The sequence below is a fragment of the Marinobacter sp. B-12 genome, from assembly GCF_056857915.1.
Map to the genome: position 1 here is coordinate 57,672 of NZ_JBSXOB010000041.1, position 55,599 is coordinate 113,270.

A 55,599-nucleotide genomic window follows, 5' to 3' on the forward strand; every position below is an offset into this window, starting at 1 on the left:
TAGTTGCCGGCGATGACGGTTGCGTTGCGGGTAGATCTTCGGCAATCTCCGGGTTGTTTCGAATAGGATGCTAACGAGGCGGGCGCATGAATTTTGATGAGTTGATGAAGAGTGGGGCCAACGGTAAAGATCTGGTTGTCCCTTCAAGCTGGGGCCAAGGACGTGCCTCTTTTGGTGGGGTGGTTGCAGCCCTGGTATTTGACCGAATGGCCAGTGTTGTCGCCCCCGGCCGCCCCATGCGTTCAATGCAGGTGTCCTTTGTGGGGCCAGTAACACCGGATGAGCCGGCGACAGTCGAGGCTGAAATTCTGCGGGAAGGTAAGGCCGTAAGTCAGGTTTTGGGCCGCATTGTCCAGGGCGGAGAGTCGAAGTTGGTGGCGCTGGCGAGTTTTGGAAGCGATCGGGAGTCTGATGTTTCGGTCGATGCCGCACCAGCGCCTGAGGCGAAGCCGGTGGAGCAGTGCCACGGCCTGGATTTCATTGAAGGTGTTACGCCGGAGTTCATTCAGCACATTGAGATGCGCTGGGCGTTTGGCAATCTTCCGTTTAGTGGCAAAGGTGGTCGAGAGCTTGGCGGCTGGATGCAGTTCCGTCAAACGCCAGAAACGTTTTCAGATGCCCACATTGTGGCGCTTGTTGACGCGTGGCCGCCCGCCGTTTTGCCGTATGTGAAGCAGCGGGTGAAAACGAGCTCCTTAAGCTGGGCTCTTGAAATCATGCATCCCAGGCCAGTTCTGGAGCCAGGGGACTGGTTATTATACAAGGCGAAGATTGATAAGGCTGACGCGGGATACGGCCATACCCAGGCCGGCATCTGGACCGCGAGCGGAGAGCTCGTGGCGCTGAGTCGGCAGACGGTAACGGTATTTGGGTAGAGGAGCATTCTATTCAGGTTCTGAGTTTAGCCCTGCGTTTGCAGGGTAAACTCGGGGGCGAACGCTAGGGCATGACGGCCTCTGGGATCGTAATGCCCATCTTCTTCATCTGTTCTAACAAATGTCTCCGAACACTTGGCAGGTCCTGGATGCCTTCTTTCCTGTAAGCACTCACTTCCGCGCTGCTGTAGGGTTTGAAGCCTTCTGGAGAGCTCCCGCCGGCGATGCCATCGTTTTTCAACATCCAGTTCAGAAGGTCTGCTAGCTGCTGGTCGTTTAGCGCCGATTGTGAGGAGCCCGGAACCTGAACCAGAAATTCCCTTCCGCCCTCGACCTTGAGAAAGTTGCCGACAAAATCAGTCATTCGGGGAATGTCGTTACGTGGTGCGCCTTCGCCGTTGGTCAGATGGCACCCCAAACATTGCAACTGGTAATTAACAGCAGGCGAGTAGTTCGCCTGGCTCAGTGGCGTTTGCTGGGCCTCATTACCGGGAGCAGGTTTCTGAGTGGTATCAGGAATCACCCTGGCCTCTCCAAAAGGAGAGGCCAGGATCAGGCTGAGGGAAACTATTCGAGTGAATGATTTCATCGCAAAGGCCCTCAGATAGCGGTTCCTCGAATCACAGCTACCGTACAGTTATAGACATTGCTTTCGGCGCCCAGACACCAATTGATGTCGTTGTTGTTGAATGGGCGGTACATGGGTTCCTCGCTGTCGTTTCGGGTACAGGCGCACGTGCCGCAACTGTGCTTGCCGCAACAATCGTTGTACGAAATTATGTAATCGATACCATCCGCCGGGTTTCGACAGGTTCCTACCCAGGTCACGTGAGACACCTCTGTTCCCGGAGGGCAGCTGGTTACAGAGCCTCCACAGCAGCTGCAAAGGAAGCCATCCACTGAGCAGTAGCGCCAATAGTCACAGCTGGTTGGGTCCCCCGGATCACCGGCTTTGGGGGCTTCCGCCGCAAGTGCTTTGCTGGTTCTGTCGATAGGCAGCAGTACGGGCGCCGCCGTACCGATAGCCAGCAGAGAGCCAAATTTGGCAATAAAGTGGCGCCTACCGGTGGTGCTGGCGACATGGCGTGATGAACGTTCGAAAAAGCGATCCAGAAACTTCATTTTGTTGTTCTCCCTGATCAGGACGGCGTATGAACGCGCGGGGACTCGGATTGGGTCTTCAGGTACTCCTGCAGTGTCGATGAGCCAAGCATTTGGGTCTCAAAGAGGCTGTCGAGATGTTCTCGGGAGTTGACCAGGCCTTTTGCTTTCAGCGTGCCCTTGGCGTCGATGAGTGCTGCGTAGGGCAGCTTGCCAATCTGGAACGTCATGCCAACCTCGGGGCTGACGACGTAGTGGCTATTTTCCAGTCCAGCATCGGCTATCAGCTTTTCCTGCGCCGCCGGATCTCCATCGCTGACATAAATGACATCGAGGTCGTTACTTGAGCGGTCAATCGCTTTGATGGCAGGAAGCAGGGATTTGCAGATCGGGCAGGTAGGTGAAAGAAAGAACAGTAACGTTGAGCGTTCACCGGCGTAACCAATGTTCACAGGCCGGCCTGAGCGGTCCGCCGCGGTAACTTGAGGAGCTGGCTGGCCAACTTCAACGCCCTTGTCCATCATCAGTGCGCCTGCCGGTGCAATGCGTGAATGCAGGACCCCGATCTGACGAATAAGCCCAACCATGACCAGGGAGGTGGCGATCAGAAGAAGCCAGAGTAGTACGTTTGAAACAATCAGTGCTTGCATCTTATTTGTCTCCTGACAATTTAAGCAAAAGGGGTCTGTATACCAGCCACAGGTCTGCAGCGGTGTATAACAGAATGGCAACCGTTCCAGCGGCAATCATGATGAAGTTATCGTGAACACTAGTGGTCCTCTCGAATGCCGGGATGAGTGCGCCCAGCGCAAGAACACCGAGAAAGCCATTGCGAAGCAACAATATGGGATGGAGTGGTTGGCGCATGGCTGGGCCTGAGCATCCACAGTCCATATCATGGCGCCCCCGCAGCAGGTTGATGCCTATCGCCAGTGCATACGCGGCTACCAGGGCCAGAGCCAGGGAGGCTGCGTATGGCCTGCTCGTTTCCCAAAGGAGGCCAGTGGCTGCCAGGAGTTCTGTCACTGGCAAGGCAAGGGCGATGGCGGACGTCAGCAAGGGCGGTGTTAGTTGATATTCGTTGACCTGGCGCCGAAACCAGTGCGGTTTCCTGAGTTTGTGACTGGCAGCGCTGGCGAGGATTACGCTCAATGCCAGTGCTGCGGCTGTGCTGAAAATGGGATCGATCATGGGATTCCCCCTCAGTGATTCAGAACCAGTGTTGGTGTTTTGGTCACGCCTTCCATGGTTCCTGTGTGCTGGCCCGAGCCGAGATCAAAAATCTCCAGACCGCCCTCGATATTGGTTCCAAGCAGTAGTGGGTCGTCGTCGGAGGTTGCGCTGAGGCTCCAGATCAGGTTGGGCGATTCGAGCGTCCTTAGTTTCTTGCCGTTTTTTAGATCAAATTCCCAGATGATGGTGCTTGGGTCTTCCCATTTATGGGGCTTGTGGTCCGGGTGCATCAGAACATACATGCGGTTCAGTTCAGGCGCCGCGGCAATGAGCTGCCAGCCGCCGGGAGCCCAACCCTCGGCTCGTTGCTCTTCTGTTGTCAGGGACCAACGTGGCAACACTTCAGGTGTACCCCCGGACAGATCCAGCGGGACTACATCACCTTCCGTAGTAACGAAGTAATACGTTTTGCCAACGTGAGTCGCCCGCTCGACCAGCCGTTCCTGATCGGGGTCAAAAAATTCTGTTACCGACCGCCCGGTTTCCTGGCCGGCGCTGTCCAGGGTAATGACTTGAATGGAGCCGTCACCGCACAGTGATGCAAATTGCCGGTCGCCAATCGGGTAGTTGAGAATGCATCCGGGAATAGCCAGCTCACTGGCAACCGCCTGCTTTTCCGTATCGACGATGGTGACCGAAGTGGATGGCGTAAAGTTGTAAATATAGACAAATTTGTCGTCCGCACTTGTGCTGAGTGCAAACCGTTCTGTCAGGCTAAACGAACGCTTGGTCGGAATCTTGACTTCCCATTCCGGGGACAGGGTCCGGCTGTCCCAGGCGGTAAGAACATCGGTTCGTTCGCCCCGAACGTAGCGGCTGAAAAAAATATCCGCGGTGTACACAGTCTTCCGGCTGTGGGACAAGGCCGCAGGGGCAGCATGTCCGGTCGGTATCATTCCCAGGTACTTCTTCTTGTCCGGGTCAACGACGACGACTCGGGTAGAGACCATATTATTGAACTCGAAATCCACCATGTAGCTTCGGTGGTCATCGGGCGCTGATAATGTGGTCGTGCCTACTTCCTCGACGGGTAACTCTGCGTTGACAGAGGTGCTGATCAGCCCAGTGGCCAGCAACAGGCTGAAGGTCAGTTTCTTGGATGAATGCATAGTTTGGGTCCTCATTTGTTGTTCGCTCTTATTTCTTGACGCTGATAACCCGGGCCTGGGTAACGGCTTTGAGTCCTTCAAGACCAAATTCACAGCCGTAGCCCGACGCCTTGTTGCCTCCGAAAGGTACCATCGGATGGATGGCACCGTGTTGATTGACCCAGACAGTTCCAGCTTCCAGGCGACTGGCCGTCTCGGCTGCACTGGCCGCATCATCCGCCCAGACGGAAGCGCCCAGAGCCGCCGGGAGCCGGTTGGCTGAAGTGATCGCCTCATCCAGGTCGCGATAGCGTACGATGGGCAGTGCCGGACCGAACTGCTCTTCATCCACGAGTCGCTGGCCATCGCTGATGTTGCCGACCAGGGTCACGGGCAAAAAGTAGCCTTTGTCCGGTGTGTTTCCGAACTCTCTTACGTCACACTCGTTTGCCCGGGCATCAGCGACCAGTTCCCGAACTTTGTCATACTGCATTTTGTTCTGTAGGGGGCCGATCAGAACGTTTTCGTCTGTTCCATCGCCGATGGTCATCTGGCGGGCAATGTTTCCAAGTGCGGACATGACCGCGTCGTAGTCATCATCGTGAACATAGAGACGTTTGATGCAGGCGCAAGTCTGGCCCATGTTGAGGAAGGCGCCCCAGAAGAGGCCCTCGGCAATGGCACCGGCGTTGGTTCCCGGCAGGACGATTGCGGCATCGTTGCCGCCCAGTTCCAGAGTGATCGGTGCGAGGTTGTGGGCCGAGGCTTCAATGATACGCCGCCCCGTGGTCTCGCTGCCGGTAAACATGATTTTGTCGATGTCAGGGTGGCTGGTCAGTTTGCTGCCAATGCGCCCGTCCCCGGTAACGGTATTGAGTACGCCGGGCGGCAGTACCTGATTGATCAACCTGACCATTTCAAGTGTGGCTATGGGGGTGTACTCGGAGGGTTTGAGAACCACGGTGTTGCCCATCCGGAGTGCCGGTATGATCTGCCAGATGGCGATCATCAGCGGCCAGTTCCAGGGGGCTATTGCAGCCACAACGCCGAGGGGCACACGGTACAGCGTGTCCTTGCGGTCGTTGTCCTCGTAGACAACTTCCGGGGGCAGCTCCAGACTGGCAGGGACTTGTGTCCATCCTACACAGGCCTGCATCTCGAACCTTGAGCCCGGCCCCGACAAGGGTTTGCCCTGTTCCCTGGTGATCAGATCGGCGAGGTATTCCGAGTTGTTCTCCAGAACGCTGGCAATGCTGGCGGTTATCTCCGCGCGTTCCTTGTCGCTGCGTTGAGCCCAGGCTGACTGGGCGCCTCTCGCGGACTGGACTGCGTGTTCAACCTCCTCTTCGGAGCTGATGGGTGCATGTCCGAGCAGGTCGCCGTTGGCGGGGTTCAAAATTTCATGGCTATTCGTGATCTCTCCGAATGTGCCATTCACTACGTTATGATATTTCTGCATTTTCTCTGCTCCTTCTCTACCAGTCAGAAGCCGATGACAGCAATGATCTGGGCATAGGTGTTCATGTCGTCGTCCTGAAGCTGGCTGCCGCCGTTACTGGCACTGTTCTCAGGTTGGTAGAAGCCGATCACCGGGCTGACGAACAGGTGTTCGTGAACGGCCCACTCGGCATAAAAGTTGATTTCCTGGCTGTCCAGAGTTCCGCTGCCTTGATTGGTGTCGCTAAAATCGAAAAACAGTGCGCCGACGGCTAGTGCTGGCGTGGGGTAAGCTTTCACACCCAGGTGAAGCACATCGGTGTCGGTGTTGAAGGGGCCGGCATAGTTGGCGGCAACTTCGCCCTGAAACCAGGTTCCATAACCGCGATTGAATCCGAAAAAGAGGGGGTCAAAGCCCTCGTCAAACTGAGAGAAGCGGGCGGTTACACTCGGGGACCACGGCGTGTCTTCAAAGCTCCACCCCGTCTCAACGTACCAGGCCTCGGCGTCCTTTCGGGAGCTGTCGTCCTGATCCTGAGTCACAAATTCGCCAGAGAGGAACAGTTGCTCGCTGCCGGCGTTCCCCTGATACCGGAGACTGGTGGTCTTCTGGCCATCCCGGTTGGTGAGGCCGAGGGCCTGGGCGTAGCGATCGTTCACATCCAGTCCCTCAATATGAAGAAGACCGAATGTTCCGTAAGGAGCAACGTATTCGAGGTTGATCCCGGCCAGCTCTGTATCAGCTTGGACGTTGTTGTCCGATTGAAGCCAGAACAGATCCGAGCGTATTCCGGAGTCACCGCCAATTCGTGCAATGGCGGTCTGGTCGAACGCTTTCCGAGCCGCGAGCCAGTAGGCACCACCCCGATCAAAGTCGAGCCCGCCGCCATTGAGACTGTCGCCCAGGTTGAGTGAATCGCCATTGATCAGGAAGCCGTCACCGATGGTAAAGTTCTGTCGTCCGAACGACACGTCCAGTCCGTCGGTGCCGAGTGCAGGAATGAGGTTGCCGGAACGGAAACCGATATAGGCATCCTCGAGATCAGTCCGGCGTTCGTTGCCTGAGGTAAAGCCGCCGGCGTCTCCGTCACCCCAAGTGCCCGAGGACAGAACGTTGAGGGCGCCATAAGCGGCAGCGTCGCTGTCGAGTGTGTAGTCTCCGGAAACCCCGAGTTTGATATAGCCTTCCTGCCAGGTTGCTCCGTCCTGGTCAGTATCGTTCAGGTAATTCTTGTCGCTGCTGAAAACACCGGCTGCTATTTCAAGGTCGCCGTTCAATTCGTAGTCGGGGCCACTTGAGAGTGGTGCGGCGAACGCTGTCGGCGTCATTAAGTGGGAGGTTAATATCCAGAAAACGGGCTTGTTCAATCGCTTGTTCTTAAACATTCTGACACCTGATTGTTATTGATCTGAAAGCCGGTACCACCTTTATTGCGGTTCGATATGAAGGCCTTGCCGTATTGATAAGGCTCTATGCCTTATATTCGTCAACTTCGGTCCTGAGTACTTTCTCTGTCGTGCCAGAACGTTTATTGATTGCGCCAATGATGGTCAGAGTTTGCTTGACTTTTGTTTAGTATTTGCTCATTTTTAGCGCTATTGTGATACAGGTATAAGAGGTCGCAAGAATGATTTTGTGTTCCAAATCTGGCGCTCGGGGCGCTCAGTTTGAAAGCTGGATCAGTAATATCAACTCTATATGTGGCCCGTTCGCCGCTGACCCTCGGGGCGGTGAGTTCTCTGGATTGGTTGAGAAAGTGGGTGGCGCCGGCCTGAATATGTCCAGAGTGAAAATTCAGGGGGCAGATCTTTATCGAACCTCAAAAGAGATACGAAAAAGTGTAGTTCCAGACTTTTTTTGTGTCTTTCAGGTGCGAGGAAAGTCTTTCGTTGAGCAAGTGGGTAACCGTTCTTCTATGGACGTGGGCGACATCGTATTGATGGATTCGGCTCTACCTTTTCGTTTTTCATACCCGTCCGCTGCTCAGCAAATTTCGCTCATCCTGCCACGTGACATCATTGAGAGGGTGCTGAGCCTCAGTAAGATCGAGCTGGGTGTGAAAATCCCCGCTCATTCCCATATCGCGAGCTTCGCCAGTCGATTGGTGGCGGAAGCCTCCTTGCACCAGAACCTCGATGTTGATGAGGGGGCCGCCATACTTGACTCGCTCGCTACCTTGATTAAGCCATCGGTGCTTAAGAGTGTCAGCGGGGTTGATCCAAAGGACAGAGTATTTCGGGATGCCTCCGAGTTTGTGAGGGCGAGCATTGGCCAGCCGGGCCTGAATGCGGATACGATTGCGGAGTCTATCGGTGTGTCGGTGCGAAGTCTTTATCGGGCGTTTTCTGCTCGTTCAACGACGCTCTCGGAGTTTGTGAAGGCGCAGCGCCTGGAAATGTGTGCGGACTACATCAGAGCAAATAAGGGGCAACTGAATCTGACCGAGGCGTCCTATCGGTTTGGCTTTTGCAGTTCCAGCTATTTCTCGACCGCGTTTAAACAGCGATTCGGCTATACCCCATCGGACTTCAAAAAGCGCTGCGCCTGAATTGAGTGAAGGGGGGCTTGGCTGCCGGTGGTGTCTATGACATTTCTCGTTCCGTTGTGAAATCGGTCTTGCTGGCGACATCTCTCAGGCCACCGAAACGCCGATAAAACTTCTCACCGGGCCCCGGCAGAGGGCCGGAAGCGTTTTCCAGGGTTTCATCCAGCCACTGTTCAGCCCGCACATAGATTTGGCGATACAGATTTCGGCAGAGTTGCTTGGCGCTGCGCCCTTCCCAGTCTCCCGGCAGCAATTCATCGGGCAGGATGGGGTCCCGGAGCAGAATTTTCCGATACTCGTGTATGAGCAGGATGCGGACGGTCAGGCATTCCTCAGGGCTGAGGGTGTCATCGGACTGCAGTTCGCGCCAAAGCGGGCGAAACTGGCTCAGGAAGCGTCGATACCGGCCGCCGAGTTCATCCAGGTTCCAGCTTTCGCGAACTTGCAGTCGCAGTGCCCTCGGGCTCTTTTGCTCCATTGGCACCGTCTGCATGACGATGGTGTCCTCCAGGGCGCCCCATTCCTGGAGCATCGGTATCAGCTCGCTGCGGGTGAACCTGGGGTGCTCCATCAGGCCGGGTGCCATACTGCCAAAGCTGAGCCACTTCAGTTCATCCCGAACCTTCTGGCGAAGCTCGGGAGATAGCTGGTTCAGATACACCAGGCACCAGCTACCGCTCCATTCCTCCGTTTCCAGATTGTAGACGTGCTGGAAGGCCTGCTCGAAGCGGCGCAGCCCGGGGCCGGTGAGGCTGTAGTAACTGCAGCGCCCGACTTTCTCTGTTTGCAGCCAGGATTCCTGAACCAGGCGATAAACAGAGGTTCGAACCAACCGTTGACTGATGCCCATGGGCTCCACCAGCTTCATCAGGCTGCCTAGCCAGACGTTGCCTCCACGAGGAACGATGGCGTCGCCGTAGATTGTGCTGATAAGAGAACCGGCGCGCAGCGGCCGCTTTTTCTGAAAGTTTTGGACGAGTAGTTCGAGCTGGCTTTTAGCAGTCATGGACTTAAGTTCGCAAATAAGAATCAATGAAACACGTTGGACGTATTATGCGGGTCTTTCGTGTCAGGTAAAGGTTTGTCTCTCTGGTTGCTCTGCTGGCGCATTTTATGTGCGTCGACTTTGGCTCAGTGGGCATGGTGAGACTCCGTGAAATCGGTTGACACTGGCATTATGATACAATAAGTTCGTTAAATGTTCGCCATCGGTATCGAATTATATCGAGGGCGAAGAAACAAAAATACATTCAAGCCCTGCACAATATCGGGAGAACAAGAACAATGCTTAAAACAATGATGCGCCGCGCAGGACAATGCGCAGTGGTTGCTGCTGCATGCCTCATGATGAGTGCGCAGGCCGCTGAACCAATCAAAATCGGGTCGTTCCTGTCAGTCACAGGGCCGGCATCCTTTCTTGGCGATCCCGAGCTGAAAACACTCGAGATGTACGTCGAGAAAATCAATGAAGAAGGCGGTGTCCTCGGGCGTCAACTGGAGTTGATCCACTATGACGACGTTGGCAATGCTTCCTCCGCCCGTAACTTCGCCAGCCGTCTGATCCGTTCGGATCGAGTGGATATCATTGTGGGCGGCAGCACCACCGGCGCCACAATGGCTGCGGTTCCGCTGATTGAGCAGGCACAAGTTCCGTTTATCTCTCTGGCAGGTGCGGTCGTCATTACGACCCCGGTGAAGAAGTGGGTATTCAAAACCCCTCAGTCTGACCGCATGGCGGCGGAACGTATCCTGGCGGACATGAAAGACCGTGGAATTACCAAGATTGGTCTGATTTCCGGCACAGGTGGCTTTGGCAGTTCCGGCCGCACCCAGACTCTGGAGGTGGCAGAACAGATGGGTATGGATGTGGTGGCTGATGTTACCTATAGCGGATCTGATACGGATATGACCGCACAGCTGACCAATATCCGTAACACGAAAGGAGTGGAAGCCGTCCTCAACTTTGGTTTTGGTCAGGGGCCCGCTATCGTCACCCGTAACTATGTTCAGTTGGGAATGAAGCTTCCGTTCTATCAATCTCACGGTGTCGCGTCTGACAGCTTCCTTGATTTGGCGGGTTCGTCAGCCGAAGGGCTTCGCCTGCCGGCATCCCCCTTGTTGGTTCCAGACTCGTTGCCGCAAGAGGATCCTCAGAAAGAAGTGGTTCAGAATTACAAGGCCGAATATGAAGCTCACTGGGACTCCAAGGTTTCAACCTTTGGCGCCTACGCCTATGACGGGCTGATGCTGGCCGTTCGTGCCATTGAAAAGGCAGGCTCTACCGATCCTGAGGCGGTACGCGGTGCTCTGGAAAATATTCAGGGTTATGTCGGGGTGACCGGTGAGTTCAACATGTCGCCGGACGACCACAATGGCCTTGATGCCGACTCCTTCCGCATTCTGGAAGTCCAGAACGGCGAATGGAAACTGATCGACTGAACTCCCTTTTCACCTGTCTCGCGGCTGGCGGCTGTCCTTTTGGACGGGTCGCCAGCTGATGTTCGACCGGAACCACCGCTATGCTCGCAGAATTCTTACAGTACCTGTTCACCGGGATTACTATCGGTGCGACTTACGCCCTGATAGCCCTCGGTTTTACCCTGATTTATAACGCCAGCCACGTCATCAATTTTGCCCAGGGCGAGTTCTTGATGATTGGCGGTATGGCGACCGTTTCCCTGACAGCCATGGGAGTGCCCATGGTGATTGCAGTTGTGCTGGCGGTCATTCTGGCAGGTGTGCTGGGTATTGCCCTTCAGCGCTTCGCCATCGCACCGGCCAAACAGGCCGATGTAGTAACTCTGATTATCATCACCATCGGTGCATCCATTTTCATTCGGGGCATTGCTCAGGTTGTCTGGGGCAAGGAGTACCACGTGATGCAGAATTTCAGCACGGACCAGCCTATCCAGGTCTTTGGCGCAGTGCTGAACAGCCAAAGCCTGTGGGTTCTTGGTATTGGCGCGGTCATGGTGGTGGCTCTGGTGTTGTTCTTTACCAAGACCTTGATCGGTAAAGCGATTCTTGCGACATCCATGAACAAGGAGGCGGCGCGCCTGGTGGGGATCCGTACCCAGATGGTGCTCATGCTGGCGTTTATGGTGTCTGCCCTGCTGGGCTCGGTGGCTGGCATTGTGGTTGCCCCGATTACCTTCACGTCCTATGACATCGGCATCATTCTCGGCCTGAAAGGCTTTGTTGCTGCGGCTATCGGCGGTCTCGGCAGCGGTGTCGGTGCTGTTGTCGGTGGCCTTGCGCTCGGTATTGTTGAAGCCATGGCGGCCGGTTACATCTCGTCTGATTACAAGGACGCCGTCGCGTTTTCCATGATTCTGCTGGTGCTTTTCTTTATGCCCCGAGGATTGTTCGGTGCCAAAGTAGTGGAGCGCGTCTGATGTTGAACCGGTTTATGCAGTCGCGCCTGCGGGGTCTGGTGATCCTCGCACTAATTCTGAGTATTCTTCCGGCTTTTCTGGGCAACCCGTTTCACTATGAACTGGCCATCCAGATGGCCATTATCGCCGCTACGGTTGTCGGTCTGAACCTGTTGGTGGGCTTTGCCGGCCAGATCAGTCTCGGTCATGCCGGGTTTTTTGGCCTCGGTGCTTACTTCACGGGCATTGCAACCGGGACTTACGGCTGGTCTTCATTGCCCGCGCTGGTGGTAGGGGCCATCGTAGTCGGCACTATTGCCTGGCTGGTCGGGCGCCCGATTCTGCGCCTGAAAGGGCATTACCTGTCTATGGCAACCCTCGCAGTGGGCTTCATTATTGCCATCATTCTGAACAACGAACGTGCCATTACCGGCGGCCCGGACGGAATGCCGGTTCCTGCTCTGGATCTGTTCGGCTGGGAGCTAAGTACGTTTGGTCGATATTCATTGTTTGGTATCGAGATTTCTGGCGTTCAGGCATGGTATATCCTGGCCAGCGTGGTTCTTCTGGTGGCAGTCTGGTTTGCCCTGAATCTCATTGAATCGCCTATCGGAAGAGCCTTGCGCTCCGTGCACGGCTCGGAAGTGGCTGCCAGCGTAGTGGGAGTCGATACGGCAAAGTACAAAAGCCTTGTGTTTGTAATTTCCGCCATCTATGCAAGTGTGATGGGAGGGCTTTACGCTCACTTCCAGGGCTTTATCACTCCGGCCGTAGCCAGCTTCGAATTCTCTATTCTCTTTATCACCATGGTTGTCCTTGGCGGTATGGGCTCCACATTCGGCGTGATTCTGGGCGCCGTGGTTTTGAAACTGTTGCCCCAGGTTCTGGCGGACTTCCAGGAGCTCGAAACCGTCATGTTCGGCCTGATCCTGATGCTGACTATGATATTTATGCCCAAAGGGCTACTTCCGACCCTGACCGCTGCTGTTTCCAAAAGAATGCGCAAAAAAGCGGGAGGTGAGGCATGACAGCTCTGGTTGAAGTGAAAGGGTTGGATAAGGCCTTTGGTGGTGTGCATGCAGTTGAAGGGGTCAGTTTCGCCGTAGAGGCCGGACAGGTCTATTCTGTCATTGGTCCGAACGGCGCCGGTAAGACCACGCTGTTCAACCTGATCACCGGCCTCTACACCCCCACAAGAGGTGAGATCCTGCTCAACGGTGAAAGTACCGCGAAGCTCGAGCCGAACCAGCTTGCGGAGCGGGGCATGTGCCGGACCTTTCAGCAGATGCAGATCTGCATGAATATGACCGCCATCGAGAACGTGATGCTGGGCCGGCATCTTCAGCTCAGGAACAGCCTGTTTACCACGTTGTTCCGGTTGCCGTCTCTGCGTAACAACGAGACTGCTGCTCGTAAACGCGCCGCTGATCTTATGGAATACGTTGGCTGCGGTGATTACCTGGATACGGAAGCCTCCGCCATGTCCTACGGCGCGCTCAAGCGGCTCGAAATTGCACGGGCCCTGGCAGCCGAACCAAAGGTGATTCTTCTGGATGAGCCGGCGGCGGGCCTGAATGCCACGGAAACCTCGGCGCTGGAGGCGTTGATCCGGAAAATTGCGGACCAGGGCATAACCGTGATGTTGGTTGAGCACGATATGAAACTGGTGATGGGGATATCCGACCGGTTGCTGGTGCTGAACTATGGTCGCGTTCTGGCCGAGGGTGCCCCCGAAGAAGTCCGTCAGAACCCGGACGTTATTGCCGCCTACCTGGGTGGCTGAGCAAGGAGACATTTCACATGAGCGAGCAACACACTGAAATGGCGCCTGCCCAGCCAAGCAGTGAGCAGGCCAGTCAGGAGATGCTGTCTATCCGAGGGCTGGTAACATCTTATGGCCAGATCGAAGTGCTGCATGATGTGGATATCCACATCAATAGTGGTGAGATCGTATCGCTTGTCGGTGCCAATGGTGCCGGCAAATCAACCCTCCTGATGACTATCTCCGGGCTGCAGCCTACTGATCGGGGCTCGGTTTCCTTTGAAGGCAAGGACCTCGCAAAGATCGCAGCGGACCAGCGGGTGGCTGATGGCATCGTGCAGGTGCCTGAGGGCCGGCAGGTTTTCAAGGACCTCAGTGTCCATGACAACCTTCTTCTGGGAGCCTATACCCGTGGAAAAACCCCCGAGGTAATGGACGACCTGGAGCGCATGTACACCAAGTTCCCCATCCTTCGCCAGAAACGCCATAACCTGGCTGGTGAGCTTTCCGGTGGCCAACAACAGATGCTTGCCATGGGGCGGGCACTGATGGCCAAGCCAAGACTGCTGCTTCTCGACGAGCCCAGCATGGGCCTTGCACCGTTGATCATCGAAGAGATATTCAACATCGTTAAAGAGCTCAAGGAGGAGGGCATTACCATTTTCCTGGTTGAACAAAATGCGTCTCAGGCATTGGCACTGGCCGACCGTGGCTATGTATTGGAGACCGGAAAGGTGGTGATTGAGGGAACCGGCCAGGAACTGCTCAGCAACGAGAAGGTGCGTGAGGCGTACCTGGGCATGTAATGTTTTCCCGGCTCTGTGAAAACGGCCGCGAAAAAGCCCCGCACGGAGGCGGGGCTTTGGTGCTTCACCCTCTGTGAACCTTTTGTGGGGTCGTCAGATGAGATTGTAAAGGAACACCACCGTGATGCCAGCGGGCGTCAGATACCGGAGCACCAGCATAAAGGCCCTGTAGGCTCCGCCTTGCAGGCCGATATCCGCTGCCAGTCCTTGCCGCTTCATGGCCCAACCTGCGAACAGTGCAATCGTGAGTCCGCCCAGGGGCATCATCAGATTGGAGACAAGGAAGTCGAGCAGGTCAAACACCGTTTTGCCCTCAAACAACGTGATGAAGCCCAATGGATGTAAATCTTCCCATACGTTGAACGACAGCACCGTACCGATTCCGATAAACCAGATCGCCAGCCCGCCACCAAGTGCACTCTTTGCCCGGCTGACCCCTTTGTGTTCTTCCAGCCACTCCACTACCGGCTCCAGCATGGAGATAGCAGAAGTAATGGCGGCCACCAGCAGAAGGGCGAAGAAGAGGGTGCCAAAGAGAGCACCGCCGCTCATCTGACCGAACGCCAGTGGCAGGGTCACGAAGATCAGGCCGGGGCCAGTTCCGGGTTCGAGACCGTTGGCAAACACCAGGGGAAAGATGGCGAGTCCGGCAAGCAGCGCCACACTGGTATCAAGAACGGCAATGGTCATTGCCGTTCTGGCAATATTGACGTCCTTTGGCAGGTAGGAGCCGTAGGCCATAAGCACGCCGATCCCGATACTGAGAGTAAAAGCAGCATGGCCCAGAGCGGTAAGAACACCGGCGGTGCTCAGTTTGCTGAAATCGGGGGAGAACATGAAGCTCACGGCCCGGCCGAAGCTGCCGCTGTTCATGGCATAGATCACCATGACAACCAAAAGCAGGAACAGCAGCGGCATCAACATGTTGACAGCTTTCTCGAGCCCTGAGCGAATACCGCGGCCAACGATAACCACCACAATCATCATGAATACCGAATGCCACAACAACAGTTCCCAGGGATTTGCGAGTAGTCCGCCGAACTGACCACCTATGGTCTCGGCGTCCGCGCCGGTAAACAGGCCGGAAGCGGCCTTGCCAATGTAAACCAGAGCCCACCCACCAATGACGGCATAAAACGATAACACCAGGAACGAGGCAATCACGCCGTTCCAACCGATCACTCTCCAGCCCCGGGACACTCCCTCGGATTGGGTCAGGGTACGCATGGTGGCTACAGGGCTTTGACCACCCCGGCGGCCGATCATGGTTTCAGCGATCAATACCGGTATTCCAATCAGGAAAATGCAGGCTAGGTAGACAAGAACGAACGCGCCACCGCCGTTCTCTCCGGTAATGTAGGGAAACTTCCAGATGTTTCCGAGGCCAACGGCCGAACCGGCAGCTGCCAGGATGAAGGCCATCCTTGAAGACCAGAGGTTGTCGGCCTGCTGGTGTGATTGGGTACTTTGATTCATTGTGGTCTCCGGCTAGTTGTTTTTGTCGGATGAACGTTGCTGGTCTGATTGAGAGGCGGGACGGCGGCTTATTCGAGGATGTCGTTCATTGCGTCTGCCACCCTTGGCAGGACTCGATCGTTAAGCCCTGCTACATTGACGCGGCTGCTGTCGAGCAGATAGATACCATGCTCCGTCCGTAGCCGGGCAACCTGCTCCGGACTGATCCCTAGGAACGAAAACATACCTCGTTGACGGGCAATGAAACGGAAGTCTCCCACCGGGGCTAATGTGTCGGCAAAGGCATGGCGCAGGTGCAGTATGCGCTCGCACATGCCATTCAGTTCGTCCTGCCATTGGGCTCGCAATTTCTCATCTTCCAGAATGGTTTCCACGATGGCCGCGCCATGGGCCGGTGGCATGGAGTAGTGGGAGCGGATGATGCCAAGCAACTGACTCGTTGCCGCCGAGTTGACGGATGCCGTACCAGAGATCAGTGCCAGGGCTCCCGTGCGCTCGCGATAAAGCCCAAAGTTCTTGGAGCAGGACGCAGCAATGATCATTTCCGGCACGGCACCTGCCAAATGCCTCACACCTGCCGCATCAGCCTCGAGGCCTTCACCAAGACCCTGATAGGCCATGTCCACGAATGGCAGCAGGCCCTTGCGCTGAATCAGGCTGGTGACTTCTTTCCATTGCTCCAGGCTCAGATCTGCGCCTGACGGGTTATGGCAGCAACCATGAAGTAGCACCACATCACCCGCATTGGCGGTTTCAAGGGTTTCCTGCATGCCGGCGAAGTCTACCTCCAGGGTGTTCGGATTGAGGTACGAATATTCGCGGATGGTCAGGCCCGCTCCCCCCAGGAGTGGTAGGTGATTAGCCCAAGTTGGAGTGCTCACCCATACGGTGATGTCCGTTTTACACAGGCGTAGAAACTCTGCCGCCATGCGTAGGGCACCACAGCCGCCTGGGGTCTGGACAACGGAGGTTCGGCCATCTCTGATCAGCGGACTGTTGTCCCCCAGGATCAGCGCTGCCATGGCGTTGTTGAAGCCAGCAGAGCCTGCGGGCCCGACATAGCTCTTGGTGGTCTCTCCCTCCAGCAGGCGCCGTTCGGCTTCGGTCACGGCGGCCATGATGGGCGTGTTGCCGGCGTCATCCTTGTAAACGCCAATACCCAGGTCCACCTTATCCGGCCGGGTGTCTTCCCGGAATTGCAGCATCAGTTGCAGGATCGGGTCTTGTGGCAGGGGATTCAGGGCTTCAAACATGATTCGCCTCCTTATCGGCCTGCTGGGTGCGGATGAGGGTTGGGCGGCCGGTGTCGAGCGCCTTGACCAGTTGGGTCTGTTTTTCGCGGATGGCGTCTGCCGCCTGTTCGCGTACAGGCCCGTAGCCTCGAACGTCGGCTGGCAGTTCTGCCAGCTGCAGGAAGGTTTCGTAGTTGCTTGCGTCCAATTCCTGCCCAATCCGGGTGATCAGGCGTTGATAGTCTTTCAGCATGGCGCGATCCAGTTTCCGGTCTGCAGAGTAACTGAACGGGTCCACCGCGGTTCCGCGCAGGCCGCGGAATTTTGCCAACAGCCGGAAGGCCCGGAACATCCAGGGGCCGAACCGGCGCTTTTTTGGGCGTCCCTGGGCATCGGTTTCTTTGCCGAGCAGGGGCGGTGCCAGGTGGAAGTGGACCTTGAAGTCACCTTCAAAAGTTTCCTGCACTTCTTTCATGAAGTCCGTTTCCGCAAACAGCCGGGCCACTTCGTACTCGTCCTTATAGGCCATAACTCGATACAGTTGCTGTGCCACGGCACGGGTCAGGAGCAGGTTTGTCTGACCCAGGGCTTCCTCGGCTTTCCGGACTTCGGCAACACCGGCCCGGTACTGATCGGCCCAGCGCCGGTTCTGATAGTTAACCAAGTGCCCGTGACGGGTCTCGATCAGCTCATCAAGGGTCGGCTCGGACTTGGCATCCACAACGTTCGCGCCGCCGGTGTCCAGCAGGTCCGTTACCGCGCTCAGATCAACAGCCGCCACACGGCCCCAGCCGAAGGCTTCCTTGTTGCGATCAACGGCAACACCGTTGAGTTCGATGGCCTTCATCAGGGCCGCTTCAGACAAGGGCAGCAACCCTTTCTGCCAGGCAAAACCAAGCATCATGACGTTGGAAAATACGGTGTCCCCGAACAGCTTGTCGGCGATACCATTGGCATCAAGCTGACCAAAGTGGTCCTCGCCAACGGCATCCCGGAGCAGGCCGAGCCGCTTGTCGGCCTTCATGTCGGCATCGCGGAAGAGCACATAGTCGGCGGTGGGCAGTTCCGCTTCGTTGGCGACAATCCGGGTGTGGTTCGGCCTCAGTACACTGAGGGCCTTCTGGGAGGAAGCCACCACCAGATCGCAGGCAATAACCGCATCGGCCTGACCATTGCTGATCCGAACCTGATTCAGCTTGTCAGGGGATGGCGCCAGGCGCACGTAACTCAGTACCGTCCCGCCTTTCTGGGCAAAACCCATGAAATCCAGTACCGAGGCGCCCCGGGATTCCAGGTGTGCAGCCATGGTGATCAGTTGGCCCACGGTAACGACACCTGTACCACCAACACCGCCAACGAGAAGATCGTAAGAGCCGGTCATTTCCGGCAGGTTTGGCTTTGGGGTAGCTGCCAGCTTGGTGGTTAGCATCAGGCCGGTATCCATGCCTCGGGACTTGCGCAGTTGCCCGCCTTCAATGGTGACAAAGCTGGGGCAAAAGCCATTGACGCATGAGAAGTCCTTGTTGCAGGAGGACTGGTCAATCTTGCGCTTTCGGCCCAGTTCGGTTTTACGTGGCACAACCGACAGGCAGTTGGACTGCACCGAGCAATCGCCACACCCCTCACAAACGTGGTGGTTGATAAACGCCCGCTTTGCCGGGTCCGGGAACTGCTTGCGCTTGCGACGCCGGCGCTTTTCGGCGGCACAGGTCTGATCGTAGATCAGCACGGTACAGCCTGGAATATCCCTCAATTCCCGTTGAACCACATCCAGTTCGGAGCGGTCGTGGAAAGTGACGTCGTTCGGAAACTGGTTCTCATGCCCTTTGTACTTCTCGGGTTCATCGCTGAGCACCACGACCCGGCGAACGCCTTCGGAGGCTACCTGCTGGGCAATCATGGGAACGGTGATCTGGCCATCCACCGGCTGGCCGCCAGTCATGGCGACAGCGTCATTGAACAGGATTTTGTAGGTAATATTGATTCCGGCTGCTACTGCCTGGCGGATAGTCATGGAGCCCGAATGGAAGTAAGTGCCCTCGCCAAGGTTCTGAAACACATGAGGGTTGCCGGTGTAACGGCTCTTGCCGATCCAGTTGACCCCTTCACCACCCATCTGAATCAACGATTCCGTGTTCCGGCCCATCCAGGAGGCCATGAAGTGGCAACCGATGCCCGCCAGTGCCTTGCTGCCTTCGGGCACTTTGGTAGACGTGTTGTGAGGGCAGCCGGCACAGAAATAGGGTAGGCGCCTGACACCGCCCGGATCCTGAGCATTGGACATGACGCTGATCTCGGCCATGCGCTCACTGAAGTCGACAGAGAAGAACCGGCCAAGCCTGGCAGCAAGGAAGCCGGCAACCAGTTTCGGGCTCAGCTCACCGACGTAGGGAATCAGCGGGCGCCCCAGTTCATCCTGCTTGCCGGTAATCAGTACCTCGCCGGGGCGATCCGGCTCGGACATGTACTCTTTGATCTGGCTTTCGATGATGCCCCGCTTCTCTTCGATGACCAGGACTTCTTCCTTGTCATGAACGAAACTGAGAATGCCGCGGCGCTCCAGTGGCCAGACCATGCCGATTTTATAGATATCCAGCCCCAGGTCCCGGGCTTTGTCTTCATCGATTCCGAGGAGATCGAGAGCTTCCAGCAGGTCCAGGTGGCCCTTGCCGGTGGTCACAATGCCGAAACGGGCTTGTTGATTGTTGTACAGGCAGCGGTCAATCGGGTTTGCTCGTGCAAAAGCCTGCACGGCCGCCAGTTTGTGTTCGATCCGGGTTTCCAGCTGCGGGCCAGGCAGGTCCGGCCAACGATAGTGAAGACCGCTCTCGGGTGCCGTGAAGTCGTCGGGGGTTACAAACTCCGGTTCGGGTGGCAGGTCGACGGAGGCGGCGCTTTCCACCGTCTCGGAGATCGCCTTGAACCCCACCCAGCAGCCACTGTAACGGGACAAAGCGTATCCCCATAGGCCGAATTCCAGATACTCGGCGATGTTAGCCGGGTTGATGGTGGGCATGAAAAAACTCATGAACGCCACGTCGGATTGGTGGGGCATGGAGGATGACACGCAGCCATGGTCATCACCTGCAACCACCAGAACACCGCCATGGGGAGACGAGCCGTAGGTGGTGCCGTGTTTCAGTGCATCGCCTGCGCGATCCACTCCGGGGCCCTTGCCGTACCAGAGGCCAAACACACCATCCACCTGCCGGTCATCGTCGGTTTCCACCTGCTGGGTGCCGAGCATGATGGTAGCGGCCAAGTCTTCGTTAATAGCCGGGACGAAATCGATGCGGTTATCATCCAGCAGGGTTTGGGCCTGCCAGAGCGCCTGGTCATACGCGCCGAGAGGGGAGCCGCGGTAACCACTGACCAACCCCGCCGTGTTTAATCCCTGTTTACGATCCAGAGCTGCCTGCATCAGGGGTATGCGGACCAAGGCCTGTGTTCCTGTCAGAAAAACCCGACCTGACTTCCGCAAGTAGCGGTCTTCGAGTTTGTACTGGTCAAGCTGAGGGGAATCGGCGGACATGGAGTCCTCCTTTTTGTCGATATTATGACCAAAATTCTAGAGGGAAGTTCGCAAAAGGTGCTTGCGAATTAGGCAGCAGTCTGGATGGTTTGCGAAAGATTATTTTGTTAGACACAATGCTTAGAAAGGATATTGCACGAAAATAAGGTGTTACTAAATGAAACGGGTTGATCTCGATAAGCTGGACCAGAGAATCCTGTCGGTGCTCCAGCAGGATGGTCGTATCAGTAACCAGCTATTGGCGGAACAGGTGGGGTTGTCGCCAGCCGCCTGCTGGCGGCGGGTTCGGACCCTGGAGGAAAATGGCGTGATCCTGGGATACAGTGCCAGATTGGATCCTGAAAGCGTCGGGCAGGGGCTCTGCGTGCTGGTAAACCTGTCATTGCAGAGGCACAACCTCGACAGCACGGCGGAGATCGAGCAGCAGGTCAGCAGCTACCCGGAGGTGCTTCAGTGCTTTGCCGTAACGGGGAGCGCCGACTTTGTCCTGCGGGTCGTGGTACGAGACATGGCCAGTTACGATCGATTCCTGAACAGCAAGATCTTTACCTTGCAGGGCATTGCCCAGGTGCATTCAAACTTCGCATTGCGGGAGATCAAGAACACCGAGACCATCCCGGTGGATGGTCTGGTGTGAGGTGATTGAAGCAGAACCCGGACAGGTGCCTGAAGGGTTGGGGAAAAAGCCCGGGAGCCCGAGGTTATTCGGGCTTTTTTGCAACCAGTGTCAGAATATCGTAGCTCGCAACCAGTTCGTCGTTCTGATTGTGAACCTGCACATCCCAGACCACTACACCCTGAGGGTGTCCGTCTGGCGATGTCCGACCCTGATCGATTTTGCGCTTGCAGGTTAGCCGCGCCCTGATCGTATCCCCAGGGGCTACGGGTTCGATAAAACGCAGGGTGTCCAGGCCATAATTCGCCAGAACCGGACCTTCTCCCGGAGACACGAACAGGCCTGCCGCGGCGGACAGTACGAAGTAGCCGTGGGCAATGCGCTTTCCGAACTGGGATTCCCGCGCTGCAAGCTCATCGAAGTGCATGTAGAAATGGTCGCCGGAGAGGCAACCGAAGTTGACGATGTCTGCTTCGGTAACGGTACGGCGGTGGGTCAGCAAGGACTCGTTGATCTGGAGATCCTCAAAGTGGCGGCGGAACGGGTGAACCTCAGTTTCGATAACATCAGCCCCTCGCACATACTCACGGGTTACCGCTGCCAGCATACTGGGAGAGCCCTGGATTGCCGTGCGCTGCAGATAGTGGTGTACCGCGCGAATGCCACCCAGTTCTTCACCTCCGCCGGCGCGGCCAGGACCGCCGTGCTTGAGCATGGGCAGGGGAGAGCCGTGGCCCGTAGATTCTTTCGCCGCTTCTGCGTCCAGCAGGTGTAGCCGGCCGTGGAAGGCGGCAAGCAGTGGCGCGACTTTGCCGGCAATCGCGGGGTCGCGGGTGGTCAGAGTGGTGACCAGGGACCCGCGGCCTTTCGAACACAGGTCGACAGCATCCTCAATGGTGTCATAAGGAACCACGGTGGCGACCGGACCGAACGCTTCAATATCATGGGCTCCGCAGCCGTTTTCCGGGTTTCGGCACAGCAGCAGGTGGGGCTCAATGAAGGCGCCGTTCTCGGTACCCTCGCCGGTGGGCTTGAAGTTGCCCTCGCCGCCGACCACCAGTTCACTGGTTTTGAGCAGTTCCTGGATGTTGGCTTTTACATCTTCCATCTGGTCAATGGAGGCCAGTGCCCCCATCCGCACGCCTTCCACGGAAGGATCGCCAACGGTGATTTTTGACAGTCGCTCTTTCAGCTTGTCGCAGACCGCATCGGCCTGGTTTCTGGGCACCAGAACGCGACGGATCGCGGTACATTTCTGACCGGCTTTGGCGGTCATCTCGCGGCCCACTTCCTTGACAAAAATGTCGAATTCTTCGTGCTCGGGGGTTACGTCTGGCGCGAGGATTGCGCTGTTCAATGAGTCGGCTTCCGCATTGAACGGGATCGAGCGGTTAATGATGTTCGGGTGGTTTCGAAGCTTACGTGCGGTGGTGGCGGATCCGGTGAAGGTGACCACATCCTGTTCTTCGAGGTGCTCGAACAGGTCGCCGGTGCTGCCGATGATCAGTTGCAGGCTGCCCTCCGGCAGGGCACCGGATTCCTGCATCAGGCGAACCGCCAGTTCGGTCACGTAGCAGGTGGATGTAGCCGGTTTTACGATGGAGGGCATGCCCGCCAGGAACGTAGGCGCGAATTTCTCCAGCATGCCCCACACCGGAAAGTTGTAGGCATCAATGTGAACGGCCACGCCGCCCCGGGGCACCAGGATGTGAGTGCCGGCAAAGTGGTTGTTTTTGCCGAGTGGTGTTATCGGGCCTTCGTGCACCACGTTGCCGGAAGGAAGCTCACGCCGCCCCATGCTGGCGTAGGAAAACAGCGTGCCGAAGCCGCCATCAATATCGATGCCGTTGTCACCCTTGGTCGAGCCGGTGTGCATTGACAGTGCGTAGAGTTCTTTTTTGTGTTCCTGAAGGTATTGAGCCATGGCCTTGAGTGCCAGAGCGCGCTCCTGGAAGTCCATGGCCATCAGGTTCTTGCCGCCAACGGTGCGGCCGTATTCCACGGTTTTCTTGAAATCGAGGGTATCGTCGTGGGTGTGCGCCACGGTCTGGCCGTTGATGGCGCTGGGCAGGGCCTTGGCGGCCGTGTCACCGACCCACTGGCCGGCAATGAAACTTTTCAGGACTGACATGGGGAACTCCGTTCGTTTCTGAACTGCCAAGGCAAGCCCCGCTTGCGTGGAACTTGCCTTGCTCGTGTTTTGCTTGTAGGTCTTCTGGAAACTACATCTCGTCGTAATCCAGAATCACCTTGTCGCTGATCGGGTAGCACTGGCAGGAGAGCACATAGCCGGCTTCCACTTCGTAGTCTTCCAGAGCAAAGTTCTGGTCCATTTCCACTTCGCCTTCTAAAACCTTTGCGCGGCAAGTGGAGCAAACGCCGGCTTTGCAGGAGTAGGGCAGGTCCGCGCCTTCTTCGTTACCGGCATCCAGAATGCTTTTGGTGTCTCGAACCAGTGGGAACGTCAGGGTGCGGCCATCGGCAATCACGGTGACTTCGCTCACCGACTTCGGATCTACCTGGGATGGGGCTCTGTCCTTGCGGGCTTGGGGCGCACCACCGGCCGGCGTGAACAGCTCGAAGTGAATCCTGCTTTTGTCCATGCCGTGGCGAAGCAGCGAGTCCCGCACGTCTTCCGTCATTAGCTGGGGGCCGCAAATGAAGGCTGCGGTGAGCTCCTTGGCGTTTATCCAGTGATCAAACAGCGCGTCGCATTTGTCATGGTCAATTCGCCCGTTGTACAGGTCAATGTCCTGCTCTTCTCGGGTGAAGATGTAAACCAGGTTCAGCCGTGCCATGAACTCATTCTTGAGATCCTGTAGCTCGTCCCTGAACATGGTGCTGCTCGTGGCCTTGTTGCCGTAGAACAGGGTGACCTCGCTTTTGGGCTCGGTTTCCAGTGTCGTCTTGACGATCGACAGGATCGGAGTAATGCCGCTGCCAGCGGCTACCGCCAGGTAGTTGCCTTCCCGCTCGGGGTCCAGATCAATGGAGAAGTGGCCTTGGGGGGGCATGACTTCCAGCGTTTCTCCGGGTTTCAGCTGTTCATTGGCAAACGTGGAGAAGCGGCCGCCCGGAACCTGTTTGACCGCAATACGAAGCTCTTGGTCGTTAACACTGCGGCAGATCGAATAGGAGCGGCGCACTTCCTCTCCATCCAGCTGCGTTCTGACAATCAGGTGCTGGCCCTGCTTGTAGCTGAACGTGTCTGCCAGATCCTTAGGCAGATCAAAAGCAAGTGATACGGCGTTTCTTGTTTCGGGTCTGATCTCTTTGAGGGTCAGTGAGTAAAATTTATTCATGATCGTATCGGCTCTAGATGCATTTGAAATAGTCGAAGGGCTCGAGGCATTCCGTGCAGCGATAAAGGGCTTTGCAGGCGGTTGATCCAAACTCACTGACCTGTTCCGTATCCGTGCTGCCACAGTGGGGGCAGGCAATGATGTCCGGCTCTCCAAGCAGGCTCAGTTTGCTGGAGCTGCCTTCGGGGGGAGCGATTCCGAACGCCCGAAGCTTTTCTTTGCCTTCGGCTGTGATCCAGTCGGTGGTCCAGGCCGGGGTCAGCACCTGGTTGATGTTCGGGGCCCGGAAGCCTGCGGCGCGCATGGCTTCGATGATCAGTTCTTCGATCAACTCGGTAGCTGGGCAGCCGGAATAGGTAGGCGTGACATCAATGGACAGTTCTTTGCCATCCCATCTCACGGCACGGACAATCCCGAGCTCTACGACGCTTACCGCCGGCACCTCAGGATCCTTTACCGCTTCGAGAAGTGCCCAGATGTCATCCTCGGTCAGCAGATCGGGACGGGCGTTTGCCGGCACCCGATCGCTGGCAATCAGAATGTCGACGGCTGACCGGCTGTCTGAGTTACCAGGTTGTGGCATCGGGATAGGCCCTTTGCAGGAACTGCATTTCTGCCAGAATAAATCCAAGGTGCTCGGTGTGCTCGCCGTGTTTGCCGCCCATGTACATCCAGGCGTCATCGGCACCCGGTGTCAGCGTTGCCTGGGTGAGCACTTCATTGACCATTTCGCGCCAGTTGCTGGCAAGCTGGTCTGGCTCTGGGCCAATGCCCGCCTCGGCCATGATGTGATCTGTATCGTCCGGGGTAATCAGTTCGCCCGTAAAACGCCAGAGGATATCCACGGCGTCCTGCATGCGGCGATGGCTTTCCTCGGTACCATCGCCCAGACGCTTGATCCACTCGGAAGACCGGCGCAGGTGATAGGTGGCTTCCTTCAATGCCTTCGCAGCAATACCGGCAACGCGTTCATCGCTGGAGTCGACCAAACTCTTGAGCGTCAAGTAATGCCATGCATCAAAGAAGAACTGACGGCCCATGGTGACGGCGTAATCCTCATTGGGCTGCTCAGTCAGCAGCAGATTGCGGTAATTATGGGCATCGCGGCGGAACGCCAGTTTGTCGGCATCGCCACCGTCATCAATCAACTCTGCGGCGTATTCGTACCAGTTGCGGGCCTGGCCAACGAGGTCAAGGGCAACGTTCATCAGCGCCAGTTCTTCCTCCAGCGCCGGGGCCTTGCCACACAGTTCGCACAGTCGCTGACCCAGGATCATGTCGGAATCTGCCAGGCGTAACAGGTATTCCTGTAATGCTTCTGCTTGTGTCATTGGAACAGCTCCTTACATGTGTCCGACTTCATCGGGCAGCTCGTAGAAAGAAGCGTGCCGATAAATCTTGTCTTCCGACGGGTCGAAAAGTACTTCTTTCTCGTCGGATGCGGAGGCTGTAATGGTGTCCGAGGGAACAACCCAGATGCTCACGCCTTCGCTGCGGCGTGTGTAGAGGTCGCGGGCGTTTTCCATAGCCATCTCGTTGTCAGAGGCATGAACGCTGCCCACGTGCTTGTGGTTCAGGCCGTGCTTGGACCGTACAAAAACTTCGTAAAGGCGCCATTCAGACATGTGTATTCCTCCGGTATCAAGCGGCTTGAGTGCGCTGTTTTTGTTTTTTGGCATAGGCGACGGCCGCTTCGCGAACCCATCGGCCCTCGTCGATTGCTTTTTTGCGAGTGTTGATGCGCTCGCGGTTGCATGGGCCGTTGCCCTTGAGAACGTCGTAGAATTCCTGCCAGTTGATCTCGCCAAAATCGTAATGACCGGTCTCTTCGTTCCACTTCAGGTCCGGATCCGGCGCAGTGCACCCGAGGAACTCGAGCTGGGGAACGGTCTGGTCAATGAACATCTGGCGAAGTTCGTCGTTGCCCTTGCGCTTGATCTTCCAGGCCAGGGATTGCTGTGAGTTCGGGGACTCATCGTCGTGCGGGCCGAACATCATCAGGGACGGCCACCACAGGCGGTTGATTGCGTCCTGCACCATGGCCTTCTGTTCGTCTGTACCTTCACGCATCAGGTCCAACAGAATCTGATAGCCCTGGCGCTGGTGGAAGCTCTCTTCTTTACAGATGCGAACCATGGCGCGGGAGTAGGGGCCGTAGGAAGTGCGCTGAAGCACCACCTGGTTGACGATGGCAGCGCCATCAACCAGCCAGCCAACGGCGCCCATATCAGCCCAGTTCAGGGTTGGGTAGTTAAAGATGCTGGAGTACTTGGCCTTCCCCTGGTGCAGCTTTTCGATCTCTTCATCTCGATCAGCACCGAGGGTTTCCATGGCGCTGTATAGGTACAGCCCATGCCCTGCCTCGTCCTGGATCTTGGCCATCAGTTGAAGCTTGCGTTTAAGGGTGGGCGCGCGGGTGACCCAGTTGCCTTCCGGCAGCATACCAACGACTTCAGAGTGGGCGTGCTGGGAGATTTGGCGAACCAGGGTTTTGCGATAGCCTTCAGGCATCCAGTTCTTGGCTTCGATCTTGATCTCGGCGTCGACCTTTTCCTGAAATTCGCGCTCCTGGGGCGACATCTCTTCTTTCGTTTTAAGGCGCTTGCTGCCTGTTTCAACGAGCTGGGCGTACATATTTTACCTCCGAATCGGGCTTATCGTTCTGCTGCTTCCGGGCGCGTGCGGCCCGTCGGTCGTTTCAGAGCGTTACCCTCATAATATATGACACTGAATAAAAATCAAGAATCATCTTTGTGTGTCATGTTTTGTTTTATGATAAGCATTATTTTATCTAATTGGCTGTTATAAATGGAAAAATTTAAAACCAAGGTGATTTTTAAAATCACCGGAAATAATAAAAATAAAAAATATAAGAAATCAGTTGGCCGAGAAGAGCGTGATCGGACTACGACCCGGTCACGCTCTGGCGCGAAAGGAACTTACGGATTGCGACGGTCGAAAACCCGTTTGGCCTTGCCTTCGGAACGCGCAATGCTGTTTGCCTCAACCACGTGGATACGGGTACTGATGCCGATGTACGACTTGATGTGATGAGCCAGCTCTTTGGCGGCCGCAGCGCGAATCTCTGAACTGTCAGACGTGCCAGGTTTCAATTCCGTGCGTATGTCAACGCAATCCAGGTTGCCCTCTTTATAGACCTCGATTTCATAGTGTGGTGCTAATGCGCTGCACTTCAGAACCTGCTCTTCAATCTGGCTCGGGAACACATTTACGCCACGGATGATCAGCATGTCATCGCTGCGGCCCGTGATCTTGTCGATACGGCGCATCGGGCGTGCAGTCCCCGGCAGCAGGCGGGTGAGATCACGGGTACGGTAGCGCATGATCGGTAGTGCCACCTTGGTCAGGGACGTAAACACAAGTTCGCCATACTCGCCGTCCGGCAGAACATCTCCGGTCACCGGGTCGATGATCTCGGGATAGAAGTGGTCCTCCCAGATGGTGGGGCCATCCTTGGTTTCAAGGCACTCCATACCCACGCCAGGCCCCATAACTTCGGACAAACCGTAAATATCCAGCGCCTGGATGCCCAGGCGCTCCTCAATTTCGGTACGCATGGCGTTTGTCCAGGGTTCAGCACCGAAGATGCCAAGGCGCAAGCGTAGTTTGTGCGGGTCAACGCCTTGCCGCTCCATTTCGTCGGCGATGTTGAGTATGTAGGACGGTGTCACCATGATGATGTCAGGCTGAAAATCGGTGATCAGCTGAACCTGCTTCTCCGTCTGGCCTCCGGACATGGGAATGACGGTGCAGCCCAGGCGTTCGGCACCGTAATGGGCGCCCAGGCCCCCCGTGAACAGGCCGTAACCGTAGGCAACGTGTACTTTGTCGCCGCGGGAACCACCACCGGCCCGAATGCAGCGGGCAACAATGTCGGCCCAGGTGTCGATGTCGCCCTGGGTGTAGCCGACCACAGTGGGCTTTCCCGTTGTGCCGCTTGAGGCATGAACCCGAACGACTTCATCCATTGGGGTGGCGAACATGCCAAATGGGTAATTGTCCCGAAGATCTGATTTGTTGGTGAACGGAATTTTGGCCAGGTCGTCCAGCGATTTGATGTCCATTGGCTTGAGGCCGATTTCATCAAACGCTTTGCGATAGAAGGGGACATTGGTATAGGCATGGGCCACGCTCCAGCGCAGGCGCTGGAGCTGTTCGTGGCGAAGCTCGTCAATGCTGGCGGTTTCCATTCGGTCGAGGTTGCCGAGTTTTTGTGATGGTAGGTTCATAGGTTTGTCCTGCGCTTATTGTGCTTAACGTTTGTACTTAGCGGGCGCTGCACCTGATCGTTCAGGCAACGTTCTCCACCCTCTCAATAATCAAAGCGATGCCCTGCCCAACGCCGATGCACATGGTGCAGAGTGCATAACGGGCTTTCTGCCCCTGCTTGTGGCGGCGCTCGAGTTCATTCACGGCGGTTGTTACCAGGCGCGCACCACTCATCCCAAGAGGGTGTCCCAGGGCGATGGCCCCACCATTCGGGTTGACGTGTTCAGCGTCGTCGGGCAAACCGAGATCGCGAGTGACGGCAAGTGCCTGAGCGGCAAAGGCCTCGTTTAATTCAATGACGTCCATGTCCGCCAGTTCCAGTCCGGCCGTCTTCAGTACTTTTCGTGTCGCCGGAGCGGGGCCGAAGCCCATGATGCGTGGCTCAACCCCCACTGTTGCCATGGCGACGACCCTGGCCCTTGGTGTCAGGGTGTATTGCTTTATTGCATCGGCATTGGCGAGCAAGAGTGCGCACGCACCATCGTTGACGCCAGAGGCGTTGCCCGCTGTCACGGAACCGTTTTCGCGAAAAGGGGTCGGCAGTGATGCCAGCTTCTCTACGCTGGTTTCCCGGGGGTGTTCATCGGTGTCAACCACCAGCGGGTCCTGCTTGCGACGTGGAACGCTGACCGGCGTGATCTCGCTTGCGAGCCGGCCGGCAGACTGGGCTTCAGCTGTTCGCTGTTGGCTTCGCGCAGCGAATGCATCCTGATCTTCCCGGGAAATACCAAACTGCTCTGCAACGTTCTCGGCGGTTTCAGGCATGGAGTCGATACCGTACTGTTTTTTCAGTACTGGATTGACGAAGCGCCAGCCAATCGTGGTATCGAAAATTTCCGCTTTCCGACTGAAAGGGCTTTCGGATTTGCCCATCACAAAAGGCGCACGGGACATGGATTCGACACCGCCTGCGAGCATCAGGCTGGCTTCGCCGGTGCGGATTGCCCGTGCAGCGCTTCCGATTGCGTCCATGCCTGATCCGCAGAGGCGGTTAATGGTGCTGCCGGGCACGTCGATGGGAATGCCGGCTAACAGCAGTGACATCCGGGCAACGTCACGGTTGTCTTCCCCCGCCTGGTTAGCGCAGCCATAAAGAACGTCATCAATCTTCGACCAGTCCACGCCCGGGTTGCGTTCCATCAGGGCTTTCATCGGGATGGCCCCGAGGTCGTCGGCCCGAACGGGTGCCAGGGCGCCACCGTAACGGCCGATCGGGGTGCGTATGGCGTCAACGATGTAGGCGTCTTGCAAGAGATTACTAGTGGTCATGACTGTGGCTCCGAATTAATGACAGGGCCGCGGACCTGGTAGGATTTTCCCCGGAAGAGGGCAACGGTGCGGCCATCCTGATTGGTTAAAGTGATGTCGTACACGCCGGTTCGGCCACCACGGGATTGCTCCTCAGCGGTGGCAGTCAGTATGTCGCCAGCCTTGGCGCCATACATGTAGTCGATGCTGCATCCGGAGGCGACGGTTGCTTTGTCGTAGGTGTTGCAGCTAAAGGCAAAGGCGGAGTCGGCCAGGGTAAACAGGTAACCGCCATGGCAGGAGCCATGCCCCTGGATCATGTCTTCGGTGACCGTCATGCTAAGAACGGCCCGGCCTGGAGCAATAGATTCGATTTTCATGCCAAGTTTCTGGCTCGCCCGGTCACGGGCAAACATGGCTTTGGCGCAATTCTCGGCCAGTTCTTGTGGGGTGTTTTCGTTCATTTGTAAAATCCCTTCCCGGCGTGATGGTTTTTACGGAGCAGCAGTGCTGGCCGGTAACGGTCCTCGCCATAGCTGTTCTGAATATTGGTAAGAGTCTGGAGCACCCGGCCATTGCCCAGTCGATCGCTCCAGCTAAGCGGACCTTCGGGGTAGTTCAGGCCTGCTTTCATGGCGAGGTCGATGTCTTCTTTGGTCGCAACGCCGTGCAGTTCCGCATCGGCGGCTTCGTTCGCCAGTGTGGCTACGGTGCGCATGACCACCAGGCCGGGGCGGTCCTTAACAGCGCTTACGGCGATATTCGTCTTTTGAAGCAGGGCAACGGCATCGTGACGTGCCTTTTCGGAAGCCTGGTCTGAGAAGCAAACAGCCAATCTGGTGGCTTTCCCAAAGTCGAATGCCAGATCAAATAACGTCAGATCTGGAGTGCCTTCCGCTTGGGCGCGCTCGGTTGCCATCCGGCCGTCAGTGAGTGCCAGTACCGCATCTCCGAATCGAATCTGCCCGGGGCCATCACGCTCGACGATTTCCAGGCCGGCGTCGCGGAAGCGGTTGATCAGCGCAGAGGCTGGCCCCAGGTCGCCTTCAACGACCAGTGTTGTGTCGTCACTCTGTCGAGCTGGTTCGGTGTCTGGTGCCGGGCGTTCACTTCCATCGGTATAGCTGTAGAAACCCTGTCCGCTCTTGCGGCCCAAGCGGCCGGCTTCCACCAGTTCCTTCTGGATAAGGGAGGGGAGAAAACGGGCGTCCTGGTAGTAGGCCTTGAAGACTGAGTTGGTTACCGCGTAGTTGACGTCATGGCCGATCAGGTCGGTTAACTCAAACGGGCCCATCCGGAAGTTTCCTGACTCCCGGATGATGGCGTCCAGCGTCGCCGGGTCGGCAGCGCCTTCCTGGAGCAGTCGAAGGCTTTCGGCATAAAAGGGTCGTGCTACCCGGTTAACGATGAAGCCGGGCGTTGAGGTGGCAAATACGGGTTTCTTGCCCCAGTTGGCCGCAGTAGCGTGGACAATCTCCGCCACAGCATTGTCCGTAGCCAGACCTTTGACGACTTCCACCAGCGCCATCAGAGGGGCCGGGTTAAAGAAGTGCATGCCGACCAGTCGTTTGGGATGGCGGAGCTTGGCGCCAAGGGCGGTCACCGAGATCGACGAGGTGTTAGTGGCCAGAATGGCGTCCTCGCCGCACAGTTCTTCGAGGTCTGCCAGCAGCGAGTGCTTGATCTCGAGATCTTCAACAATAGCCTCAATGACCATTCTGCTGTCGGCGACTTCCGAAAGGGCGCTGACCGGCTGAATGCGACCGACAATGGCGTCGACGGTTTGTTGTTCCATCTTGCCTTTGTCCACCCTGCGCTGCAGTTGTTTTGCAATGCCATCCCGGCCGGCGGTAGCGGCGCCATCGCGCTGGTCGTGAAGATAGACCTTGTGACCTGCCTGGGCGGCCACCTGGGCGATGCCGGAACCCATGGCGCCGGCACCGATGACGGCAATCGTGGTCTGGGTATCAAGTGCCTGCATTGATTATTTCCCCTTGAAGGTCGGCGTGCGTTTTTCCATAAAGGCGGCAACGCCTTCGCGGTAATCCTCGGAGCGGCCGGCCATGCGCTGGAGGTCCCGCTCGAGATTGAGCTGCTCTTCAAAGGTGTTGCTGGAGCTGGCGTGCAAGGCCCGTTTGATAAGCGCAAAGCCTTTGGTGGGCTGAGTGGCAAAGTGCCGTGCCAGTTTCATGGTCTCTTCCATCAGCGTTTCGTCGTCAACGCAGCGCCAGATCATGCCCCAGTTCTCGGCCTGCTCAGCACGGATTTTGTCGCCAAGCAGAGCCATGCCTTTGGCGCGAGCCATCCCGGCAATCCGAGGCAGTGTCCAGGTACCACCGGAATCGGGTATCAGGCCCAGTTTGCAGAAGGCTTGCACGAAGCTCGCTGAACGAGCGGCCAGCGTGATGTCGCAGGCCAGAGCAATGTTGGCGCCAGCGCCGGCGGCAACCCCGTTCACGGCACAAAGGACCGGCATGGGCAGGTCTCTCAGGCTTCGCATCATGGGGTTGTAGTACTTTTCCAGGGACTCGCCCAGATCAGGGGCGTCCTGATCCGGCGCAACACTGCGGTCAGACAGGTCCTGGCCCGCACAGAAGCCCCGGCCGGCGCCGGTAATAACCAAGACACGAACAGAGCTGTCTTTACGCACCTGGCTGATGGCCTTTCGCATCTGCTCGTGCATATCAACGTTGAAGCTGTTCAGGTTGTCTGGACGGTTAAGGGTAAGCTGGGCCACACCCTGATCGATTTCCAGAAGAATGCTCGGTTGAGTCATGGCGGTGTCCTATAGGTGGAGTGATGGGTGGTTATCGATAAAGATTTTTTGCCCTGTTTTTGTCTGGACGAAACGAGCAGGCCAGTACCCGGAGTCGCAATAATGTGACGCTCTGATGGCACGATGGCTAATTTCTAAATCAGTATATCTATTAGTTGATACCGGTCAAGGTTTTGTGAATGCATATTGTGTATCATATTATGATGTCTGTGCGCTAGTGGCATAAAATATTGAAAATAAACAATATTATTGATTTTATAATGTTTAATTCGTGGGAATTTACGGATATTTTGCCGAATTTGTGTCTATATTTCTTCGGTATAATGTCGGAAAATGGTTCTTGAATTTAAGAAAATGAATCAGAAATGTTGGCGAACTTTGAGCTTCGGAAAGAGGAGAGATGCATGCCGAGTTACAGCATTGAAGGCGTTCAACCTGTCGTTCATCCATCTGCATACGTACACCCAACCGCGGTATTGATCGGAGATGTGTGGATCGGCCCCGATTGCTACGTGGGACCGGCCGCTTCCTTGCGTGGTGATTTCGGCCGGGTTGTGCTCAAGGAGGGTTCGAATATCCAGGACAACTGCGTTATGCATGCGTTTCCTGGCATGGACACCGTGATTGAGAAAAATGGCCATGTTGGACACGGCGCGATTCTCCACGGCTGCACGGTTGGGGAGGATGCAATGGTTGGTATGAATGCGGTGGTCATGGATGAAGCAGTGATTGCTCCCCGCTCCATTGTTGGCGCCTGCGCTCTAGTGAAGGCAGGTTTTCAGTGTGAGCCGGCCTCGTTGGTTGTTGGGGCGCCGGCCCGGGTCATTCGGACGTTAAGTGACAGTGAGGTAGCGTGGAAAGCCAAGGGCACGGAGGAATACAGACGGCTGACTCTGCGATGTCATGCAAGTCTTCAGGAGTGTCGGCCACTAACCGAGGCGGACAGTGACCGACCCAGGGTTGATGCTGGCGATTTCCAGCCCAAGCATCAGTCTTGACGATTGGCGGCCTTAGGCCGCCATTTCAGACTTGCAGGCATCAATAATAATGCGTGCAAAATCGTCAGGAGAATCTTCCTGTAGGAAATGCCCGCCGCGCAACGTGATGTGCGGCTGGCCATGGGCGCCGGGGATGCGGCGTTGCATGTATCGGTCTCCACCCCGGGTAATAGGGTCGCCGCTACTGAAGCAGGTAATAAACGGCTTTTTCCAGGTTTCCAGAATGCGCCAGGCTGCCTTGTTGGCATCGCTTGAGGGGTCTTCGGCGGAAACGGGGACCAGTTTCGGGAATGCACGGGCACCCGCCTTGAATTCTGCCGACGGGAAGGGTGCTTCATAGGCTGCAATTTCGGCCTTGCTCAAGGCCCTTTCCGTTCCAAGCTGAACAATCCGTCCGACTGGAAACCACGGGCTGTGAGTGGCAAAGGTTTTCCACAGCGTGAATACGGCCGGCACTGGGGTGTCCCCGGTCGGCAGCATGCCGTTGCCAACAATGATCCTGCGGAATAGGTGAGGGTGTTCGGCCGCCAGTCGAAGGCCCAGGAGTGAGCCCCAGTTCTGGCAAACCAGAGTGATGTTCTTCAGTCCCTGGGCCTTAAGCCACTCGGACAGCCATGCCATGTGGCGCTCGTAACTGTAGTCGCTTACATCGGCTGGCTTGTCGGATTTACCGAACCCGATCAGGTCGGGGGCCAGTACCCGATGTCCCGCTTCCGCCACCAGTGGGATCATGTGACGATAAAGGTACGACCACGACGGCTCGCCATGCAGCATCAGCACGGGCGATGCGTCCCTCGGGCCTTCGTCTACATAGTGCATTCTCAGGCCTGGTTCTACGTCCAGATAATGAGGGGAGAAAGGGTAATCCGGAAGACGTGCGAAGCGGGCTTCATCGGTTCTCAGAATACGCATGCCATCGACTGTCCTGACTGAGTGGTTGCGTGGCTGGTGTTACCGCAGCCTTCAGGAATCAGGATAAATCAGATGGGAATTTAGTGTGTTTGGTTTACGTAACAGTGCGTTGACTGTTTGAATCAGGATGCTTTGCTGAAGAGTTCGTCCGGGTCGTCAAGCCGCGCCAATGCTGCATCGCAGCAATTCAGGGCACCGCAGTCGTCTGCCGAGCACAGGGCAAGAGTCTGACAGTGGCCACCATGGGACCGCAATTCTTCGTTGTGGAAAATTCGGCCACGGGACAGGGTAGAGCGACAATGCCCGCACAGTAGTGTGGGTACGGCACTGCTTTCCGAAGCGATGGCGTTGTAATGTTCTGTTTGTTGCATAAATAAACCTCCATTACCTCCAACGTAAGGTCGAACTGTGACAATTCAAAGTCAGTTCCGCGAGAAATAGGGCAAGAACTACGAAAGTATGCCCGAAAGGGCTCATATATCAGGGCGACTTCAATGATCCGGGTCGACAACCGGGCGGCGATTCGAGCGTTTGTCTTCCCAGTCCAGGGACTTCGGGTCGTACCAGCCGATTCTGTCGAGGACCTTCTCCCGTGTGGCAGGCGACAGCGTTGGCCACAGTTCCTGAAAGTCTTCCAGGCCCTGCTCCCGTTGGCGAGCCTGTTTACTCTGCAGGCGACGGATGATCTGCGGCAGCTGCAGGGCTTCGCCCAGCTGGCCCGGTATCAGTACTTCCTGGCCCATTACTTTGCGGCGGTGCGTTCTGGCTGCCAGCACGCGATTGAGGGCAGCGACCGCATCCAGCGCCGTTTCAATATCAAACTCTTCGTTATCCAACGTCGCGACCTGTTTAACGAATGACCAATAACCGTCCACTATAACCTGAAAGCCGCTAGACTGGCCACGATGGCGTGGTAGTCTAGGCCCATTCAGACAGATCCGCAGCCCACCCACCGTGAGACGACTGCACACAGGTTCAGGGAATTGCACTATGTACGGAAAACTAGAGACACGGACCTTTCTGGCCATGCTGGTTGGGGTTTCCCTGGCGTTCATTCTTCTGATGAAGCCTTTTTTTGGCCCTATTTTCTGGGCTGTGGCCATCGCGCTGATTTTTCATCCGGTTCGTGAGTACCTGGCGCGGCGGTTAGGTGACCGTCCCAATACCATTGCCCTGCTAACGCTACTGATATGCATGGTGATCGTGGTTATACCTGTGTTGGCGCTGGTGACGTCGCTGGTGGCAGAGGGATTGTCCCTGTATCAGCGAATCCAGGAGGGGCAACTACGCCCCGGCGACTACATTGACCGGGTTATCCAATCGTTTCCGGCCATTGAGTCGTTTTTCGCCCAATTCGGTATGGACTTTGCCGAGGTGAGAGATCGCGTGGTCAGTGCTTTCGTGGGGGGCAGTCAGTTCCTGGCGAAACAGGCGCTCGGTTTTGGTCAGAATACCTTCCAGTTCTTTTTGGGGCTGGCGCTGATGATCTACCTGGCGTTTTTCCTGCTCCGTGATGGCAGCAAACTGGTGGATTTGTTGATTCGTGCGCTGCCGCTCGGAGACGAGCGAGAGCGTCTGTTGTTTGCCAAGTTTGCGGAGGTCACCCGGGCTACGGTCAAGGGTAACTTGCTGATCGCCGTTATCCAGGGCGCGCTCGGGGGTGGTATTTTCTGGCTTCTGGGCATTCAGGGCGCGCTTCTCTGGGGTGTGGTGATGGCGATTGTGTCCCTGCTTCCCGCCGTTGGCGCGGCTCTGGTCTGGGTGCCTGCGGCTCTTTATCTTGCCGCGACAGGGGAAATGCTGTCGGCAATTGTGCTAACGGCGTTCGGGGTGATCGTGATCGGGCTTGCGGACAATCTGCTTCGGCCGATTTTCGTTGGCCGGGATACCAAGCTGCCCGACTACATTGTTTTGCTCTCTACCCTGGGTGGAATAGTGATGTTCGGTATTAATGGATTTGTGATGGGCCCATTGGTCGCGGCCCTGTTCATGGCGTTCTGGGGTATTTTCATACGTGAGTTCGGGGAGTCGGCCGAGGCTCTGTCAGGGAGTGTGTCTGTCTCCGCTACAGAATCACAACAATCGGATCGGTCCGGCAGTGCTTAAAATATGGTAGCCTCTGGTCGTAATGTCCATCCTGTAGGGACTGGCAACACAATAAAAACGACAGGTAACTGGAGTAGATCATGGCTAGGCAGATATTCACTCACGTTCGTATGTTGGCTGTTATCCTTGCGGGGGCAGTGGCCCTGGCAGCGGCACCCGCTGCGTCAGCAAACGATACCGTGGCGCTAAAGAATGCCCTTTATGCGGCGGGTTATGACATCAACAATGTCAGTCCGCAAATGGATGACACCACGCGCTCGGCGTTGACCGCGTTTCAAAAGGATCAGGGGTTGAACGCCTCTGGTGTACTTGATGACGCCTCCAAGAAAGCGCTGGGTATGGTTCACGTTCAGGTTGCGGCGGCGAGCTCGTCCAACACCGGGGCGTCACAGAATGCAGGCACTTCTGGTGCAGCCGAAGAGCCGGAAAGAGACCAGCCGGCAGAGCAGGCGGAAGAAGGTGATATCGAGGAGGACGATGACGGTGGGTGGTCCTTCTTCTAGATTTAAAACCTTGCTTTCCCCGTTCTGAAGTCGGGCCCGGCGTAGTTTCTGCGCCGGGCCCGCGTGCTTTCAGCCCAATTTTTCCAGATTTCTGACCGCGCCTTTGTCAGCGCTGGTTGCCAGCAACGCATAAGCCTTCAGCGCGGCCGAGACTTTACGCGGTCGCGACAACTCGGGCTTCCAGCCTTTCTTATCCCGCTCCTCACGTCGACGGTTGAGTTCGTTCTGGTCTATCTCCACGTTGATGGACCGGTTGGGAATGTCGATACGAATCAGGTCACCGTTCTCAATCAGCCCAATGGCGCCACCCGCAGCCGCCTCGGGTGAAGCATGGCCAATGGAAAGACCCGAGGTGCCGCCGGAGAAGCGGCCGTCAGTCAATAGGGCGCACTCTTTACCCAATCCCTTCGATTTCAGGTAACTGGTGGGATACAGCATTTCCTGCATGCCGGGGCCGCCCTGGGGGCCTTCGTAGCGGATAATCACCACTTCGCCAGGCTGGACCTCATCATTGAGGATACCTTCGACCGCGGTGTCCTGGCTTTCGAATACTCGTGCATTGCCTTCGAATACGTAGATGCTTTCGTCTACGCCGGCCGTCTTGACCACACAGCCGTCCAGGGCAATATTGCCGAAGAGAACGGCCAGGCCGCCTTCAGAGGAATAAGCGTTTTCAACGGAACGAATGCAGCCTGTCTCGCGGTCGCCGTCCAGTGAGGGCCAGCGTGTGCTCTGGCTGAAGGCCGTCTGGGTAGGAATGCCGGCAGGGCCAGCCTTGTAGAATTCGACCACTTCGGACGTGGGCTCCTGCATGATGTCCCAGGTTTTCAGGGCCTCACGCATGGTTTTGCTGTGTACGGTGGGCAGGTCGGTGTTGATCAGCCCGCCCCGTTCCAGTTCACCAAGAATGCCCATGATGCCGCCTGCGCGGTGAACGTCCTCCATGTGGTATTTCGGTGAATTCGGCGCCACCTTGCAAAGCTGGGGGACCCGGCGGGACAACTGGTCAATCTCGTTAAGGGTAAACGGCACACCGCCTTCCTGGGCTGCTGCGAGCAAATGCAGGATGGTGTTGGTGGAGCCGCCCATGGCGATGTCCATGACCATGGCATTCTCGAACGCTTCCATCGAGGCAATGCTCAGAGGTAGAACGCTGGCATCGTCATCCTCGTAATAGCGGCGGGCATTCTCCACAATCTGTCGTCCGGCTTTCAGAAACAGGGCTTCGCGGTCGGAGTGAGTGGCGAGCATTGAGCCGTTTCCTGGCAAGGCCAGACCAATGGCTTCGGTGAGGCAGTTCATGGAATTGGCTGTGAACATGCCGGAACAGGAGCCGCAGGTGGGGCAGGCACTGCGTTCGTACTCTGCGACCGTTTCGTCATCAGCGTTCGGGTCGGCAGCGATGACCATGGCATCCACCAGGTCGAGCTTGTGCTCCGAGAGTTTGGTCTTGCCGGCTTCCATGGGGCCACCGGACACGAAAATCGTGGGGATGTTCAGGCGCATGGCGGCCATCAACATGCCCGGGGTGATCTTGTCGCAATTGGAGATGCAGACCAGGGCATCTGCGCAGTGGGCGTTGACCATGTATTCCACGGAATCAGCTATGATTTCTCGGGAGGGAAGAGAATACAGCATCCCGTCGTGTCCCATGGCAATGCCGTCGTCCACGGCAATGGTGTTGAATTCCTTGGCGACACCTCCAGCATCTTCGATTTCCCGGCATACCAGTTGCCCCAGATCCTTGAGGTGCACATGGCCGGGTACGAACTGTGTAAAAGAGTTGGCGACGGCGATGATGGGTTTGCCGAAATCTTCGTTCTTCATGCCGGTGGCGCGCCAAAGAGCACGTGCGCCAGCCATATTACGACCTGCGGTGGATGTCCGCGAACGATACTGGGGCATGGTTGTCTGGTCTCTCTTTCTGTAGCTTGATCAATAGGGGGAGCGCAAGAGGATACCAGATTACCCGTTGATCGCATGGTTGTTTTGACGAGACGCGCTTACAATGTGTAACAAAGTCGATGAATGATTTATCAAGGAGTAGCCCTATGGCTGGCCAGGAAAGCCTGCCTCTGCGTCGTCTCAAGCAATTTCAGCCGCTGAATCGGCTAACTGATGACCAGCTGGTTTTGCTCGCAAGTCGGGCTGAAAGAAGAACCCATGGTCCGGGCCAGCGAGTGGTGGAGCGTGGTGTGCGGGATGGTCTGGACATATTCCTGATCCATGGCAGCGTAGAACTGGAGTCCATTGACGGCCGCAAGTCCATCATCGAGGCCGATACCGACAAGGCGATTAACCCCATTGCCCGGCTGCAACCCCGGATGTACAACGTGACCGCCATCAAGGCGAGCGAATTCCTGGTTATTCAGCAGGACATCCTCAACCAGCTATTGCGGGCCGCACCGGTGCCACAGGTGGAAATGGATTCCGGTGACGGGGTTGGCGACGAGAGCAGCGAAGAGCACCACCTGCTGATGGAATTCTATGCCGAGCTGCGCTCCAATCAAGTGACCCTGCCAAGCGTGCCGGATGTAGCCTGGAAAGTGCGCAGAACCGTGGACCGAGAAGACTCCACGGCGGATCAGGTTGCCAGTGCCATCTCGGCGGATCCGTCGATGGCCGCCAAACTGGTTCGGGCTTGCAATAGTCCCCTGTACCGCGGATTCAGCGATGTTCGCAATGTCCGCGAGGCCGTTATCCGGTTGGGTATGCGCACCACGCGCCAGTTGGTTACGGTGTTTTCGATGCGTGAGGTGTTCAAAACCAGGCAGGCTTCGTTGCAAAAGGAAATGGACAAACTCTGGCGCCATTCCCGTGAGATGGCGGCGCTGTGCTGGGTGCTCGCGGATAGCGCTACCTCCATTAATCCGGAGGAGGCGTTGCTCGCAGGGCTGTTGCACGATATCGGTGTGGTGCCGGTGCTGGTGCAGGCGGAGCATCACGTGAATCTGTTTGCCGATCAGGCCAACCTTGAGCATGCCATCGGCGAGCTCAGGGCCGATGTGGGGACCGCTATCCTGGAAAGCTGGTCGTTCCCTACTGGCTTTCTGGAGGCGACAAGGCATGCGGAAGACTGGGGATATGAGTGCCGGGAAGCCTCGCCCCAGCTGGTGGATATTGTGATAGTCGCCCAGTTGCATGCGATGATTGGATCCAGTCAGAACAGTACCCTGCCACCGTTTGACGAGGTGCCTTCCTATCGCCGTCTTGGTGAGCTTGAGCTAAATGCGTCCCGAAGCCTGCAATTGCTGACGGAAGCCCGTGCAAGGGTGGACGAAGTCCATCGCCTGCTTTCAATTCATTGAGGATATGACACGGTGGTCATTCCTCCGGAGCGTGTTTGCTGGTGACAGTACTAACAATGAATGTACCTCTTTTCCCGCTGAACTCTGTTGTGCTGCCCGGGGGGCGGATTCCCCTGCAGCTATTCGAACCCAGATACATCGATATGCTCACCCGTTGCCTCAAGGAAGATCGGGGATTTGTGGTCGTCCTGCTCCGGGACGGTCTGGAGACCGGTAAATCAGCGGCCTTTTACGATATTGGTACCTATGTCCGCATTATCGATTTCCAGCAGTTGGATAATGGTTTGCTGGGTATTACGGTTGAAGGTAAGGATAAAGTAACGGTGGTGCGATCCTGGCAACAGCCAGATGGATTGAATGTCGGGGACGTGGAGTGCTTGCTGGCGGAGGAGGAGCAGCTGATTCCTGAATGTTTCGCGGAGCTCCCCTCTGTGTTGAAGGCGCTGTTCCGCCATCCGGTCGTCCGGGAACTGGACATGGAAGTCGATTACGACGACGCCAGGGACGTGGGCTGGCGGCTGACCGAGCTACTGCCGCTGGATAAGCAGGAAAAGCAGCGGTTGGTGGAGCTTCAGTCACCCCTGGAACGTCTGGAACGTCTGCTGGGGCTGCTGGAAGCGCTGGAAGAAAGCTGAGCGGTTACTATGGAGCCGTGACGCTGTACAGCGAAACTGCGTTTGACCATTGCGCCGTCACGTACCAGACGACGAAGGCGAGCCACCCCCACGCCGCAAGCAATAGCGTTCCGTCCCGTGCCAGCGGGATGTTGTCATAGCGGCTATAGCTGGCCCTGACCAAGCCGCAGATGGAGAGCCCCAGAAATACTCCCGCCACCACATCGGTAAACCAGTGAACGCTCAGGTAAAGCCGGCTTAGCGCACCAAGGACAATGGGGATACTGAAAAGCAGATAGTAGCGCCAGCGCCTGATATGCCGGATTTCCCTGGCTATAAAGCTTGCCGCCAGGGTGGAGAGAACGGTGACGCCGGTTGCGTGACCACTGGGGAAAGCACCCGAATCTGGAGGCCCGAGGACAACATCCGGCCTTGGTATAGCGGTCAGGTATTTGAAGCCCCAGACCAACACAGTCGTTAACAGTGCTGCCCCTGTTACATGGATCGCGGCGGCATAGTAACCGCGAAAGAAAAGGGCCAGTGCGCTCAATATAGCGGCTGCCAGAAGGACCGGTGGGTCCCCCAGAAGTGTCAGCAGGATCATTGCCGGATCCAGCAAAGGGGTCCGCAACTGAGAAAACCACCGCAGGGTCAGGTCATCAAACGGCGCCAGCAGTTGGGTGGCGGTGGCCAATTGGCCCCAGATCATAAACAGGGCGCCAGCTCCCAGTGCCAGCGACAAGGACGGTAGTGGAAACTCGCCAGCCTGCGCGGGTCGCTGGCTGGTATACAGGCGCCAAAAGCGGTGGGTCGAATCGTAGCGAGCCGTGAGGCGCGCCAGCCACAGATAGAGCTGGCTGCCGTGTCCGAGGCCTAATTGGAAGCGGAAAAGCAAGAGGTAGATCACCAGCAGTATTCCGGCACTGACTGCGATCACGGGATAAAAGTGAGCGGGTGGTTCGAATTCGCTGGCCAGGGCACTACCAACCAGGTACCCCGGCAATACATAGACTGGCGCCCAGGCCACAGCCGATGACAGGTTGAAGGCCAGGAACCGTCGCCAGGGCATCAGGAACGCGCCGGCGATTAGCGGAATGATTGGTCGTATCGGGCCCACAAAACGTCCGACAACGACGCTCTTGCCGCCATGGCGATGGAAAAAGGCCTCGCCTTTGCCGATAAAGCCCGGGAAGCGATTCAGTGGCCACAGCGCGTCCAGGCGCCCCTGGAACAGTCTGCCGAGGGCGAAGCTGATGCCGTCGCCGGCAACGGCTCCGGCCCCCGCCCAAAACAGGACTTCGGCAACCGGTACGGCAACCTGGCCCGCCAGCACCGCCACGGCGAACAGAATAGCGACGCCGGGGATCAGGATGCCTGCCAGGGCAAGGGACTCGACGAATGCTGTGAGGAATAACGCCGCTGACAGCCAGCCGGGGTTGGTTGCCAGCCAGTCGGTCAGTGACTGTAGCCACTCCGGCATCATGATGGCCGAACGTCTCCTACGCTGTACCAGACCGAATCGGCACCGCGTTTACGGGCTTCCTCCAATGCTTGCCTTACCCGCTTTCGCAGGTCCGCCGTGCGGATGTCAGTGCTGGCGCGGGTGGTGCAGCCAAGGCTGACCGTCACTTTTCCGGCCGGAGGCCAGTTCTGTTCCGCGATGGTCCGTCGAATCCGTTCGGCTATGACGCGTACGCCTTCCTCCGGGGTGAAGGGCAGGATCAGGAAAAACTCTCCGTTTTCAAGTGTGTAAAGGGTGTCGCCTGCGCGGATAACGTCAAACAGGTGCTGGGTGAGATCCCGGAGCAGCCGTTGCATGCCGGCGTGGCCATGCAGGTCTTCGGCTTCTTCGGCGTAATCAATGGCCAGGGAAATCACCGACAGGGAATGCGACATGGCAATGGCCCGGGAGATTTCCTTTTGCAGGGTTTCGTCCAGGAAACGCGCATTGTGGGCGCCGGTCACCGGGTCGGTTATGGCCAGATCTTCCGCCGATTGCGCCATGTGATCGTAGTGCCAGATATAAAGTGCGGCCACCGCGACCAACGCAAACACCCCCGAACTGATGGTTATGGCATACATTGGGGGCGATGACAGGAGTAGAAAGAGTGCCAGGGCGACCAGCAACAACAGGGAAAGGATCAGCCCCTGCCGCAGCGGAAGGATCAGTAGATTCAGCACAACCAGGGGCATAACCCAATGACTGATTCCAGGCGGGTCAAGGGCAAACATGGCCGCCACCAACCCACTGTTCAGAGCTGTCAGGATGATGAGATGCCCAGGTGCCGATAACTGGCGGCGGCGGCATATGAAGGTATAGCCAGCGCCCGCGACCGTCAGCAAAGCCATTCCGGCAGCCAGGAAGAACAAATCATAAAATCCGTAACGAAGGTTCTGGAACGCCAGGCTTGCAATGAAAAGACTGGCGAATGCATAGCCGGCTAGATGCGTAAAGCTTCTCAGGCGGGTTTCGGTCATAGTACCGGCCCTTCTGTTCTGGGTGGAGGCGATGTGTGTGTCCAGGTACTGTAGGACTGGGCACGATCGCCCCCTTGTTGCTGGGCGCGCCGCAAGGCATTGGCAGCAGATTGCTGCAAGCTGTCCGCATCATCGCCGATATTCAGGCCGGCGATTCCCGCACTGACCGTCAGATGTAATTGGTGGGAGGCAAGCAGGGTGCGTAGTCCCTTGCGGATTGTTTCCCCCAGTGATGCTGCCTCTGCAGTGGGGATGCCTGGCAGTATGATCAGGAACTGAAGGTCTGCGACCCGATAGTAGGTGTCGAAATCCCTCAGTTGGGAGTGCAGGTAGCGGCCGATTCGTGGCAGTATGGAACGTATATCGGCATCCGGGTCACTGTCGCTCAGGTGTGTATCCAGGCCGATCATGATCACCGACATATCAGTGCCTTCCCGTTCACTGCGCTGGATTTCCTTGTGTAGATCAGCCGTCAGATATTCGCGGCTGGCAGCCTGGGTAAGCTCGTCGGTCCGACGCAGGGGCGCAAGTTGTCGCGATTTGTACTCCCGCAGGAAAACCAGCAGGCCGGAAAGCATAACAGTCAGCAGCAGTGCACTAAGCATCTGGTGGCGTTCTGGCAAGCCGGCGGACCAATGGGTGGCAGACATAGCAAGAACGGCGCAGAGCGCGGTGATGGCCCCGGCCCAGGTGACGGGTAGCAGGGCAAAGCCGACCAGTGGTGCCACGTAAAGCCAGTGGGTCAGGCTCCAGGGCCCTGTCCAGAGGCTGGTGGCCAGGAGCGACAGTAGTGCAACAAACAATAGGCGGTGGATCGCTGGCCACGGTTGCCGAGAGCGTCCGGGGTGAAAGGTATTGCCGCTGAAGACCAGCGCCGCCGCGACAATGGCGGTGATGACTGTCAGCGTTTCTCGTTGGATTACTGCAAACGCGGCAATGGCGATCAGGATCAGGAATCCAGTTCTCGACAGGCGGCTTAACAGGAATTTTTCGGCCATCTGAGCCATGGTATCCGTCCTCTCCCGGGCGTCCGTGTTTTAAAGCATACAGCAGGTTTTGTTCAATGACCCGCGGAATAAAGTGTGTCAGGCCGGTATAATAATCGCTTGGGATGCGTACTTGAAACGGGAAAGGTAAAGTTAGGTCCTGATTCGTACTATCGATTTTAAACGTGAAAGGTAATCGGATGGATATTGCAGCTTATATGGCGGAGGTTGGGCAGCAGGCACGGCAGGCCGCGAGAGCGGTGGCCCGTTCCACAACGGCTGTTCGCAACCAGGCGTTGCTGGCAACAGCCGAGGCTCTGGATGCTGCGCGCGATGAGCTTGCCGCAGCCAATGCCAGGGACCTGGAGGGTGGCCGTGCCAACGGTCTGGAAGCAGCGATGCTGGACCGGCTGGAGCTGACCCCGACGCGCATCGATGCAATGATTGAAGGGCTGCGCCAGGTGGCATCGTTGCCGGATCCGATTGGCGAAATTACCGATATGACGTATCGACCCTCTGGAATACAGGTTGGTCGCATGCGTGTGCCGTTGGGTGTCATCGGTATTATCTACGAATCCCGGCCCAACGTGACCGTGGAGGCCGCCAGCCTGTGTCTGAAGTCCGGAAACGCAACTATTTTGCGGGGGGGCTCTGAGGCCATTCACTCCAATCAGGCCATTGCAGCCTGTCTGGCCAAGGGGTTGAAGGAATCAGGGCTGCCAGAAAGTGCTGTGCAGGTTGTGAAAACCACCGACAGGGCCGCCGTCGGCGAACTGATCACCATGCCCCGGTTTGTGGATGTGATAGTCCCAAGAGGTGGTAAGGGCCTGATCGAGCGCATCAGCCGTGATGCGCGCGTACCTGTGATCAAGCACCTCGATGGTATCTGTCACGTGTATATCGACAGCCATGCTGATCCCGAAAAAGCCCTGAGCATAGCGGTGAACTCCAAGACCCAGCGGTACGGCACCTGCAATACCATGGAAACACTGCTGGTGGACCAGGAAATCGCGGCCGATATTCTGCCTTTGCTGGCGGACGCCTTCCGGGACAAAGGTGTGGAACTCAGGGGTTGCCCGCAGACAATGGACATTCTTCCCGATGTTGTTCGTGCTACTGAGGACGACTGGGGCACGGAATATCTGGCCCCGGTGCTTGCGGTAAAGGTGATCGATGGGCTTGATGGCGCGATTGAACACATCAATCGTTATAGTTCTCAGCATACAGACAGCATTGTCACGGAAAACTATACCCGGGCCCGCCGATTCCTGACGGAAGTGGATTCCAGCTCCGTTATGGTCAATGCGTCGACCCGTTTTGCGGACGGTTTCGAATATGGTCTCGGTGCAGAAATCGGCATCTCCACAGACAAGATTCACGCCCGCGGTCCGGTTGGCCTTGAAGGTCTGACATCACAGAAATACGTGGTGTTTGGCGACGGCAACATCCGGACCTGATTGCGCATGCATGTGATCTATGGCGGCACCTTCGACCCGATACATCACGGCCACCTGCGGCTCGCAGTCGAGCTAAGGGAGCGGTTGGGGGTGGCGGAAGTGGCTTTGATGCCCTGCCACGTGCCTCCTCACCGTGATGTGCCGGGTGCCACGAGCGCACAGCGTCTGGCCTTGCTGGAACTGGCCATTGCTGGCGAGCCCGGGCTGACTCTGGATGACCGCGAGTTGGGGCGGGAAGGCGCGTCCTACACCGCGGAGACGTTGACCCAATTAAGGGCGGAGATCGGCCCCGACGAGCCGCTCGCCATGGTCCTGGGTACGGATTCCTTCGCCGGTTTCGACCGCTGGCAGGAGTGGGAGCGGATTCCCGAATTGGCACACATTGTCGTCGTGCAACGCCCGGGACCGGGTCTGGCACCGGACGGTGTGCCGGCGCGATTGTTGAGCCAACGGTCAGTCGAACGGGTAGAGGCCTTGTTCCGCGCGCCTTGTGGCCACATTTTGCAACTCGACCCGCCGTTACTTGATATCTCTGCGACCGGTATTCGCGATCGGATTCTTTCCGGCCACTCTCCGCGTTATCTGCTGCCCGACCCGGTATGGCGGGAAATTCAGCGCCAGAGACTATACGGCGCATGACCGGACGGGAACTTTTAGTGCTACAATCCCGTCTGAAAATGACTTTTCGGGTGGCTGCCTTCGCCGCTGCCCGTCCAACAGGGTGATTATGCAGGCAGAGCAACTGAAAGAGCTGGTCGTGGGTGCGCTTGAGGACGTCAAAGCGCAGGACGTAAGTATCATTGATGTCAGGGGGAGAACCAGTGTGACGGACTACATGGTCCTCGCGTGTGGTACCTCCAATCGGCATGTGAAATCCCTGGCGGACTCGGTCTTGTCCGAAGCGAAGGAGCAGGGGGTTCGTGCCAGCAATGTGGAAGGCGCCAATGCGAGTGACTGGATTCTGGTTGATCTCGGCGACGTGGTGGTTCACGTCATGATGCCGGCAACCCGCGAGTTCTATGACCTCGAACGCCTCTGGCGTGATGCTCCCGATCTGGGTGTTGCGGGTAGCGAATAATCATGCGGTTACGCCTGGTCTGTGTAGGGCAGAAAATGCCCGAGTGGGTCAGCCAGGGGTATAACGAGTATGCCCGCAGGATGCCGCCGGAGTTGTCTCTTGATCTGGTGGAAATTCCCCTGGCCCATCGTGGCAAGAACCCGGATATCCCCAGGCTGATGCAGCGAGAGGGTGACGCAATCCTGTCGGCGCTGGGTCCTCGTGACCGGGTGATTGCACTGGAAGTTGGCGGACGCAACTGGTCCACTGAAAAATTGGCTGGCCAGCTTGAAAGCTGGCAGTTGGACGGTCGCGACGTCAGTTTTCTTGTCGGAGGCCCGGATGGCCTTGCAGACGCCTGCCGGGACAGGGCCGATCAGTTGTGGTCGCTGTCGGCGCTGACCCTGCCTCATCCGTTAGTGCGCATCCTGCTTGCCGAGCAGCTCTATCGCGCCTGGTCCGTCACCCGTAATCATCCTTATCATCGGGCCTAGGAAGCCAATATGCCCTGGGGAGAGTTCAAAGACATCGCTGCCGAACGGCGTCTGTTTCAGCGTCGTGCCTTTGTCATGCTGTTGCTGGTCTTTGTATTGCTGGGCGTGTTGATCGCCCGGATGTACCAACTGCAGGTCGTGGAACATGACATCTACACCACGCTTTCCGACAAAAACCGTGTTCAGGTTCAGTCCGTGGCGCCTCCCCGGGGGCTGGTCTATGACCGCAACGATGTCCTGCTTGCAGAGAATCGCCCGGTCTTCAGCGTGACGCTGGTGCCCGAGCGTGTTGATGACATGGAGCAGACCCTGGCAAAGCTCCGGGGCATGCTGAGTATTTCCGAGGAAGACATGGAACGGTTCCAGCGTCGGCTGCTTGAGCCTCGTCGTCCGTTCCAGGAGTTGCCCCTGCGCTACGACCTGAACGAGCAGGAAATCGCGCGCCTTGCGGTTCATCGCCATGAGTTGCCCGGTGTCGAGGTGTCCGCGGAACTGGTTCGGTACTACCCGCACAGTACGCTGACTGCCCACGCCCTTGGTTACGTGGGGCGCATCAACCGACAGGAACTGCAGCGAATTGATCCGGTGAACTATGCCGGGACCAACTATATTGGCAAGTCCGGGGTGGAGCGTTTCTACGAGGAGCTCCTGCACGGGCGAGTCGGCTACCAGCATGTGGAAACCAATGCGCGGGGCCGAACCCTGCGGGTACTGGAGCGCGAAAACCCGGTGCCCGGGGAAGATATTCAGTTGCATATGGATTTGCGGTTGCAGAGGCTCGCTCACGACCTGCTGGATGGCCGGCGTGGCGCCATTATTGCCATCGAACCCTCCACCGGAGGGATCCTCGCCCTTGCCAGTGTGCCCGGGTTTGATGCCAACCTGTTCGTGACCGGCATAGGTGTTGAAGCCTATCGATCACTTAGCAAAAGCGTGGATAAGCCCCTCTTCAATCGTGCCTTACGGGGCCAATACCCACCTGGCTCCACCCTCAAGCCCATGTTGGCCATTGCCGCGCTCGACAGCAATGCCGTTACCCGGGACAAGACCATCTGGGATCCCGGCTACTACCAGCTGAATTCTGGCGGTCGACGCTGGCGTGACTGGAAGCGGGGCGGTCACGGATGGGTAGATCTGAAGTCAGCGGTAGCAGAATCCTGTGACATCTATTTTTACGAGGCTGCTGTGACCATGGGCGTCGATACCATGCACAAATACCTTTCCGACTTCGGGTTCGGAGAAGACGCCACCCTGGACGTTGCCGGAGCCCTCAGCGGCCTGCTGCCCTCCAGTGACTGGAAACGTGCTATCCACAGCGAGCCCTGGTATCCCGGGGATTCGGTCAACCTTGGTATTGGGCAGGGATTCATGTTGGCGACGCCGCTACAACTGGCGACCGCTACCTCCGTGATCGCGAACCGTGGTCATTGGGCCGAACCGAGGCTGCTGAAAGACATCAAGGGTGATCAATCGATTGATGAGGCGCTGCCGACGGGTACGCACCAGTCCATCGAGCTTGAAAATCCGGATGACTGGGAGTTTGTTGTGGAGTCCATGGCCGAAGTGATGCACGGCAACAAAGGCACGGCCCGCAGAGCAGCAAAGGGGGCACCTTATCGAATGGCTGGCAAAACCGGTACAGCGCAGGTGTTCAGCCTCGCCGAGGATGAAGAGTACGACGAAGAGGAAATCCGTGAGCGTTTGCGGGATCACGCTCTGTTTGTCGGCTTTGCACCGGTAGAAGACCCACAGATCGCCGTTGCGGTTATCGTTGAAAACGGTGGTAGCGGTAGCGGAACGGCTGCGCCTGTTGCCCGGGCCATGTTTGATGCCTGGTTGCTGGATTTCTCCGGGAAAGGCAGTGAAATCGTGGTTGGTTCATCCGGGGAGGGGAGCCACTGATGCAAGCCAGTAGCCTGTTTAATCAGTCGGCACGTCACCCCCTGTCAGGCCCGAGGGGAATATGGTCGGTGTTGCATATCGACCCGATTCTACTGTTCTTGTTGCTGACCCTTATCGCGGGTGGGCTGTTCGTTTTGTACAGCGGGGCCGACCGCAACCTGGAAGTTGTGAAAGCGCAGGGCATCCGGATGGGGGTGGCCCTGGTGGTGATGTTCGTGTTCGCCCAACTTGACCCGGCTGTGTTCCGGCGTTGGTCGCCCTGGCTTTTTTTGGCCGGGATTGTGGGATTGGCAGCGGTCTTACTGGTTGGCGTTGGTGCCAAGGGAGCACAGCGTTGGCTGGCCATTCCAGGGTTGCCCCGCTTCCAGCCTTCGGAGCTGATGAAGCTGGTAGTGCCGATGATGGCCGCCTGGTACCTTTCGCGCCATTACCTGCCTCCCAGACTTCGCCATGTTGCGGTGGCGTTACTCATTGTCTTGGCGCCCATGGCGATGATCATCCTGCAGCCGGATCTGGGGACCTCGTTGCTGGTCGGCGCCGCAGGGATATTCGTGGTGTTTTTTGCCGGTATGGGCTGGCGCCTGATCGGCGCCTTTCTTGCCATGTTATCAGTGGCGGCACCATTGATGTGGTTCTTCGTTATGCGTGAGTATCAAAAGCAGCGCGTACTGACCTTGCTGGATCCGCAGAGCGATCCGCTTGGCGCCGGCTGGAATATTATCCAGTCCAAGACCGCTATTGGCTCGGGGGGCATGGATGGCAAGGGGTGGCTCCAGGGCACGCAGTCCCATCTTGAATTTCTTCCTGAGAGCCATACCGATTTCATCGTTGCGGTGCTGGCGGAGGAATTTGGCTTTGTGGGTATGCTTGTTCTTCTGGTGCTCTACCTCCTGATTGTTCTGCGGTGCCTTTACATTGCATCGACGGCACAGGATTCGTTCAGCCGGCTGCTGGCGGGCGCGCTGACCATGACGTTTTTTATCTACGTCTTCGTCAACGTGGGTATGGTCAGTGGTCTTCTGCCGGTAGTGGGTGTGCCGCTGCCGCTGGTCAGCTATGGCGGAACCTCAGGGGTAACGCTGATGGCGGCGTTTGGGGTGTTGATGTCGGTCCATACCCATAGGCGGATGATCAGCGCGTGATGACTCGGCACCGACCATGGACAGGGAGTAATGGTTGCCGGGTCCGCAGCCATGGTAATCTTGGCCGCGATAACGGGCCGCAGCTGTGGTGACGTTGTATTGATAAGGTTCTCGAGTCGAAGCCAGTCAAGGGGATTCATGAAAGCTGTCAGGTATTGGTTAGGTGTCGGATGGGTGATGGCGTGCTTTGCTTCCCCTGTACAGGCCGGTCCCTACAATGAAACACCTGAAAGCCGCGATTTTGTTCGTGAAATGTCGGAACGTTACGGGTTTGAAGCCGAGCGTGTGTCGGCAATACTGGCCAATGCGCAGCGCCGTGACTCGATATTGGAAGCTATCAGCCGACCGGCTGAGAAAACCCTTGAGTGGTACGAATACCGTCGGATCTTTATACGTGAGGAGCGCATAGAGCAGGGCGTCAACTTTCTCAAGCAGCATCAGGAAGCCTTTGAGCGCGCCGAACGTGAGTACGGTGTACCTGCGTCAATCGTCGCAGCAATTATCGGCGTCGAAACCTGGTATGGCACCTACAAAGGGAAGTATCGGGTGCTTGATGCCCTTGCTACTCTGGCATTCGACTATCCGCCCCGGAGTCGCTTTTTTCGCAGCGAGCTTGTCCAGTATTTGCTGATGACCCGCGAACAGGGTTTTGACCCTCTGGAAGTGACGGGGTCCTACGCGGGGGCGATGGGGTACGGTCAGTTCATCTCCAGCAGCTACCGGCATTACGCTCTTGATTTTGACGGCGATGGCGTTACCGACATCCTGGCCAATCCCGTGGATGCCATCGGCAGTGTCGCCCATTATTTTCACGCCCATCGTTGGCAAACCGGTGAGCCTGTAGCGGAGCAGGTGGGTGACAGTCTGCCGAATAACTCACCATTACTGACCAGGGAACTGAAGCCGACGTTGACGGTCAACGACTATCGGCAGGCGAGTATCGTCCCGAAATTGGATGTGCCCGGCGACGCTAAAGCCAGGGCGATCCGTCTAGTCAGTGATAAGGGCGCTGAACTATGGCTGACCTACCATAACTTTTATGTGATAACCCGCTACAATCACAGTCATCTATACGCCATGGCGGTGTACCAGTTGGCAGATGCGCTCCAAGAGCGGATGCGACCGCTGGCAAATGAAAACAATGGGGAAAGTAACAGCTCGTGATGAAACGCCATGTTTTACTATTGGTTTTCGGGGTACTGCTGCTGGCAGGGTGTGCATCATCGCCCGAACCTGACCATTCCTCCCGTTACACCCTGAGCCAGGACCGTGCGCCCTCAGGCAACTTCGATGTATCGGGGCTTGCCGATGCCACGCCTCGATTTGAGGAGCCGCGCCGCGCTGGAAACAAGTCACCCTACCAGGTCTGGGGCAAGGAATATCATGTCGTCGGCAGTAACGATGGCTATGTTCAGCGCGGCACTGCGAGCTGGTATGGTGAGAAGTTCCATGGTCACAAAACCTCGAATGGAGAGGTTTTTGACATGTACGAGATGTCAGCGGCGCACAAGAGCCTGAGAATTCCAGGGTACGCACGGGTGACCAACCTCGATAACGGTCGCTCGGTGGTGGTTAGGGTCAATGACCGAGGCCCCTTCCATGGGGATCGCCTGATCGACCTTTCCTACGCTGCGGCCAAAAAGCTGGGTTATCAGGGCAGGGGTACGGCCAGGGTCGAGGTGGCCGCCATCACGGTGAGTCGTGACGGCTCGATGACGCTTGCCGGCAAGCCGTTCCCGGAATCGGGAGCACCTGTGGATGCAAAGCGCCTGACGGACCCTGGCGCGGCCAGCGAGGCCCTGTTCGTGCAACTGGGTTCGTTCAGCCAGCGCAACCCGGCCGAAGCCCTTCTGGATCGGGCGCGGCGTGCAGTCGCAAACCCAATGCGGGTGAGGGAAGTGGAGACGGCCTCTGGCCGCTTTCACCGCGTTCAGGTCGGGCCGTTCAGGGATGAGGATGAAGCCCTGAGAGCCCAGAGCCTGCTTGAAACTCACGGATTTGGTCAGTCAATACTTCTGACCGACACTCATTGAACCAGTCACTTACTTGAAACTGAATGGACCCATGGCACTAAATAAAGCGTTCCGAGCCTTCTCTGCTGTTCTGCTCCTGATCTTGCTTCCGGCAATGCCGGTTGCGGCACAGGCTGTTCTGATTCCATCATCACCGCAGATCGCGGCGAGTTCCTACATCCTGATGGATCCGCTTTCCGGGCGGATTATCATGGAAGAGAACAGTCATGAGCGTCTGCCGCCGGCCAGTCTGACCAAAATGATGACGGCGTATATTGTGGAACGGGAACTGGATGAGGGGCGGATTTCCTTGTCCGACATGGTGCCAGTCAGCGTCAACGCCTGGCGAACCGAAGGCTCCCGTACCTTTGTTCAGGAAGGCACAGAGGTGTCGGTCGAGAACTTGCTCAAGGGCGTCATCATTCAATCTGGGAACGATGCCTCGGTGGCACTGGCCGAATACATTGCCGGCAGTGAAGGGGCGTTCGTCGATATCATGAACCAGCAGGCACAGATTCTGGGTATGAACGAGTCCAGTTTTGCAAATGCCACTGGATTGCCTGCACCGGATCACTTCTCCACTGCCTACGATCTGGCCCTCCTGGCGAAGGCGATCATCAATGACTACCCGGAAAACTACCCGCTGTATGCGCAGAAGCACTTCACTTACAACAACATTCGTCAGCCTAACCGCAACAGTCTTTTGTGGCGTGACGACAGTGTCGACGGGCTGAAGACAGGCCATACCGAGGAAGCCGGTTACTGCCTGGTGGCGTCAGCCAAACGTAATGACACTCGGCTGATCGCAGTGGTTATGGGCACTGACAGCACCTCGTCCCGCGCTCAGGAAGTCCAGAAAATGCTGAACTATGGCTTCCGTTACTACCAGACTGAGCGCCTGTTCCGTGCCGGACAGGAACTGCTGGAAGCGCGGGTTTGGAGTGGCGAAAGTGACAGTCTGTCTGTCGGACTGACGGAAGACGTCTACGTCACCATTCCCAGAGGCTCAAGAGACTCACTGGAATCCACCGTGGAACTCGACTCTGTGATCAAGGCGCCCATTTCCATGGGCGACGAACTGGGGCAGGTAACAGTGAAGCTCGGCGATGATGTGGTCGTGGATCAGCCGGTACTGGCGCTCAGCGACATTCCGGAAGGTGGTTTCTTCAAGCGGATATGGGACGCCATCAAACTATTTTTTGTTCAGCTCTTCGAGTAAGGGCGCGAGTTGCCTGTAGGAGATAGACCGAGATGAGCGAACCAAAGGCACCCAAGATCGAGTTTCCCTGTGACTACGTGATCAAGGTAATCGGGGACGCCGCGCCAGACTTTGTCGAGTTTGTGGTGGGCGTTGTGGAGCAGCATGCCCCTGGCATTTCGAACGACGACGTGACGGTGAAAGACAGTCGCGGCGGTCGATTTGCCTCAGTAAACCTTAAGATCGTTGCCACGGGCGAGCCGCAGTTGAAAGCCCTGTTCGAGGAACTCAAGGCCAGCGGCCGGGTTCATATGGTGCTGTAACCTGATGGCCGAGCTGATCGTTCGTGATCTGGGTGAACAGCCCTACCTGGAAACCTGGGAAGCAATGAAATCGTTCACGGCCGAGAGGGATGCCTCCACGCCCGATGAACTCTGGTTGCTGGAACACCCAAGGGTCTACACCCAGGGGCAGGCCGGCAAAGCTGAGCACATACTGGCCCCCGGTGATATCCCGGTGATACTGGTGGATCGCGGTGGCCAGGTGACGTATCACGGCCCTGGTCAGCTTGTGGTCTACCTGATGATAGACCTGACCCGCCACCGCCTGGGAATTCGCTCACTGGTTGATGTCATCGAGCAGGCCATTGTCCGGACGCTTGCGGGTATGGGGGTGACGGCAGCGCCACGTCCGGATGCGCCCGGTGTCTACGTAGAACAAGCGAAGATTGCGTCGCTGGGACTGCGTGTAAGGCGAGGGTGTTCGTTCCATGGCCTGGCCCTGAACGTGGCCATGGACATGGAGCCGTTTCGCCGGATCAATCCCTGTGGCTATGCTGGCATGGCGATGTGCCAGGTCAGCGACTTCGTCCCCGAGACAACCGTTGCCGGCCTTGCACCTACTCTGTCGGATGAACTGGTTAATGGCCTGGCGGGTGGCGCTGTTCGACGGGTAACTGGCTGGTAAAGCTCAGCTCCAGTGCCGACTGAGGCGGTTGCCTTGCTAGCCGTGGGTAGTCTCAAAATCACACACTTTGTTTCGCCCCAGAGTTTTTGCCCGGTAAAGCGCTTCGTCGGCGCGCTGTAGCAGGCGGTCGACGGACTCGGTGCCGTGGATAGTGGCTACTCCGACACTGATGGTGGTGTTGATGTTCCCGTCCTGGACCTCTATGGGTGTTGATGCAATGGTCTGGCGTATGCGGTTAGCCGTCTTGACGGCTTCGACAGTGTTAGTCTCGGGCAGCAATACCAGGTATTCCTCTCCGCCCCAGCGCGCCAGCGTATCGACTTTCCGGCTGTGTTCCTGCAACGTCCTGGCTACCATCACAATGGTTTCATCACCCACCTGATGACCATGGTTGTCGTTGACAGATTTGAACAGATCAATGTCCATCAATAACACCGAAAAGCCGCGCGAATTGCGCAGGTAGCGCTGATATTCGGTTTCCAGTTGTTCGTGAGCTTCACGTCGATTGGCAAGCCCGGTCAGGGCGTCGTGTTTGGCTGCGTATTCGAACTCGGCAGCCAGTTTCAGCAGTCCGAGTTTACTGCGCCGCCGGCTTTGGTCCAGGACGTAGCAGGTGGACATCTCAAACCCCAGTACGGCAAGCATGGTGAGTCGGAAACTGGTGCTGTAGGGCGAATCGAAAACCAGGTCCCCGAGCGGACTGAACAGCAGGCCCACCCCCGCGAGGCCACCGGAACAGGCAAGCACGCCCACTTTCGATTCGCTGATGTAG

At 57.1% G+C, this 55,599-nt stretch carries 54 protein-coding genes (1 of these 54 cut by a window edge); 24 read left to right on the plus strand and 30 right to left on the minus strand.

Going from position 1 to position 55,599, the window contains the following annotated elements:
• Positions 1 to 86 precede the first annotated feature (86 nt).
• Positions 87 to 875 carry an acyl-CoA thioesterase gene (locus tag AC13D2_RS06050; protein WP_292049671.1) on the plus strand — a complete coding sequence of 263 codons (789 nt, stop codon included), beginning with the start codon at positions 87 to 89 and terminating at the stop codon, positions 873 to 875.
• Positions 876 to 939: 64 nt separating this feature from the next.
• On the opposite strand, the gene AC13D2_RS06055 is transcribed toward AC13D2_RS06050, so the two are convergent.
• From AC13D2_RS06055 to AC13D2_RS06085, 7 genes are read right to left on the minus strand one after another with little or no spacing between them, the layout of a single operon-like run.
• On the minus strand, positions 940 to 1,464 hold the full coding sequence (locus AC13D2_RS06055) for a cytochrome C (protein ID WP_292049672.1): 525 nt from the start codon (positions 1,462 to 1,464) through the stop codon (positions 940 to 942).
• Between the two features lie 11 nt (positions 1,465 to 1,475).
• Complete coding sequence (locus AC13D2_RS06060; RefSeq protein ID WP_292049673.1) at positions 1,476 to 1,997, minus strand: methylamine dehydrogenase light chain; 522 nt, start codon at positions 1,995 to 1,997, stop codon at positions 1,476 to 1,478.
• Between the two features lie 17 nt (positions 1,998 to 2,014).
• Positions 2,015 to 2,626 (minus strand): methylamine dehydrogenase accessory protein MauD, encoded by a 612-nt coding sequence (gene mauD, locus AC13D2_RS06065; protein ID WP_292049674.1) that lies wholly within the window; start codon positions 2,624 to 2,626, stop codon positions 2,015 to 2,017.
• A gap of 1 nt (position 2,627) precedes the next feature.
• Positions 2,628 to 3,167: a MauE/DoxX family redox-associated membrane protein gene (locus AC13D2_RS06070; protein ID WP_292049675.1), complete on the minus strand. Its 540-nt coding sequence runs from the start codon at positions 3,165 to 3,167 to the stop codon at positions 2,628 to 2,630.
• An 11-nt stretch (positions 3,168 to 3,178) separates the two neighbouring features.
• Positions 3,179 to 4,333: an amine dehydrogenase large subunit gene (locus AC13D2_RS06075; protein WP_482938347.1), complete on the minus strand. Its 1,155-nt coding sequence runs from the start codon at positions 4,331 to 4,333 to the stop codon at positions 3,179 to 3,181.
• A 13-nt stretch (positions 4,334 to 4,346) separates the two neighbouring features.
• Complete coding sequence (locus tag AC13D2_RS06080; protein WP_292049677.1) at positions 4,347 to 5,756, minus strand: aldehyde dehydrogenase family protein; 1,410 nt, start codon at positions 5,754 to 5,756, stop codon at positions 4,347 to 4,349.
• Positions 5,757 to 5,779: 23 nt separating this feature from the next.
• The gene (locus tag AC13D2_RS06085; RefSeq protein WP_292049678.1) at positions 5,780 to 7,120 is read right to left on the minus strand and encodes an alginate export family protein; all 1,341 of its coding nucleotides are present in this window, start codon (positions 7,118 to 7,120) and stop codon (positions 5,780 to 5,782) included.
• A gap of 242 nt (positions 7,121 to 7,362) precedes the next feature.
• Here AC13D2_RS06085 and feaR point away from each other — a divergent pair, with 242 nt between their 5' ends.
• Entirely contained in the window at positions 7,363 to 8,283 is a 921-nt protein-coding gene (gene feaR / locus AC13D2_RS06090) for a transcriptional regulator FeaR (protein WP_292049679.1), read from the plus strand.
• Positions 8,284 to 8,317: 34 nt separating this feature from the next.
• On the opposite strand, the gene paaX is transcribed toward feaR, so the two are convergent.
• Entirely contained in the window at positions 8,318 to 9,286 is a 969-nt protein-coding gene (paaX, locus tag AC13D2_RS06095) for a phenylacetic acid degradation operon negative regulatory protein PaaX (protein ID WP_292049680.1), read from the minus strand.
• Positions 9,287 to 9,564: 278 nt separating this feature from the next.
• Here paaX and AC13D2_RS06100 point away from each other — a divergent pair, with 278 nt between their 5' ends.
• The 5 genes from AC13D2_RS06100 to AC13D2_RS06120 all read left to right on the plus strand — a co-directional run bounded on the left by AC13D2_RS06100 (position 9,565) and on the right by AC13D2_RS06120 (position 14,222).
• The gene (locus AC13D2_RS06100; RefSeq protein WP_300497037.1) at positions 9,565 to 10,719 is read left to right on the plus strand and encodes an ABC transporter substrate-binding protein; all 1,155 of its coding nucleotides are present in this window, start codon (positions 9,565 to 9,567) and stop codon (positions 10,717 to 10,719) included.
• An 80-nt stretch (positions 10,720 to 10,799) separates the two neighbouring features.
• Positions 10,800 to 11,675, plus strand: coding sequence for a branched-chain amino acid ABC transporter permease (locus tag AC13D2_RS06105; protein WP_007155025.1), 876 nt, complete (start codon positions 10,800 to 10,802; stop codon positions 11,673 to 11,675).
• A complete protein-coding gene (locus AC13D2_RS06110) occupies positions 11,675 to 12,682 on the plus strand; it encodes a branched-chain amino acid ABC transporter permease (protein WP_292049682.1) in 1,008 nt (335 codons plus the stop codon). Before AC13D2_RS06105 ends, AC13D2_RS06110 begins: the two co-directional genes overlap by 1 nt.
• Positions 12,679 to 13,437, plus strand: a complete 759-nt coding sequence (locus AC13D2_RS06115; RefSeq protein ID WP_292049683.1) for an ABC transporter ATP-binding protein — start codon at positions 12,679 to 12,681, stop codon at positions 13,435 to 13,437. Before AC13D2_RS06110 ends, AC13D2_RS06115 begins: the two co-directional genes overlap by 4 nt.
• 80 nt (positions 13,438 to 13,517) lie before the next feature.
• Positions 13,518 to 14,222, plus strand: coding sequence for an ABC transporter ATP-binding protein (locus AC13D2_RS06120; protein WP_292049728.1), 705 nt, complete (start codon positions 13,518 to 13,520; stop codon positions 14,220 to 14,222).
• A 93-nt stretch (positions 14,223 to 14,315) separates the two neighbouring features.
• On the opposite strand, the gene AC13D2_RS06125 is transcribed toward AC13D2_RS06120, so the two are convergent.
• The 3 genes from AC13D2_RS06125 to AC13D2_RS06135 form a co-directional block, all read right to left on the minus strand.
• Entirely contained in the window at positions 14,316 to 15,698 is a 1,383-nt protein-coding gene (locus AC13D2_RS06125) for a sodium-dependent transporter (RefSeq protein WP_292049684.1), read from the minus strand.
• Positions 15,699 to 15,766: 68 nt separating this feature from the next.
• Positions 15,767 to 16,951, minus strand: a complete 1,185-nt coding sequence (locus AC13D2_RS06130) for an amino acid aminotransferase (protein ID WP_292049685.1) — start codon at positions 16,949 to 16,951, stop codon at positions 15,767 to 15,769.
• On the minus strand, positions 16,944 to 20,462 hold the full coding sequence (locus AC13D2_RS06135) for an indolepyruvate ferredoxin oxidoreductase family protein (RefSeq protein WP_482938348.1): 3,519 nt from the start codon (positions 20,460 to 20,462) through the stop codon (positions 16,944 to 16,946). The genes AC13D2_RS06130 and AC13D2_RS06135 overlap by 8 nt, the downstream gene beginning before the upstream one ends.
• A 157-nt stretch (positions 20,463 to 20,619) precedes the next feature.
• Here AC13D2_RS06135 and AC13D2_RS06140 point away from each other — a divergent pair, with 157 nt between their 5' ends.
• On the plus strand, positions 20,620 to 21,099 hold the full coding sequence (locus tag AC13D2_RS06140) for an Lrp/AsnC family transcriptional regulator (RefSeq protein ID WP_292049687.1): 480 nt from the start codon (positions 20,620 to 20,622) through the stop codon (positions 21,097 to 21,099).
• Between the two features lie 64 nt (positions 21,100 to 21,163).
• Here the strand turns inward: AC13D2_RS06140 and paaZ are convergent, their stop codons facing one another.
• From paaZ to paaG, 11 genes are all read right to left on the minus strand, one after another.
• Positions 21,164 to 23,209, minus strand: coding sequence for a phenylacetic acid degradation bifunctional protein PaaZ (gene paaZ / locus AC13D2_RS06145; protein WP_292049688.1), 2,046 nt, complete (start codon positions 23,207 to 23,209; stop codon positions 21,164 to 21,166).
• 91 nt (positions 23,210 to 23,300) lie between these two features.
• A complete protein-coding gene (gene paaE, locus AC13D2_RS06150; RefSeq protein WP_292049689.1) occupies positions 23,301 to 24,380 on the minus strand; it encodes a 1,2-phenylacetyl-CoA epoxidase subunit PaaE in 1,080 nt (359 codons plus the stop codon).
• A gap of 13 nt (positions 24,381 to 24,393) precedes the next feature.
• Positions 24,394 to 24,963, minus strand: coding sequence for a 1,2-phenylacetyl-CoA epoxidase subunit PaaD (gene paaD / locus AC13D2_RS06155; protein WP_292049690.1), 570 nt, complete (start codon positions 24,961 to 24,963; stop codon positions 24,394 to 24,396).
• Positions 24,947 to 25,711, minus strand: a complete 765-nt coding sequence (gene paaC / locus AC13D2_RS06160; RefSeq protein ID WP_292049691.1) for a 1,2-phenylacetyl-CoA epoxidase subunit PaaC — start codon at positions 25,709 to 25,711, stop codon at positions 24,947 to 24,949. Before paaC ends, paaD begins: the two co-directional genes overlap by 17 nt.
• 12 nt (positions 25,712 to 25,723) lie before the next feature.
• Complete coding sequence (gene paaB, locus AC13D2_RS06165; RefSeq protein ID WP_007155012.1) at positions 25,724 to 26,005, minus strand: 1,2-phenylacetyl-CoA epoxidase subunit PaaB; 282 nt, start codon at positions 26,003 to 26,005, stop codon at positions 25,724 to 25,726.
• Positions 26,006 to 26,021: 16 nt separating this feature from the next.
• Positions 26,022 to 27,014, minus strand: a complete 993-nt coding sequence (paaA, locus tag AC13D2_RS06170) for a 1,2-phenylacetyl-CoA epoxidase subunit PaaA (protein ID WP_007155011.1) — start codon at positions 27,012 to 27,014, stop codon at positions 26,022 to 26,024.
• A 305-nt stretch (positions 27,015 to 27,319) separates the two neighbouring features.
• The gene (gene paaK, locus AC13D2_RS06175) at positions 27,320 to 28,630 is read right to left on the minus strand and encodes a phenylacetate--CoA ligase PaaK (protein ID WP_292049692.1); all 1,311 of its coding nucleotides are present in this window, start codon (positions 28,628 to 28,630) and stop codon (positions 27,320 to 27,322) included.
• 61 nt (positions 28,631 to 28,691) lie between these two features.
• Positions 28,692 to 29,921, minus strand: a complete 1,230-nt coding sequence (pcaF, locus tag AC13D2_RS06180) for a 3-oxoadipyl-CoA thiolase (RefSeq protein WP_482938359.1) — start codon at positions 29,919 to 29,921, stop codon at positions 28,692 to 28,694.
• Between the two features lie 14 nt (positions 29,922 to 29,935).
• On the minus strand, positions 29,936 to 30,382 hold the full coding sequence (paaI, locus tag AC13D2_RS06185; protein WP_292049694.1) for a hydroxyphenylacetyl-CoA thioesterase PaaI: 447 nt from the start codon (positions 30,380 to 30,382) through the stop codon (positions 29,936 to 29,938).
• The gene (gene paaH / locus AC13D2_RS06190; protein WP_292049695.1) at positions 30,379 to 31,899 is read right to left on the minus strand and encodes a 3-hydroxyacyl-CoA dehydrogenase PaaH; all 1,521 of its coding nucleotides are present in this window, start codon (positions 31,897 to 31,899) and stop codon (positions 30,379 to 30,381) included. The genes paaI and paaH overlap by 4 nt, the downstream gene beginning before the upstream one ends.
• Before the next feature lie 3 nt (positions 31,900 to 31,902).
• Positions 31,903 to 32,694 (minus strand): 2-(1,2-epoxy-1,2-dihydrophenyl)acetyl-CoA isomerase PaaG, encoded by a 792-nt coding sequence (paaG, locus tag AC13D2_RS06195; protein WP_292049696.1) that lies wholly within the window; start codon positions 32,692 to 32,694, stop codon positions 31,903 to 31,905.
• Between the two features lie 404 nt (positions 32,695 to 33,098).
• Between paaG and AC13D2_RS06200 the strand changes: the two genes are divergently transcribed.
• Complete coding sequence (locus AC13D2_RS06200) at positions 33,099 to 33,692, plus strand: phenylacetic acid degradation protein PaaY (RefSeq protein ID WP_292049697.1); 594 nt, start codon at positions 33,099 to 33,101, stop codon at positions 33,690 to 33,692.
• Positions 33,693 to 33,704: 12 nt separating this feature from the next.
• Here AC13D2_RS06200 and AC13D2_RS06205 read toward each other — a convergent pair whose 3' ends face one another.
• From AC13D2_RS06205 to AC13D2_RS06215, 3 genes are all read right to left on the minus strand, one after another.
• Positions 33,705 to 34,604 carry a haloalkane dehalogenase gene (locus AC13D2_RS06205; protein WP_292049698.1) on the minus strand — a complete coding sequence of 300 codons (900 nt, stop codon included), beginning with the start codon at positions 34,602 to 34,604 and terminating at the stop codon, positions 33,705 to 33,707.
• Positions 34,605 to 34,726: 122 nt separating this feature from the next.
• On the minus strand, positions 34,727 to 34,975 hold the full coding sequence (locus AC13D2_RS06210; protein WP_292049699.1) for a hypothetical protein: 249 nt from the start codon (positions 34,973 to 34,975) through the stop codon (positions 34,727 to 34,729).
• A 120-nt stretch (positions 34,976 to 35,095) separates the two neighbouring features.
• Positions 35,096 to 35,440 (minus strand): hypothetical protein, encoded by a 345-nt coding sequence (locus AC13D2_RS06215; RefSeq protein ID WP_292049700.1) that lies wholly within the window; start codon positions 35,438 to 35,440, stop codon positions 35,096 to 35,098.
• Between the two features lie 154 nt (positions 35,441 to 35,594).
• Between AC13D2_RS06215 and AC13D2_RS06220 the strand changes: the two genes are divergently transcribed.
• Both AC13D2_RS06220 and AC13D2_RS06225 read left to right on the plus strand, forming a co-directional pair.
• Positions 35,595 to 36,710, plus strand: coding sequence for an AI-2E family transporter (locus tag AC13D2_RS06220; protein ID WP_292049701.1), 1,116 nt, complete (start codon positions 35,595 to 35,597; stop codon positions 36,708 to 36,710).
• Between the two features lie 80 nt (positions 36,711 to 36,790).
• Positions 36,791 to 37,213, plus strand: coding sequence for a peptidoglycan-binding domain-containing protein (locus AC13D2_RS06225; RefSeq protein ID WP_292049702.1), 423 nt, complete (start codon positions 36,791 to 36,793; stop codon positions 37,211 to 37,213).
• Positions 37,214 to 37,282: 69 nt separating this feature from the next.
• Here the strand turns inward: AC13D2_RS06225 and ilvD are convergent, their stop codons facing one another.
• Complete coding sequence (gene ilvD / locus AC13D2_RS06230; RefSeq protein WP_482938349.1) at positions 37,283 to 39,118, minus strand: dihydroxy-acid dehydratase; 1,836 nt, start codon at positions 39,116 to 39,118, stop codon at positions 37,283 to 37,285.
• A 146-nt stretch (positions 39,119 to 39,264) separates the two neighbouring features.
• On the opposite strand from ilvD, the gene AC13D2_RS06235 reads away from it, so the two are divergent.
• Together AC13D2_RS06235 and AC13D2_RS06240 are read left to right on the plus strand one after the other, a co-directional pair.
• Complete coding sequence (locus AC13D2_RS06235) at positions 39,265 to 40,521, plus strand: HDOD domain-containing protein (RefSeq protein WP_292049704.1); 1,257 nt, start codon at positions 39,265 to 39,267, stop codon at positions 40,519 to 40,521.
• Between the two features lie 56 nt (positions 40,522 to 40,577).
• Positions 40,578 to 41,156: an LON peptidase substrate-binding domain-containing protein gene (locus AC13D2_RS06240; protein ID WP_367187226.1), complete on the plus strand. Its 579-nt coding sequence runs from the start codon at positions 40,578 to 40,580 to the stop codon at positions 41,154 to 41,156.
• 7 nt (positions 41,157 to 41,163) lie between these two features.
• Here the strand turns inward: AC13D2_RS06240 and AC13D2_RS06245 are convergent, their stop codons facing one another.
• The 3 genes from AC13D2_RS06245 to AC13D2_RS06255 are packed head-to-tail and all read right to left on the minus strand — an operon-like array spanning position 41,164 to position 44,620.
• Entirely contained in the window at positions 41,164 to 42,618 is a 1,455-nt protein-coding gene (locus AC13D2_RS06245) for a bifunctional DedA family/phosphatase PAP2 family protein (RefSeq protein ID WP_292049706.1), read from the minus strand.
• Positions 42,615 to 43,613 carry a GGDEF domain-containing protein gene (locus AC13D2_RS06250; protein ID WP_292049707.1) on the minus strand — a complete coding sequence of 333 codons (999 nt, stop codon included), beginning with the start codon at positions 43,611 to 43,613 and terminating at the stop codon, positions 42,615 to 42,617. The genes AC13D2_RS06245 and AC13D2_RS06250 overlap by 4 nt, the downstream gene beginning before the upstream one ends.
• Entirely contained in the window at positions 43,610 to 44,620 is a 1,011-nt protein-coding gene (locus tag AC13D2_RS06255) for a GGDEF domain-containing protein (protein ID WP_292049708.1), read from the minus strand. Before AC13D2_RS06255 ends, AC13D2_RS06250 begins: the two co-directional genes overlap by 4 nt.
• A gap of 179 nt (positions 44,621 to 44,799) precedes the next feature.
• Between AC13D2_RS06255 and AC13D2_RS06260 the strand changes: the two genes are divergently transcribed.
• The 11 genes from AC13D2_RS06260 to lipB all read left to right on the plus strand — a co-directional run bounded on the left by AC13D2_RS06260 (position 44,800) and on the right by lipB (position 54,827).
• A complete protein-coding gene (locus AC13D2_RS06260) occupies positions 44,800 to 46,056 on the plus strand; it encodes a glutamate-5-semialdehyde dehydrogenase (protein WP_482938350.1) in 1,257 nt (418 codons plus the stop codon).
• 6 nt (positions 46,057 to 46,062) lie between these two features.
• Entirely contained in the window at positions 46,063 to 46,695 is a 633-nt protein-coding gene (gene nadD, locus AC13D2_RS06265; protein ID WP_420390626.1) for a nicotinate-nucleotide adenylyltransferase, read from the plus strand.
• Between the two features lie 88 nt (positions 46,696 to 46,783).
• Entirely contained in the window at positions 46,784 to 47,134 is a 351-nt protein-coding gene (rsfS, locus tag AC13D2_RS06270) for a ribosome silencing factor (protein WP_036203834.1), read from the plus strand.
• Positions 47,135 to 47,136: 2 nt separating this feature from the next.
• A complete protein-coding gene (gene rlmH / locus AC13D2_RS06275) occupies positions 47,137 to 47,607 on the plus strand; it encodes a 23S rRNA (pseudouridine(1915)-N(3))-methyltransferase RlmH (RefSeq protein WP_300496677.1) in 471 nt (156 codons plus the stop codon).
• A gap of 9 nt (positions 47,608 to 47,616) precedes the next feature.
• Positions 47,617 to 49,509, plus strand: coding sequence for a penicillin-binding protein 2 (gene mrdA / locus AC13D2_RS06280; protein ID WP_482938351.1), 1,893 nt, complete (start codon positions 47,617 to 47,619; stop codon positions 49,507 to 49,509).
• Complete coding sequence (gene rodA, locus AC13D2_RS06285; protein ID WP_482938352.1) at positions 49,509 to 50,651, plus strand: rod shape-determining protein RodA; 1,143 nt, start codon at positions 49,509 to 49,511, stop codon at positions 50,649 to 50,651. Before mrdA ends, rodA begins: the two co-directional genes overlap by 1 nt.
• A gap of 138 nt (positions 50,652 to 50,789) precedes the next feature.
• A complete protein-coding gene (gene mltB / locus AC13D2_RS06290; RefSeq protein WP_292049714.1) occupies positions 50,790 to 51,815 on the plus strand; it encodes a lytic murein transglycosylase B in 1,026 nt (341 codons plus the stop codon).
• On the plus strand, positions 51,815 to 52,684 hold the full coding sequence (locus AC13D2_RS06295; RefSeq protein ID WP_292049715.1) for a septal ring lytic transglycosylase RlpA family protein: 870 nt from the start codon (positions 51,815 to 51,817) through the stop codon (positions 52,682 to 52,684). The genes mltB and AC13D2_RS06295 overlap by 1 nt, the downstream gene beginning before the upstream one ends.
• A gap of 31 nt (positions 52,685 to 52,715) precedes the next feature.
• Positions 52,716 to 53,882, plus strand: coding sequence for a D-alanyl-D-alanine carboxypeptidase family protein (locus AC13D2_RS06300; RefSeq protein ID WP_300496673.1), 1,167 nt, complete (start codon positions 52,716 to 52,718; stop codon positions 53,880 to 53,882).
• Positions 53,883 to 53,914: 32 nt separating this feature from the next.
• On the plus strand, positions 53,915 to 54,184 hold the full coding sequence (locus tag AC13D2_RS06305) for an HP0495 family protein (RefSeq protein ID WP_036203854.1): 270 nt from the start codon (positions 53,915 to 53,917) through the stop codon (positions 54,182 to 54,184).
• A gap of 4 nt (positions 54,185 to 54,188) precedes the next feature.
• Positions 54,189 to 54,827, plus strand: a complete 639-nt coding sequence (gene lipB / locus AC13D2_RS06310; protein ID WP_292049717.1) for a lipoyl(octanoyl) transferase LipB — start codon at positions 54,189 to 54,191, stop codon at positions 54,825 to 54,827.
• 36 nt (positions 54,828 to 54,863) lie between these two features.
• On the opposite strand, the gene AC13D2_RS06315 is transcribed toward lipB, so the two are convergent.
• Positions 54,864 to 55,599, minus strand: the 3' portion of a protein-coding gene (locus tag AC13D2_RS06315) for a GGDEF domain-containing protein (RefSeq protein ID WP_292049718.1). 353 nt of this gene lie beyond the right edge of the window; 736 of the gene's 1,089 nt are visible here — the last part of the coding sequence; the start codon falls outside the window, past its right edge; the stop codon is at positions 54,864 to 54,866.

Bases quoted from the DNA above. Each gene is read 5' to 3' on its own strand.
- AC13D2_RS06240 (WP_367187226.1), top strand. From the start codon at position 40,578: ATGAATGTACCTCTTTTCCCGCTGAACTCTGTTGTGCTGCCCGGGGGG.
- AC13D2_RS06100 (WP_300497037.1), top strand. From the start codon at position 9,565: ATGCTTAAAACAATGATGCGCCGCGCAGGACAATGCGCAGTGGTTGCT.
- AC13D2_RS06245 (WP_292049706.1), bottom strand. From the start codon at position 42,618: ATGATGCCGGAGTGGCTACAGTCACTGACCGACTGGCTGGCAACCAAC.
- paaE (WP_292049689.1), bottom strand. From the start codon at position 24,380: ATGAATAAATTTTACTCACTGACCCTCAAAGAGATCAGACCCGAAACA.
- paaA (WP_007155011.1), bottom strand. From the start codon at position 27,014: ATGTACGCCCAGCTCGTTGAAACAGGCAGCAAGCGCCTTAAAACGAAA.
- AC13D2_RS06200 (WP_292049697.1), top strand. From the start codon at position 33,099: ATGCCGAGTTACAGCATTGAAGGCGTTCAACCTGTCGTTCATCCATCT.
- paaC (WP_292049691.1), bottom strand. From the start codon at position 25,711: ATGACACAAGCAGAAGCATTACAGGAATACCTGTTACGCCTGGCAGAT.
- AC13D2_RS06205 (WP_292049698.1), bottom strand. From the start codon at position 34,604: ATGCGTATTCTGAGAACCGATGAAGCCCGCTTCGCACGTCTTCCGGAT.
- AC13D2_RS06120 (WP_292049728.1), top strand. From the start codon at position 13,518: ATGCTGTCTATCCGAGGGCTGGTAACATCTTATGGCCAGATCGAAGTG.
- paaH (WP_292049695.1), bottom strand. From the start codon at position 31,899: ATGCAGGCACTTGATACCCAGACCACGATTGCCGTCATCGGTGCCGGC.
- feaR (WP_292049679.1), top strand. From the start codon at position 7,363: ATGATTTTGTGTTCCAAATCTGGCGCTCGGGGCGCTCAGTTTGAAAGC.
- rsfS (WP_036203834.1), top strand. From the start codon at position 46,784: ATGCAGGCAGAGCAACTGAAAGAGCTGGTCGTGGGTGCGCTTGAGGAC.
- lipB (WP_292049717.1), top strand. From the start codon at position 54,189: ATGGCCGAGCTGATCGTTCGTGATCTGGGTGAACAGCCCTACCTGGAA.
- AC13D2_RS06070 (WP_292049675.1), bottom strand. From the start codon at position 3,167: ATGATCGATCCCATTTTCAGCACAGCCGCAGCACTGGCATTGAGCGTA.
- AC13D2_RS06055 (WP_292049672.1), bottom strand. From the start codon at position 1,464: ATGAAATCATTCACTCGAATAGTTTCCCTCAGCCTGATCCTGGCCTCT.
- AC13D2_RS06110 (WP_292049682.1), top strand. From the start codon at position 11,675: ATGTTGAACCGGTTTATGCAGTCGCGCCTGCGGGGTCTGGTGATCCTC.
- paaG (WP_292049696.1), bottom strand. From the start codon at position 32,694: ATGACTCAACCGAGCATTCTTCTGGAAATCGATCAGGGTGTGGCCCAG.
- AC13D2_RS06255 (WP_292049708.1), bottom strand. From the start codon at position 44,620: ATGGCTCAGATGGCCGAAAAATTCCTGTTAAGCCGCCTGTCGAGAACT.
- AC13D2_RS06135 (WP_482938348.1), bottom strand. From the start codon at position 20,462: ATGTCCGCCGATTCCCCTCAGCTTGACCAGTACAAACTCGAAGACCGC.
- paaZ (WP_292049688.1), bottom strand. From the start codon at position 23,209: ATGTCAGTCCTGAAAAGTTTCATTGCCGGCCAGTGGGTCGGTGACACG.
- AC13D2_RS06225 (WP_292049702.1), top strand. From the start codon at position 36,791: ATGGCTAGGCAGATATTCACTCACGTTCGTATGTTGGCTGTTATCCTT.
- AC13D2_RS06060 (WP_292049673.1), bottom strand. From the start codon at position 1,997: ATGAAGTTTCTGGATCGCTTTTTCGAACGTTCATCACGCCATGTCGCC.
- paaD (WP_292049690.1), bottom strand. From the start codon at position 24,963: ATGCCACAACCTGGTAACTCAGACAGCCGGTCAGCCGTCGACATTCTG.
- AC13D2_RS06210 (WP_292049699.1), bottom strand. From the start codon at position 34,975: ATGCAACAAACAGAACATTACAACGCCATCGCTTCGGAAAGCAGTGCC.
- rlmH (WP_300496677.1), top strand. From the start codon at position 47,137: ATGCGGTTACGCCTGGTCTGTGTAGGGCAGAAAATGCCCGAGTGGGTC.
- ilvD (WP_482938349.1), bottom strand. From the start codon at position 39,118: ATGCCCCAGTATCGTTCGCGGACATCCACCGCAGGTCGTAATATGGCT.
- AC13D2_RS06075 (WP_482938347.1), bottom strand. From the start codon at position 4,333: ATGAGGACCCAAACTATGCATTCATCCAAGAAACTGACCTTCAGCCTG.
- nadD (WP_420390626.1), top strand. From the start codon at position 46,063: ATGCATGTGATCTATGGCGGCACCTTCGACCCGATACATCACGGCCAC.
- mrdA (WP_482938351.1), top strand. From the start codon at position 47,617: ATGCCCTGGGGAGAGTTCAAAGACATCGCTGCCGAACGGCGTCTGTTT.
- AC13D2_RS06140 (WP_292049687.1), top strand. From the start codon at position 20,620: ATGAAACGGGTTGATCTCGATAAGCTGGACCAGAGAATCCTGTCGGTG.
- AC13D2_RS06105 (WP_007155025.1), top strand. From the start codon at position 10,800: ATGCTCGCAGAATTCTTACAGTACCTGTTCACCGGGATTACTATCGGT.
- AC13D2_RS06085 (WP_292049678.1), bottom strand. From the start codon at position 7,120: ATGTTTAAGAACAAGCGATTGAACAAGCCCGTTTTCTGGATATTAACC.
- mltB (WP_292049714.1), top strand. From the start codon at position 50,790: ATGAAAGCTGTCAGGTATTGGTTAGGTGTCGGATGGGTGATGGCGTGC.
- AC13D2_RS06220 (WP_292049701.1), top strand. From the start codon at position 35,595: ATGTACGGAAAACTAGAGACACGGACCTTTCTGGCCATGCTGGTTGGG.
- AC13D2_RS06130 (WP_292049685.1), bottom strand. From the start codon at position 16,951: ATGTTTGAAGCCCTGAATCCCCTGCCACAAGACCCGATCCTGCAACTG.
- paaK (WP_292049692.1), bottom strand. From the start codon at position 28,630: ATGAACCTACCATCACAAAAACTCGGCAACCTCGACCGAATGGAAACC.
- paaI (WP_292049694.1), bottom strand. From the start codon at position 30,382: ATGAACGAAAACACCCCACAAGAACTGGCCGAGAATTGCGCCAAAGCC.
- mauD (WP_292049674.1), bottom strand. From the start codon at position 2,626: ATGCAAGCACTGATTGTTTCAAACGTACTACTCTGGCTTCTTCTGATC.
- AC13D2_RS06260 (WP_482938350.1), top strand. From the start codon at position 44,800: ATGGATATTGCAGCTTATATGGCGGAGGTTGGGCAGCAGGCACGGCAG.
- AC13D2_RS06080 (WP_292049677.1), bottom strand. From the start codon at position 5,756: ATGCAGAAATATCATAACGTAGTGAATGGCACATTCGGAGAGATCACG.
- AC13D2_RS06050 (WP_292049671.1), top strand. From the start codon at position 87: ATGAATTTTGATGAGTTGATGAAGAGTGGGGCCAACGGTAAAGATCTG.
- AC13D2_RS06295 (WP_292049715.1), top strand. From the start codon at position 51,815: ATGAAACGCCATGTTTTACTATTGGTTTTCGGGGTACTGCTGCTGGCA.
- AC13D2_RS06305 (WP_036203854.1), top strand. From the start codon at position 53,915: ATGAGCGAACCAAAGGCACCCAAGATCGAGTTTCCCTGTGACTACGTG.
- AC13D2_RS06250 (WP_292049707.1), bottom strand. From the start codon at position 43,613: ATGACCGAAACCCGCCTGAGAAGCTTTACGCATCTAGCCGGCTATGCA.
- AC13D2_RS06115 (WP_292049683.1), top strand. From the start codon at position 12,679: ATGACAGCTCTGGTTGAAGTGAAAGGGTTGGATAAGGCCTTTGGTGGT.
- AC13D2_RS06300 (WP_300496673.1), top strand. From the start codon at position 52,716: ATGGCACTAAATAAAGCGTTCCGAGCCTTCTCTGCTGTTCTGCTCCTG.
- AC13D2_RS06235 (WP_292049704.1), top strand. From the start codon at position 39,265: ATGGCTGGCCAGGAAAGCCTGCCTCTGCGTCGTCTCAAGCAATTTCAG.
- rodA (WP_482938352.1), top strand. From the start codon at position 49,509: ATGCAAGCCAGTAGCCTGTTTAATCAGTCGGCACGTCACCCCCTGTCA.
- paaX (WP_292049680.1), bottom strand. From the start codon at position 9,286: ATGACTGCTAAAAGCCAGCTCGAACTACTCGTCCAAAACTTTCAGAAA.
- paaB (WP_007155012.1), bottom strand. From the start codon at position 26,005: ATGTCTGAATGGCGCCTTTACGAAGTTTTTGTACGGTCCAAGCACGGC.
- AC13D2_RS06125 (WP_292049684.1), bottom strand. From the start codon at position 15,698: ATGAATCAAAGTACCCAATCACACCAGCAGGCCGACAACCTCTGGTCT.